This window comes from Pedobacter soli (genome assembly GCF_900101435.1).
Classification (GTDB): Bacteria; Bacteroidota; Bacteroidia; order Sphingobacteriales; family Sphingobacteriaceae; genus Pedobacter; species Pedobacter soli.
On record NZ_FMZH01000015.1, the window covers coordinates 1 to 57,671 of the forward strand.

Annotated in this window: 48 protein-coding genes and 1 rRNA gene; 15 read left to right on the top strand and 34 right to left on the bottom strand. The window is 39.9% G+C overall.

The genetic code is table 11. From position 1 onward, the window contains the following. Nucleotides 1-9: 9 nt before the first annotated feature. Nucleotides 10-121 (top strand): 5S ribosomal RNA (gene rrf, locus BLR37_RS22235). Between the two features lie 1,032 nt (nucleotides 122-1,153). Next, nucleotides 1,154-2,134, top strand: a complete 981-nt coding sequence (locus BLR37_RS22240) for an acyl-ACP desaturase (RefSeq protein WP_039483541.1) — start codon at nucleotides 1,154-1,156, stop codon at nucleotides 2,132-2,134. Nucleotides 2,135-2,198: 64 nt separating this feature from the next. Here the strand turns inward: BLR37_RS22240 and BLR37_RS22245 are convergent, their stop codons facing one another. The 9 genes from BLR37_RS22245 to BLR37_RS22290 form a co-directional block, all read right to left on the bottom strand. Beyond that, a complete protein-coding gene (locus BLR37_RS22245) occupies nucleotides 2,199-3,122 on the bottom strand; it encodes an MBL fold metallo-hydrolase (RefSeq protein WP_090772516.1) in 924 nt (307 codons plus the stop codon). Continuing rightward, nucleotides 3,122-6,517 (bottom strand): methylmalonyl-CoA mutase family protein, encoded by a 3,396-nt coding sequence (locus BLR37_RS22250; RefSeq protein WP_090772518.1) that lies wholly within the window; start codon nucleotides 6,515-6,517, stop codon nucleotides 3,122-3,124. Before BLR37_RS22250 ends, BLR37_RS22245 begins: the two co-directional genes overlap by 1 nt. A gap of 204 nt (nucleotides 6,518-6,721) precedes the next feature. Next, nucleotides 6,722-7,093 (bottom strand): VOC family protein, encoded by a 372-nt coding sequence (locus BLR37_RS22255; RefSeq protein WP_090772520.1) that lies wholly within the window; start codon nucleotides 7,091-7,093, stop codon nucleotides 6,722-6,724. Nucleotides 7,094-7,741: 648 nt separating this feature from the next. After that, complete coding sequence (gene pafA, locus BLR37_RS22265) at nucleotides 7,742-9,400, bottom strand: alkaline phosphatase PafA (protein ID WP_090772525.1); 1,659 nt, start codon at nucleotides 9,398-9,400, stop codon at nucleotides 7,742-7,744. A gap of 69 nt (nucleotides 9,401-9,469) precedes the next feature. Further along, the gene (locus tag BLR37_RS22270; RefSeq protein ID WP_090772527.1) at nucleotides 9,470-10,759 is read right to left on the bottom strand and encodes a bifunctional folylpolyglutamate synthase/dihydrofolate synthase; all 1,290 of its coding nucleotides are present in this window, start codon (nucleotides 10,757-10,759) and stop codon (nucleotides 9,470-9,472) included. Nucleotides 10,760-10,910: 151 nt separating this feature from the next. Next, a complete protein-coding gene (locus BLR37_RS22275) occupies nucleotides 10,911-11,726 on the bottom strand; it encodes an energy transducer TonB (RefSeq protein WP_090772530.1) in 816 nt (271 codons plus the stop codon). Continuing rightward, nucleotides 11,726-12,127, bottom strand: a complete 402-nt coding sequence (locus BLR37_RS22280; protein WP_039482209.1) for an ExbD/TolR family protein — start codon at nucleotides 12,125-12,127, stop codon at nucleotides 11,726-11,728. The genes BLR37_RS22275 and BLR37_RS22280 overlap by 1 nt, the downstream gene beginning before the upstream one ends. After that, nucleotides 12,127-12,831 (bottom strand): MotA/TolQ/ExbB proton channel family protein, encoded by a 705-nt coding sequence (locus tag BLR37_RS22285; protein ID WP_039482213.1) that lies wholly within the window; start codon nucleotides 12,829-12,831, stop codon nucleotides 12,127-12,129. Before BLR37_RS22285 ends, BLR37_RS22280 begins: the two co-directional genes overlap by 1 nt. Further along, nucleotides 12,831-14,501, bottom strand: a complete 1,671-nt coding sequence (locus tag BLR37_RS22290; RefSeq protein WP_090772532.1) for an HU domain-containing protein — start codon at nucleotides 14,499-14,501, stop codon at nucleotides 12,831-12,833. Before BLR37_RS22290 ends, BLR37_RS22285 begins: the two co-directional genes overlap by 1 nt. 439 nt (nucleotides 14,502-14,940) lie before the next feature. Here BLR37_RS22290 and BLR37_RS22295 point away from each other — a divergent pair, with 439 nt between their 5' ends. The 5 genes from BLR37_RS22295 to BLR37_RS22315 are packed head-to-tail and all read left to right on the top strand — an operon-like array spanning nucleotide 14,941 to nucleotide 22,179. After that, nucleotides 14,941-16,251, top strand: coding sequence for an SWIM zinc finger family protein (locus tag BLR37_RS22295; RefSeq protein WP_090772534.1), 1,311 nt, complete (start codon nucleotides 14,941-14,943; stop codon nucleotides 16,249-16,251). Continuing rightward, on the top strand, nucleotides 16,248-17,708 hold the full coding sequence (locus BLR37_RS22300) for a DUF5691 domain-containing protein (RefSeq protein ID WP_090772536.1): 1,461 nt from the start codon (nucleotides 16,248-16,250) through the stop codon (nucleotides 17,706-17,708). Before BLR37_RS22295 ends, BLR37_RS22300 begins: the two co-directional genes overlap by 4 nt. Before the next feature lie 12 nt (nucleotides 17,709-17,720). Then, nucleotides 17,721-18,803 (top strand): ATP-binding protein, encoded by a 1,083-nt coding sequence (locus tag BLR37_RS22305; RefSeq protein WP_090772538.1) that lies wholly within the window; start codon nucleotides 17,721-17,723, stop codon nucleotides 18,801-18,803. 1 nt (nucleotide 18,804) lies between these two features. Beyond that, on the top strand, nucleotides 18,805-21,030 hold the full coding sequence (locus BLR37_RS22310) for a DUF5682 family protein (protein WP_090772540.1): 2,226 nt from the start codon (nucleotides 18,805-18,807) through the stop codon (nucleotides 21,028-21,030). Nucleotides 21,031-21,039: 9 nt separating this feature from the next. After that, nucleotides 21,040-22,179 carry a VWA domain-containing protein gene (locus BLR37_RS22315; protein WP_090772542.1) on the top strand — a complete coding sequence of 380 codons (1,140 nt, stop codon included), beginning with the start codon at nucleotides 21,040-21,042 and terminating at the stop codon, nucleotides 22,177-22,179. A gap of 76 nt (nucleotides 22,180-22,255) precedes the next feature. Here BLR37_RS22315 and BLR37_RS22320 read toward each other — a convergent pair whose 3' ends face one another. From BLR37_RS22320 to BLR37_RS22340, 5 genes are all read right to left on the bottom strand, one after another. Beyond that, on the bottom strand, nucleotides 22,256-23,953 hold the full coding sequence (locus tag BLR37_RS22320; protein ID WP_090772544.1) for a porin family protein: 1,698 nt from the start codon (nucleotides 23,951-23,953) through the stop codon (nucleotides 22,256-22,258). 4 nt (nucleotides 23,954-23,957) lie between these two features. Beyond that, complete coding sequence (locus tag BLR37_RS22325) at nucleotides 23,958-26,981, bottom strand: tetratricopeptide repeat protein (RefSeq protein WP_090772546.1); 3,024 nt, start codon at nucleotides 26,979-26,981, stop codon at nucleotides 23,958-23,960. A gap of 538 nt (nucleotides 26,982-27,519) precedes the next feature. Further along, on the bottom strand, nucleotides 27,520-28,449 hold the full coding sequence (locus BLR37_RS22330) for an aspartate carbamoyltransferase catalytic subunit (protein WP_039482225.1): 930 nt from the start codon (nucleotides 28,447-28,449) through the stop codon (nucleotides 27,520-27,522). Nucleotides 28,450-28,456: 7 nt separating this feature from the next. Next, the gene (pyrR, locus tag BLR37_RS22335) at nucleotides 28,457-29,002 is read right to left on the bottom strand and encodes a bifunctional pyr operon transcriptional regulator/uracil phosphoribosyltransferase PyrR (RefSeq protein WP_039482230.1); all 546 of its coding nucleotides are present in this window, start codon (nucleotides 29,000-29,002) and stop codon (nucleotides 28,457-28,459) included. A gap of 116 nt (nucleotides 29,003-29,118) precedes the next feature. After that, complete coding sequence (locus BLR37_RS22340; RefSeq protein WP_090772550.1) at nucleotides 29,119-29,946, bottom strand: aminotransferase class IV; 828 nt, start codon at nucleotides 29,944-29,946, stop codon at nucleotides 29,119-29,121. 130 nt (nucleotides 29,947-30,076) lie between these two features. Between BLR37_RS22340 and BLR37_RS22345 the strand changes: the two genes are divergently transcribed. Continuing rightward, nucleotides 30,077-30,478 carry a thiol-disulfide oxidoreductase DCC family protein gene (locus tag BLR37_RS22345; RefSeq protein WP_090772659.1) on the top strand — a complete coding sequence of 134 codons (402 nt, stop codon included), beginning with the start codon at nucleotides 30,077-30,079 and terminating at the stop codon, nucleotides 30,476-30,478. A gap of 3 nt (nucleotides 30,479-30,481) precedes the next feature. On the opposite strand, the gene BLR37_RS22350 is transcribed toward BLR37_RS22345, so the two are convergent. From BLR37_RS22350 to BLR37_RS22360, 3 genes are all read right to left on the bottom strand, one after another. After that, nucleotides 30,482-30,682 (bottom strand): hypothetical protein, encoded by a 201-nt coding sequence (locus BLR37_RS22350; RefSeq protein WP_090772551.1) that lies wholly within the window; start codon nucleotides 30,680-30,682, stop codon nucleotides 30,482-30,484. Nucleotides 30,683-30,791: 109 nt separating this feature from the next. Further along, entirely contained in the window at nucleotides 30,792-31,166 is a 375-nt protein-coding gene (locus BLR37_RS22355; protein WP_090772554.1) for a DUF779 domain-containing protein, read from the bottom strand. 204 nt (nucleotides 31,167-31,370) lie between these two features. Then, the gene (locus BLR37_RS22360) at nucleotides 31,371-32,768 is read right to left on the bottom strand and encodes an aldehyde dehydrogenase family protein (RefSeq protein ID WP_279615753.1); all 1,398 of its coding nucleotides are present in this window, start codon (nucleotides 32,766-32,768) and stop codon (nucleotides 31,371-31,373) included. Between the two features lie 235 nt (nucleotides 32,769-33,003). Between BLR37_RS22360 and BLR37_RS22365 the strand changes: the two genes are divergently transcribed. Then, a complete protein-coding gene (locus tag BLR37_RS22365; RefSeq protein ID WP_090772661.1) occupies nucleotides 33,004-33,930 on the top strand; it encodes an AraC family transcriptional regulator in 927 nt (308 codons plus the stop codon). Here BLR37_RS22365 and BLR37_RS22370 read toward each other — a convergent pair. From BLR37_RS22370 to cmk, 9 genes are all read right to left on the bottom strand, one after another. Next, nucleotides 33,919-34,518: a hypothetical protein gene (locus tag BLR37_RS22370; protein WP_090772556.1), complete on the bottom strand. Its 600-nt coding sequence runs from the start codon at nucleotides 34,516-34,518 to the stop codon at nucleotides 33,919-33,921. The two genes, BLR37_RS22365 and BLR37_RS22370, sit on opposite strands and share 12 nt — an antisense overlap. A 1-nt stretch (nucleotide 34,519) precedes the next feature. Beyond that, complete coding sequence (locus BLR37_RS22375; RefSeq protein WP_090772558.1) at nucleotides 34,520-34,996, bottom strand: RNA polymerase sigma factor; 477 nt, start codon at nucleotides 34,994-34,996, stop codon at nucleotides 34,520-34,522. 3 nt (nucleotides 34,997-34,999) lie between these two features. Further along, nucleotides 35,000-35,185 (bottom strand): hypothetical protein, encoded by a 186-nt coding sequence (locus BLR37_RS22380; protein WP_090772560.1) that lies wholly within the window; start codon nucleotides 35,183-35,185, stop codon nucleotides 35,000-35,002. Nucleotides 35,186-35,261: 76 nt separating this feature from the next. Continuing rightward, nucleotides 35,262-36,926 (bottom strand): beta-N-acetylhexosaminidase, encoded by a 1,665-nt coding sequence (locus BLR37_RS22385; protein ID WP_090772562.1) that lies wholly within the window; start codon nucleotides 36,924-36,926, stop codon nucleotides 35,262-35,264. 351 nt (nucleotides 36,927-37,277) lie between these two features. Continuing rightward, the gene (gene rpsA / locus BLR37_RS22390; protein ID WP_039482263.1) at nucleotides 37,278-39,212 is read right to left on the bottom strand and encodes a 30S ribosomal protein S1; all 1,935 of its coding nucleotides are present in this window, start codon (nucleotides 39,210-39,212) and stop codon (nucleotides 37,278-37,280) included. 516 nt (nucleotides 39,213-39,728) lie between these two features. After that, entirely contained in the window at nucleotides 39,729-40,712 is a 984-nt protein-coding gene (locus BLR37_RS22395; RefSeq protein WP_090772564.1) for an SH3 domain-containing protein, read from the bottom strand. 132 nt (nucleotides 40,713-40,844) lie between these two features. Continuing rightward, nucleotides 40,845-42,344, bottom strand: coding sequence for a TPM domain-containing protein (locus BLR37_RS22400; RefSeq protein ID WP_090772566.1), 1,500 nt, complete (start codon nucleotides 42,342-42,344; stop codon nucleotides 40,845-40,847). 60 nt (nucleotides 42,345-42,404) lie between these two features. Further along, the gene (locus BLR37_RS22405; RefSeq protein ID WP_090772663.1) at nucleotides 42,405-43,235 is read right to left on the bottom strand and encodes a 3-keto-disaccharide hydrolase; all 831 of its coding nucleotides are present in this window, start codon (nucleotides 43,233-43,235) and stop codon (nucleotides 42,405-42,407) included. A gap of 406 nt (nucleotides 43,236-43,641) precedes the next feature. Continuing rightward, nucleotides 43,642-44,322, bottom strand: coding sequence for a (d)CMP kinase (gene cmk / locus BLR37_RS22410; protein WP_090772568.1), 681 nt, complete (start codon nucleotides 44,320-44,322; stop codon nucleotides 43,642-43,644). Between the two features lie 74 nt (nucleotides 44,323-44,396). On the opposite strand from cmk, the gene arfB reads away from it, so the two are divergent. After that, nucleotides 44,397-44,807, top strand: a complete 411-nt coding sequence (gene arfB / locus BLR37_RS22415; protein ID WP_090772570.1) for an alternative ribosome rescue aminoacyl-tRNA hydrolase ArfB — start codon at nucleotides 44,397-44,399, stop codon at nucleotides 44,805-44,807. Here arfB and BLR37_RS22420 read toward each other — a convergent pair whose 3' ends face one another. From BLR37_RS22420 to lon, 3 genes are all read right to left on the bottom strand, one after another. After that, nucleotides 44,808-45,323, bottom strand: a complete 516-nt coding sequence (locus BLR37_RS22420; protein ID WP_090772572.1) for a L,D-transpeptidase family protein — start codon at nucleotides 45,321-45,323, stop codon at nucleotides 44,808-44,810. 253 nt (nucleotides 45,324-45,576) lie between these two features. Next, entirely contained in the window at nucleotides 45,577-46,527 is a 951-nt protein-coding gene (locus BLR37_RS22425; protein ID WP_090772574.1) for a lipid A deacylase LpxR family protein, read from the bottom strand. Between the two features lie 83 nt (nucleotides 46,528-46,610). Further along, complete coding sequence (lon, locus tag BLR37_RS22430; RefSeq protein ID WP_090772576.1) at nucleotides 46,611-49,082, bottom strand: endopeptidase La; 2,472 nt, start codon at nucleotides 49,080-49,082, stop codon at nucleotides 46,611-46,613. A 315-nt stretch (nucleotides 49,083-49,397) separates the two neighbouring features. On the opposite strand from lon, the gene BLR37_RS22435 reads away from it, so the two are divergent. Continuing rightward, nucleotides 49,398-50,018, top strand: a complete 621-nt coding sequence (locus BLR37_RS22435) for a tetratricopeptide repeat protein (RefSeq protein WP_090772578.1) — start codon at nucleotides 49,398-49,400, stop codon at nucleotides 50,016-50,018. Between the two features lie 50 nt (nucleotides 50,019-50,068). On the opposite strand, the gene BLR37_RS22440 is transcribed toward BLR37_RS22435, so the two are convergent. Next, a complete protein-coding gene (locus BLR37_RS22440; protein ID WP_090772580.1) occupies nucleotides 50,069-50,599 on the bottom strand; it encodes a hypothetical protein in 531 nt (176 codons plus the stop codon). Then, on the bottom strand, nucleotides 50,599-52,119 hold the full coding sequence (gene gpmI / locus BLR37_RS22445; RefSeq protein ID WP_090772582.1) for a 2,3-bisphosphoglycerate-independent phosphoglycerate mutase: 1,521 nt from the start codon (nucleotides 52,117-52,119) through the stop codon (nucleotides 50,599-50,601). Before gpmI ends, BLR37_RS22440 begins: the two co-directional genes overlap by 1 nt. A gap of 172 nt (nucleotides 52,120-52,291) precedes the next feature. Between gpmI and BLR37_RS22450 the strand changes: the two genes are divergently transcribed. The 4 genes from BLR37_RS22450 to BLR37_RS22465 all read left to right on the top strand — a co-directional run bounded on the left by BLR37_RS22450 (nucleotide 52,292) and on the right by BLR37_RS22465 (nucleotide 55,304). Beyond that, nucleotides 52,292-52,690 (top strand): DUF4783 domain-containing protein, encoded by a 399-nt coding sequence (locus tag BLR37_RS22450; RefSeq protein WP_090772584.1) that lies wholly within the window; start codon nucleotides 52,292-52,294, stop codon nucleotides 52,688-52,690. 96 nt (nucleotides 52,691-52,786) lie between these two features. Further along, a complete protein-coding gene (gene nadC, locus BLR37_RS22455; RefSeq protein ID WP_090772586.1) occupies nucleotides 52,787-53,629 on the top strand; it encodes a carboxylating nicotinate-nucleotide diphosphorylase in 843 nt (280 codons plus the stop codon). 49 nt (nucleotides 53,630-53,678) lie between these two features. Then, nucleotides 53,679-54,323 (top strand): glycerol-3-phosphate 1-O-acyltransferase PlsY, encoded by a 645-nt coding sequence (gene plsY / locus BLR37_RS22460; RefSeq protein WP_090772588.1) that lies wholly within the window; start codon nucleotides 53,679-53,681, stop codon nucleotides 54,321-54,323. A 174-nt stretch (nucleotides 54,324-54,497) separates the two neighbouring features. Next, nucleotides 54,498-55,304, top strand: coding sequence for a M48 family metallopeptidase (locus BLR37_RS22465; protein WP_090772590.1), 807 nt, complete (start codon nucleotides 54,498-54,500; stop codon nucleotides 55,302-55,304). Between the two features lie 199 nt (nucleotides 55,305-55,503). Here BLR37_RS22465 and BLR37_RS22470 read toward each other — a convergent pair whose 3' ends face one another. From BLR37_RS22470 to BLR37_RS22480, 3 genes are all read right to left on the bottom strand, one after another. Then, on the bottom strand, nucleotides 55,504-56,760 hold the full coding sequence (locus BLR37_RS22470; RefSeq protein WP_090772592.1) for an anthranilate synthase component I family protein: 1,257 nt from the start codon (nucleotides 56,758-56,760) through the stop codon (nucleotides 55,504-55,506). A gap of 175 nt (nucleotides 56,761-56,935) precedes the next feature. Continuing rightward, nucleotides 56,936-57,241 carry a type II toxin-antitoxin system RelE/ParE family toxin gene (locus BLR37_RS22475; RefSeq protein WP_244154734.1) on the bottom strand — a complete coding sequence of 102 codons (306 nt, stop codon included), beginning with the start codon at nucleotides 57,239-57,241 and terminating at the stop codon, nucleotides 56,936-56,938. After that, on the bottom strand, nucleotides 57,235-57,462 hold the full coding sequence (locus BLR37_RS22480; RefSeq protein WP_143009650.1) for a hypothetical protein: 228 nt from the start codon (nucleotides 57,460-57,462) through the stop codon (nucleotides 57,235-57,237). Before BLR37_RS22480 ends, BLR37_RS22475 begins: the two co-directional genes overlap by 7 nt. Nucleotides 57,463-57,671: the final 209 nt, after the last annotated feature.

Below are 57,671 nucleotides of genomic sequence, written 5' to 3' on the forward strand. Positions count from 1 at the left end.
TAAAAATATTTAGGTGCCTATATCGGTGGTGTCCACCTCTTCCCATTCCGAACAGAGAAGTTAAGCCCACCAGAGCCAATGGTACTGCGGTAACACGTGGGAGAGTAGGTCGGTGCCAAATCTTAAAGGAACCCTTCAGCAAAAGCTGAGGGGTTTTCTTGTTTACAAGCTTTTTGAGCGGAAAGATCAAAGCTTAAAGACCAAAGCAGAAAGCGGGATACAAAGCTTTAGTCTTTTATCTTTAAGCTTTTTTTAAACCATTAAGGAGTTAAGATAATTAAGGTTGCTTTGAACTGATCCATTATATTTTTCTTCATGCCCTTAATCTCTTAATGATAAAATGAAACGGTAGAAAGACCAAAGCGGAAAGCTTAATCATAAGTTCAAAACGGGATATACCTGCTTTAGTCTTTGGTCTTTTGGCTTTAAGCTTTAAAACCATTAAGCAGTTAAGGAAATTAAGGTTGTTTTTCTTAATGTCCTTAAAAACCTGCGAGGTTTAACCTTTCATTAGCATTAAGATTGCCATCCGATAGCTATCGGATCAAACTGGCAATGACGGCAGGACTAGGGGATTGCAAAAGAGTTGTAAACACGATAAATACGCTGTAGATTTTGTACACAGGCCCACGCTAATAGCCCTGATGGCAGTGGAAATCCCTTTTGGCTGGAGCAGACACTCTAAAGCTTGTGTAAGGCCTCCAAAAGGATTGCAACGTACAGCAGGACGGAACCCCTGATTCCCTGCACTGGCTTTGCGCTTCAAAAAAATAGCTACTTTAGTCTTTCACCTTAAGCTTTTTTAAACCATTAAGGAGTTAAGGTAATTAAGGTTACTTTGAACTAAAGCATCATATTTTTCTTAATGTCCTTAATCACTTAATGATAAAAATAAAAAGCAGGAATTGAACCCTGGCCATAAGCAATGCCATTGCGCTTCAAAAGAAGTAATAAAAAATTATTAGGTTAACAATGCGGCATGATAATAGGTAGCTCATGAAACAACTAAATTGTTAACAAAACAACACAATTAAAATGATGTTGATAATTTAAAGTTGATTTCAAACTGATTTAATGCTAAATGTGTTAATATCACAAGGTTTGCAGTAATATTTGGTTATCTTTGCTGTTAACAAATATATAGACACGAATAATGAGTTTTTTTGCAGATAAAAGAAGGGAAGTGATGGTGCATATAGAGCAGTATATGCTCGAAATGATGGATACCTATCTTAAACCGATCGATACCAACTGGCAGCCGTCTGACTTTCTACCTGACTCTACAAGTGATACATTTTATCAAGATATAAGAATACTGAGAGATAACGCTAAAGATCTTTCATACGATCTGGTAGCGGTATTAATTGGTGATACGATTACCGAAGAAGCTTTACCTACGTACGAATCGTGGTTATCGATGGTACAGGGGCCAAGCATGAAAGAAGATGGTGGCTGGATGAAGTGGAACAGACACTGGACTGCAGAAGAAAACCGTCACGGTGATTTGTTAAATAAATATTTATACCTCTCGGGTAGGGTAGATATGCGCCAGATGGAAATTTCTACGCAATACCTGATTGCTGATGGTTTCGATATTGGAACCGGTCATGATCCGTACCGGAATTTTATTTATACTTCTTTTCAGGAGATGGCTACTAATATTTCGCACAGAAGGGTAGCTTCTTTAGCCAAAAAAGGTGGTGATACGTTATTATCGAGAATGTGTGGTGTAATTGCTTCTGATGAGGCAAGGCACGCCAAAGCCTATAAAGACTTCATGAACCGTATTTTTGAGGTCGATCCTAACGAGGCTATGCTTGCTTTTGAGGATATGATGCGCCAGAAGATTGTAATGCCTGCACACTTTTTACGTGAGGTGGGGTTAAAAATTGGCCAAACTTTTGGACACTTTACTGATGCTGCGCAACGTTTAGGCGTTTACACTGCGATTGATTACGTTGAAATTATGCAACAGTTAATAGTGGACTGGAAAATTGAAGGTATGCGCGATTTAAATGAAGCAGGCGAGAAAGCCCGCGACTATATTATGGCTTTACCAGCACGTTTACTACGCGTAGCGGAAAGAATGAAAAATCCTACTATTGATTATAAATTTAGCTGGATTGCAGGATAAGCACCAGCGATTTCAAAATATTTTAAAACCTATTGCGGTAAGCAATAGGTTTTTTTATTGGTGGTTAATAGAAAATCTGATCTTGCTTAACGAGGTTAAAGCCCTGGGCCTGTAAAGCTTGCTGTGCCTGGGCGCTCCAAAGCAATGGATTGGTGTGGTTAAAATGGATAAAATATAACTTACGTTTAACTGCAGCCGTCTCGTGCTTAAACAACTCGGTGGTTTCGGTAACCAAAGGATGTGGTACTTCGGCAATTGACCTGTTTGCAAGCTCAGTATTGCTGTAAAAGGTAGCATCAACCATTGCCACATCAACATTTTTAACTTCGGCTATAATGTTTTTATCCCATTTGCTCCACTTATCAATATCGGGGATAAACAGGTATTTTTTAGTCGGTGTATTAATTTTAAAACCAGCAGTTTCTGAAAATTCATCGCGATGAGGTACGGTAAAGGCTGTTACTGTATTGTTCGCAATGGTAAGGGGCTGATCGGCTGTAAGTTCAATGATGTTAATGTTGTTTAACTTAACCAACTGACTCCATGGCCCATTTTGTTCGAGAAAAGCCTTTAGTTTAGGCAAAACATATACCTTTAAGGCTTTGGTAGCCATTACCTCGCGGCCAAACTCCATTAAACCTGTATAGTGACCAATGTGGGCATGGGTAATAAATACACCTTCGGGCAGGTAAGGGTAGGCACTGTTAGTTTGCAATTTAAAGTGCTGCAACTGCTGTTTAATATCTGGAGTAGCTTCGAATAACCACCATTTTTTATTAACCGGATCGACCAGCGCAAGCGAAACCACCTGTTTCTGCATTTTGGGCTTAGCCCAGGCCATTTTGCAACAGTTTTTCTGGCAGCCCATGTGTGGGTAACCCCCATCCTGCGCAATGCCTAAAGCAATAATGTAAGGAGTTTTGGGTAGTGTAACTGCCCAGGTATTTACCGCAAATAGAAAAGCGAATAAGAAGACTAATCTTTTCATTACATGTTTCTCCTGTATTGGCCACCCACTTCGTATAGGGCGTTGCTGATTTGCCCCAGTGAGCAGATTTTGCATACTTCCATTAATTGTTCAAAGATATTATCACCTGCAACTGCCGATTTTTGAAGCTGTTTTAATAATTGGGCTGACTTATCACTGTTACGCTGCTGGAATTTTTCCAAAGCCGAAATCTGGAACTGTTTTTCTTCTTCGGTAGCCCTGATTACTTCTCCAGGTACAATGGTAGGCGAACCATTTTTATTTAAGAATGTATTAACGCCTACAATAGGATATTCGCCGGTATGTTTCAGGGTTTCGTAGTACAGACTTTCTTCCTGTATTTTTCCACGCTGATACATGGTTTCCATGGCACCTAAAACACCACCACGATCGTTGATCCGTTTAAACTCAGCCAACACAGCCTCTTCTACCAAATCGGTTAGTTCTTCGATAATAAAAGCTCCCTGTAGTGGGTTTTCATTTTTAGCGAGGCCTAATTCACGGTTAATGATCAATTGTATGGCCATAGCTCTTCTTACGGATTCTTCGGTAGGCGTGGTGATGGCTTCATCATAAGCATTGGTATGAAGCGAATTACAATTGTCGTAAATGGCATATAAAGCCTGTAAGGTAGTGCGGATATCGTTAAAATCAATCTCCTGGGCATGTAATGAACGGCCCGAAGTTTGAATGTGGTATTTCAGTTTTTGCGAACGATCGTTCCCTTTATATTTATTTTTAATGGCTTTGGCCCAGATTCTACGCGCCACACGGCCAATTACCGCATACTCAGGATCGATACCATTAGAGAAGAAAAAAGAAAGGTTAGGTGCAAAATCATCGATGTGCATACCCCTGCTCAAATAATACTCCACAAAAGTAAAACCATTACTCAATGTAAAAGCCAGTTGCGAGATGGGATTTGCACCAGCTTCGGCAATGTGGTAACCTGAAATAGAAACGGAATAAAAATTCCGTACTTTCTCGTCGATAAAATATTTCTGAATATCACCCATCATTCTCAAGGCAAACTCGGTAGAGAAAATACAGGTATTTTGGGCCTGGTCTTCTTTTAAGATATCGGCCTGAACGGTTCCGCGTACAGAGCTGATGGCTTTTGCCTTAATTTGGGCATAAACATCGGCTGGCAAAACCTGATCGCCGGTTACGCCCAGCAACATTAAACCCAAACCATCATTTCCCTGAGGCAAAGTACCATTATAGGCCGGCCTTTCTGCGTTTTTAGCTTTATAAATGGCAGCGATTTTAGCTTCAACTTCTTTTTCCAGGCCGTTTGCGATAATATATTTTTCGCATTGCTGATCGATTGCTGCATTCATGAAAAAGCCAAGTAACATCGGTGCTGGCCCGTTAATGGTCATCGATACGGAAGTAGAAGGGGCGCAAAGATCGAAGCCTGAGTATAATTTTTTAGCATCGTCTAAAGTGGCAATACTCACGCCCGAATTACCAATTTTGCCATAAATATCGGGGCGGGTATGCGGATCTTCGCCGTAAAGAGTAACCGAATCGAAAGCGGTTGATAAGCGGTGTGCAGGCTGACCTAATGAAACATAGTGGAAACGTTTATTGGTACGTTCAGGCCCTCCTTCGCCGGCAAACATACGGGTAGGGTCTTCACCTTCACGTTTGAGCGGAAATACCCCGGCAGCATAAGGAAATTCGCCTGGCAGGTTTTCAGTCAACAACCACCTTAAAATATCGCCCCAATCTTCGTAACGGGGTAATGATACTTTTGGAATTTGAAGCTTTGAAAGCGATTCGTAAAACAACGGTTGTTTAATTTCTTTATCACGGACTTTATAAATGAAAAATTCTTCTTTATAAGCTTTTTTGGTTTCTGGCCATTGGCGCAATAATCTTTTGCATTCGCCGTCTAATTGTTCTTCGTAGAACGCGTAAGTTGAGTTTAGGCTTTTTGACACCCCATCCTCCGGATACTCCACTGGAATAGTGGAATGAGTATCGCTCAATAAATCGATTACACCTTTGAGCTGGTACATTTTCCGGGCAATAGTGGCCTGTTTAGTTACCCATTCATTGTACACCTGACTTGATTCTGCAATTTCGGCCAGGTAACGGATGCGATCTGGTGGAATGATATAAATCTTTTCGGATTGATCGGTAGTTAACTCCATTTTGGCCTTGAAATCGGTTCCGGTTTTAACTTTTATCTGCTCCATTAAGGCCACAAAGAGGTTGTTCATGCCCGGATCGTTAAACTGGGATGCCATGGTGCCATAAACCGGAATTTCGTCGTCCTTGGCATCGAAAATATTGTGGTTGCGCTTGTATTGCTTGCGCACATCTCTCAATGCATCGAGCGCACCTCTTTTGTCAAATTTATTAATGGCTACCAGATCGGCGAAATCGAGCATGTCTATTTTCTCCAGCTGGGTAGCAGCACCAAACTCAGGGGTCATTACATACAAGGAAACATCGCAATGCTCGGTAATTTCGGTATCTGATTGGCCAATACCCGAAGTTTCGACAATAATCAAATCGTAGCCGGCTGCTTTGCAGATATCGATACTTTCCTGTACGTTTTTAGAAAGGGCCAGATTGGCCTGTCGTGTGGCCAGCGAGCGCATGTACACCCTGGGGTTATTAATGGCATTCATCCGGATGCGGTCGCCAAGTAGAGCACCTCCGGTTTTCCGTTTAGATGGATCGACAGAGATAATGGCGAGCGTTTTGTCCTTCACCTCAACCAAAAAGCGACGGACCAGCTCATCGACCAGCGATGATTTTCCGGCGCCGCCGGTACCGGTAATGCCCAGAATAGGGGCGGTGTTGTTTTGCGATAGCTGCTTTAATTCATCAACAAATTTTTGTGCACCTTCCGGATCATTTTCTGCAACAGTAATGGCTCCGGCTATGGCTTTAATGTCTTTGGTTGGTATGGTTTCGAGCTCATTGGTGATACTGGTTTTAGTTACGAAATCAGTTTTCACCAGCATGTCATTAATCATGCCCTGTAAGCCCATTTTCCGGCCATCATCGGGCGAATAGATTTTCGCGATTCCATAAGCCTGCAGTTCGTCAATTTCAGCTGGCAGGATTACCCCACCTCCACCTGCAAATATTTTAATATGCCCCGAACCACGTTCCTGCAACAAATCGTACATATATTTAAAGTATTCGATATGGCCGCCCTGGTAGGAAGTCATGGCGATACCCTGTACATCTTCCTGGATGGCGCAGTTCACCACTTCATCAACCGAGCGGTTGTGCCCCAGGTGAATTACCTCGGCACCTGACGACTGCAGGATGCGGCGCATGATGTTGATGGTGGCATCGTGGCCATCGAAAAGTGAAGCAGCGGTTACAAAACGGATTTTATTTTTGGGCTTGTATATTTCTACTTGTTGCATAAACTGAATTTAAAACGAGGTAATTTTAAATCTACCTGTAATGTAAATAGCCAGATCAGCATTAAGTTGGTTGCAGAATCGGAGTGATTTTGACTAAAGACCCCGAACTCCCAGTTCTAAACTTTTCTGACTGATCTTTGTATGCAAATGTACTAAAATATGCGGCTCAAAGCGTGTATACCCTATACCGTTACGGCTTTTAGTCTATTCCAGTTCGCGCCCAAACTGCAGCATATAACCGTTATTATCGTAGATGGCAAACTCGCGCATGCCGAATTCAAAATCATCAAGCGGGTAGCCGATTTCGCATTGATCTTTTAAACTTTCCCAAAGCTGTTCCACTTCATCGGTTTTGATATATAGCGAGCCACTCATTACCGCTTTAGGCATATTGCGGTGCTCGTTGGGCATGCAGAACATGATCTCGATCTCATCTTTAACAAGGCTAAACCAACTCAGATCGTCGAATTTTGCGGCACAGCTAAAACCTAAAACTTCGGTGTAAAACTTTAGGGTTCCGGGCATATCATGCGATTCGAGCAGGGGAGTAAGTTTGGTAGCGGTATATTTTGGCATGATCTAAAATAGGGAAAATTGGAGATTTAGACAAGCTACCGTTAAACCGAGGAACAAACCTTAATTAAATCTTAGGTGTACTCAAGTGACTTAGGTGGTTCAAAATTAATATTGCCATTTATCTACCGATCGGTGCCTCAACAAACGAAATTTTCATTGCTTTTTTGACCTGCTGCGCAGCCTTGCCTCGGCTCGCCGCCGCCGAAGGGCTCTTTCTTTTTGCTGTCAAAAAGAAACAAAAAACACCGGCTGAAAATTTTTCTTTTGAAGCCAGTGGTGTGGCAAGGTCAGTGCAATCCGAAAAATTTGTTAGGCCGGATTTAAGTAGAACGGAGATCCGGTGCGATGGCCTAGTTGGATGGAGATATGTGTTGTGAATAGAGTCAGCTTAATAACTCCTGTACCGTCATTTCGAACGGCCCCGATAGCTATCAGGGGAAACGCACTCGGGAACCCGAAGGATCTGCGAAGCAAAATCTATCTTGAGGTAGGTCTATCCGCTCGGTGATGTTCCAGCGAACCGTCACCCTGAACTTGTTTCAGGGTCTTTCATGCAAGATAGATCTCTCCGCTTCATTGCATTCCGGTCGAGATGACGGTTGCTTTAAAACAAAAAAAACTATGCTGGTGGGCATAGTTTTCTTTGAATTATTTATTGGTTATTTCTGTTATCGGTTCTCCAACGGTACCATTTGGCATCTGGATGTGGAGCAGTGCGGCTAGCGTTGGTGCAATATCCGTCATATAATGCGTTGTATTGGTCGCACCAGATTTAATTCCCCAGCCCATAAATACCAATGGAATATGCGAATCGTAAGGGTTCCAGCTACCGTGTGTGGTACCAGTGCTGCCACCGTTAAACCAGTTCGGTTCTAAAACGTAATAAATATCGCCGCTTCTCCGTGCATTATATCCATTGGTGATCATTTTTTTCTGGATTTCCTGAAGTGTGCTTTGCGAGATCCTTGAAATATCTACCGCATTCTGGAAACCATCTAAAGTTTTTAAGAATTCAACTGATGCTGATTTAATCACATCGAAGCTCACATTGCCTTTAGCAGTTTTATCGTGATCGAAAATAATCTGGTTGTTCATCGAACTTAAAACCACATTGTTTACTTTGAATTTATCGTTCAGGTAAGCGTTCAATTTATTGGCAATATCCCTATCGCTTACTACACCAGAAGGCATTTTATTTTCTTTCATAAAACCCGGAACGTGTGCCGCACCATGATCGGCAGTTAAAAATACGGTGTACTTACCTTTACCTACTTTTTTATCCAGATAGTTGAAAAACTCTTCAATATCTTTATCTAAACGCAGGTAAGTATCTTCTGCTTCGATAGAATTAGGTCCGTAAGCATGGCCAACATAATCGGTAGAAGAACAGCTTACCGCTAAGAAATCCGTAATGTTATCCTGACCTAAATCTTCTGATAAGATAGCCAGTTTAGCCAAATCTAAAGTAATGGTGTTGCCATAAGGCGTACTTCTGATGGCATCGTAGTTTTTATCGATATTTTGGGTTAACTGGTGCGGAAAAGTATTGTTTTTGCCTTCATACGCTTTGGCATCGGCCGTACTGTTTACGTAAGTGTTAATGGGGTATAAAGTTTCCCAGTTTTTGGCATAAAACTTATTGGCCAGTTTCAATTTGTTGTAATCTGCAATCCAGGTTGGCACTTCTTTCATGTAATAGCTGCTGGTAATCCAGTTGCCGGTACTGCCCTGATACCAATAAGCAGCGTTTGCCGCGTGGCCTGCCGGAAGGATTGAACCTCTGTCTTTTAACGATATACCGATTACTTTACCTTTAAAATTGGTTGCTAGTCTCAACTCGTCGGTAATGGTGGTAGTTAGCATGTTTTTCGGCGACATATTTCCTTCAGATGAAGGTGTGCTGCCAACAGTAGTTACAGTCGAATCTTCGGTACAATAAACATTCTTTTTGGTTTGCGGATCGTACCAATCGTTACCAATAATACCGTGTACAGCAGGTACTGAGCCGGTGTAGATACAGGTATGACCACATGCCGTATAAGTAGGGGTATAGGGAATAAAAGTGTTTTCTACTGAAAAACCTTCGTTTACCAGCCTTTTGAAACCACCATTGGTATAGCGGTTATAATAACGGTACAGGTAATCCCAACGCATTTGATCTACAACCAGGCCAACCACTAATTTAGGGCGGGCTACTTCGGCAGGGAATGCCTTAGCTGTTGCAGGTACGGTCTTTTTGGTTTGACCAAAAGCAATGGAAAAGGATAGGATAGAAATTGAAAAGATCAGACAAGGAATTTTTCTCATTTTATTTTTATTAATGCGGCTAAAGTAACCATTTTTGAATAAAGATATTTTGAACTCATTGTAAAGATATTATAATGCTTCGGCTACCACAAAAGTACTTCCGCCAATGTAAATAAGGTCTTTTACACCAGCCGACTGGATGGCCATTGCCTTGGCTTCGGCTACGGATGAATAAGTGTTTCCTTTTAAGCCAAACCCGGCTGCCTGTTCTGCAAGCTCGTTGGCGGCTAAGCCACGTTCTAAATCGGGCTTGCAAAAATAATAAGCAGCATTTTTGGGCAGCAGCGACAAAACTTTCGAAATATCTTTGTCTTTAACCATCCCGAAAACAATATGCAGGTTTTGATAAGGTGTTTGGCTAATGTTTTTGATGACTTCGCTAATACCGGCTTCGTTGTGCCCTGTATCGCAAATAACCAGCGGACTTTTACTTAGAGTTTGCCAACGGCCTTGCAAACCGGTTTGTTTTTTAACCTGACTGATGCCTTTGTAAATGCTTTGTTCGTTGGTTTTGATTTCGGTTTGTGCATTGAGCACAGCAAGTGCTTCTAAAACCGTTAAAATATTTTTATGCTGATAGACCCCTGTAAGATCGCTTTGCAGGTTTTTATATTTGATTTCTTCGCCCTGATAAACTGATAATGACAGTTTATTATTCACCAGTTTAAAATCGCGCGCGGTTAAAACCTGATCGGCAAAAACAATTGGGGCATTCATCTCTTTAGCCTTTTTATTAAATACAGGTGCCGATTCGGGGTGGGTTTCGCCGATTACAACCGGGGTATTTTTTTTAATGATTCCGGCCTTTTCACCAGCAATTTCGGTTAGGGTATTACCCAGCATGTTGGTGTGGTCTAAGCTGATATTGGTAATTACAGAAGTAAGCGGACTGATGATATTGGTCGAGTCTAAACGGCCACCTAAACCTACTTCAATGATGGCAATATCTACCTGATGCCTGGCAAAACAATCGAATGCCAAGGCTACGGTAACTTCAAAAAATGAAGGTTCAACCTTTTCAATCAGTTGTCGCTGATTCTTAACAAAAGCAATCACCTCACTTTTGCTGATCATTTTACCGTTAATGCGGATCCGCTCACGAAAATCTTTTAAATGCGGCGAAGTGTATAACCCCGTTTTGTAGCCCTGTGCCTGTAAAACTGAAGCCAGCATGTGCGAGGTTGAGCCTTTACCATTGGTACCGCCTACATGGATACTTTTAAATTTATCCTGCGGATTGCCCAGCGCTTCGCAGAAAATGATGGTATTGGTTAAATCTTTTTTAAAGGCCGAAGCACCTACACGGGTAAACATGGGCAGTTTACTGTATAAATAATCGAGTGTTTGCTGGTAGTTCATAATACGGCTCAAATATAAGCCGAGGATTGCGATTCTGAAATGAAATAATGAAGATTTTGAAGTAGGGGAGAAAACAGACCACCAGTAAAATAGGCTATAAACAAAAAAGCACAAGTGTTTACCTGTGCTTTTGAATTATTTATTAAAATGATTATTTCACTTTGAAGTTGAATACTACAACTCCGGTTTGATTATCCCCACCAACTTCAGTTTTACTTAATGAAGATTGCAGAACTGCTTTAATACATTTGTTTACCAGTTCGGTATCGGTAATAGTAGAGCCTTTTAGCTCCTGATTAGCACGGATTATGTCACCGTTTTTATTAAAATAAATGCGGATGGCCACTCTACCAGTTTTTTGTCCATCATCTTGTGGAACTACAAGATTAGAAAAATGTCTGAGGGCGATAGGCTTATTTCCAAAACCTGAACCACCTTCACCATAATTGTTAGCCAGTGGATCACCATTTACTGAACCCTGGTTTCCTGGTGTGCTGCCGGTTCCATCGCCCTGACCCTGGCCAGTACTTTTTTTACCTTTGTATAAGGCTGCCTGGTTAATGGTAGGCTTTGCAGGCTTTTCTTCGGTTTGTGCTGTTGGGGTAGTGGCTTTAACTTTGGTTGGCTTGGTATTTACCGCTAAAGCATCCTCTGTATTCTGGGTTTGTATTTCCTTATCGGTCGATTCAGTCGATTTATTTGGGGTAACTTTTTCTTCAGGGGTAACTTTGTCCGGCACTTTACCATTGGCATTCGGATCAACAGATGGCTCTTCAATGCTGGTGTAATCATCGCCCATGCCTTCTGCTGCTGTACCGTAATTTACTACCATACCACCCATACCAATATCTTCTGGCGGCTGGAACGAGCCGATTACAATGAAAAAGCTGATCGCAAGCAGAAAAGCCATTATCCCGGTAGAAATGGCAACTGCTTTTGGGTAATTATTTTCTTCTGCAGTATTCATTATTTTTTAGGCTCAACAGCTAAAACAAGTTTTAATTTCAGTTTATTGGCAACATCATAGGCTACCATAATGTTTTCGGCAGGTACATTTTTAGCTACGTACAAAATGATGGTTAAATCGGGTGCCAGTTTCTGGAAGCCTTCAATAACCGGTTGTAACTGATCTTCTGGTGTCGGTTTCTTATCAACGAAATAATTTAACTTTTCGTCTATCGTTACCGTAACTGCTTTTTTGGCTGTAGATTGTTGTCCACTCGATGATTGAGGCAACAACAATTTAACTACCTGGGGATTTACCACAGCAGATGCCAACAGGAAAAACAGCATCAGGAAAAACATGATGTCGTTTAGTGCCGATGTATGTACTTCTACACCTCCTTTTGTTCTTTTGCGTAAATTCATTATTTGCCCGGTTCTTCTAATAAATCAATAAAGTCAATTGCATCGGTCTCCATTTTAAGGATGATTTTCTCAACCATAATGTTTAAGATATGGTAAAGCACATAGGCAATAATACCGATAATTAACCCTGTTGCCGAGGTAATCATCTTGGTATATAAACCACCGGAAATGGTTCCGATTTCGATAGCGCCTTTAATGGATACCTGGTGGAAAATGGTGATTACCCCCACAATGGTTCCTACGAAACCAAGCATCGGTGCAATACCTGCAACAATACCCAATATGCTGATGTTTTTTTCTAGTTTAGAAACCTCTAATTTACCCACGTTCTCAATAGCGCCTTCAATTTCTTTAATCGGGCGGCCAATGCGTCTTAAACCTTTTTGCAACATGCGCGAAAGGGGAGAATTATTGTTTCTTAAAAGCGACATAGCTCCATCTAAATTACCCGATTGGATATATGATCTGATCTGGCCCATCAGGTTCGATTCGTCTTTAGTAGCTTTTTTAATGGTTAAATAACGTTCTACAAATATAACCAGTGCTAAAAAGGCTAAAAATGCCAGGGGAATCATTACCCAGCCGCCTTTAAATAATAAATCAATAAAATGTAGTTCTGGTGCAGGCTGTGTTACGGCCTGGTTAATTGCATTTGCTGTGTCTTGTAATGCTTGTGTGGTGTCTTGAATTAATAAAGTTATCATTATGGTTGTGTGTTGTTAAATATTTGTTGTACGTAGTAACCCTTTCCCTTGAGTTTTTTCTGTAATAAATCTTTTTGTGCTACGGCTTCTTTTTCGTTGGTGAAAGTACCCAAACTCACATTCTGGCGTTTACCTGGCATTTTCGCAATTTTTGCATTAATACCCACCTTTTTTAAGGTTTTGATATATTGTTCTGCTTTTTCAACGCTTCCGAATGATGCGCCAATTACTTCGAAAGTGGCAGGACCTGTTTTTTTAGCTTCTGTTTCCGGTTTGGCAGGTGTTGTTTCTGCTTTTGGGGCAACTGGTGTTACTTTAGGAGCTGTTTTTTTTAGGGTATCAGCCTTTTTCTGCACCTGGTTGGCTTTTAAAATGCTATCGGTTTTGGCGATAGAATCTTGTTTCGCTTTTAGGGTATCTACAGCCACTTTTGGCGAATCGACAGTTACCGGATTTGTGATTGCAGGTTCGGATTGCCCGTTAAACAATTCGGGTTTAACCAGATAGGTAATGGCAGCCGCAATAATAATGATCAGTGCTATGATTACCACTTTTAACCAGGTAGACATCCCTGCTGTTTGCGTATCGTGATCAATCGGATCGTGCCCAAAACGGTTCGGGTGTTCTTCGTGCTGATGCTTTATAAAGGCTGGAGCTTCAATAACAGATTCAGCAGGTTTAGCCTCTTCCTCAAGCGGGATGTAAGTTTTAGGAGTCTCCGGTTCGGGAGTGAGCCTGAAACGGTTCGGATCTTCCTGGTGTTTTGGTGTGAATACATCTGGTGATTCAGCAACAGTATCTTCTGATTCTGGTTTATGGCCAAAACGGTCGGGATGTTCCTCATGCTGATGTACTACCGCAGGCGGAACTTCCACTTCCTGTGCTTCGGCAGCTTTATTGGCTTTTTCTGATTCTGGTGGATGTCCAAAACGGTTAGGATGTTCCTCGTGCTGGTGTATTACTGCTTCAGGAACGGCTACTTCATGCTGTTCTTCAATATGGCTTGCTTCTTCCGATTCAGGTGTTTCTATTTCGGCCGGATCCGGAACAGTCGAAGCAGGCGTTTCAGCAGTTTTTTCAACCGCATGTTCGGTATGCTGTAAGGTGTTTTTAAGATCGTCTTTTACTTCATCCAGCTCCACATTTTCAATTACCGGTTGCTGGTACGATTTATTTTGGAAAGGTGCAGGAGCAACTGGTGCTTCGGCAATTTCATCGTAAACGGCTTCATCTTCTTTGGCAGGTGTTGTCTGCGTTTCTTCAACAGCAGTTTCGCTCAGCGATGGTAATCCGTAAAATTCCGAACCATAGTTCATGTTTTTAATCGGTTCGAAATCCAATCCCTGTTCGGTAAAAAACAAACGGCCGGTATTTTCTAACTCAATTTCATGATCCAGCTCCAGCTTTTGGTTTACTTCTTCAACAAACTGAGCAATGTAATATTGGGCACTTTCTGCAGAGATATTTCTTTTGGCTGCAATAAAATCGGTTAGTGCTTTTTCTTCGGTAACACCGACTGCAAACTGAAGGGTATAGCCTGGAGGTAAAAACGTTTGTTTTTCCTTATCGTATCTACCGGGATATTTCTTTTTATAAAAAGTTCCCAAGCCGGTAATACCAACTTCTTTGCGTTGCTGCAAGAGCTCTAAAAGGTATGATAAGATATCCATTCGGGTAAAATTAGCGTTTTTATTTTAATTTGTTAATTCTACCTTCAAATGTAGCAATGGCCATATTTTTAATTTTCGGTTAAAAAATTGAATACAAGAAAGATATGATTTTTTATGGATGATAACGATTTAAATTAAGTATTAGCAAAAATGATACCTGTATCTACCCAAACATAACGTAGATAAACGCTGAAATGTTATATCCGCAGGCAAGTGACTTAACTTTTATACCATTTTTGGGGCATTTGCATCGCTTGTGATAAGGTATTAACGATTAAATTTATTTAATATTTTTATGATTTTTTTGGTAGCTATTTTGCACACCCGTTGGTTTTTTTATATTTGGTTTTAACAAACTGTACGCTCCAATGGAAAACAAATTCAGCGAAAACTTTTTCGGTAAGCTTCACCTATCAAGGCATTATATCTTTCAATAATAATGCAGTTTACTCATGATCAGATTTTAAAACTGGCGCCAGATGATGCATCTGTTAAAGCCGGTAAAGCATTGGCAACTTCATCTAAATGGATTGTAGCAGCCTTTAATGAAAAAGCACTATGGGGCGATTGCCAGGGTAGTGGCAAAACGCCATATAAAACCATTATAGATTTAAGTAATCTGGCATTTAAATGCTCTTGCCCGAGTCGTAAATTTCCCTGCAAACATGGTCTGGGACTTCTTTTTCTGTATGCTTCCCATCCATCGGTTTTTTCTGGTGAGAAGGATCTGGTACCATACGTAGCCGAATGGATTAATAAACGCGCTGCTAAACAGGAAGAAAAGAAACCAAATGAAGATACTGTGGTGGATGAGAAAGCGCAGCAAAAAAGAGTAGAAGCAAGGGCTAAAAAAGTTGATTTGGGTGTTGAAGAGCTCAGGCTTTGGATTAAAGATTTGGTGCGCACCGGGATCATGCGCATTCCGCAAAATGCATACGATTTTAACAAAAATATAGCGGCCAGAATGGTTGATGCCCAGGCCGGTGGTTTGGCAAATAACCTCAAGAGATTAAGTAGTATCAATTTCTATCAGGATGGCTGGCAAAAAACGCTGATCAAATCATTAAGCAAAACCTATTTGCTTACAGAGGCCTACAAAAATCAGGAATTACTAAGCAACGAGCTTAAACAGGAAGTAAGATCACTAATTGGATGGAATACGCCAAAAGAACAAGTGTTGGCCACTACAGGTGTAACCGACGATTGGTTTGTATTGTCGATAGATATAACAGAGGACAATAATCTGAGAACGGAAAAAATCTGGATGTATGGTAAAGGCACCAAACGTTACGCCCTGATCATTAATTTTTATACTGCTGTGCAGGTTAATACCAATAACATCGTATCGGGTAATGTAATTTGTGCAGAACTGGTCTTTTATCCATCTCCTTCACCTTTAAGAGCCTTATTTAAGGGTGAAGTTCAGAAAGAGAACTCACAGCTTTTACCGGAAACGCAAAACCATATTGCCGACCTTTTTAGCCATGTTTCGGGTTTATTAACCGTAAATCCGTTTGTGGAAGAAATCCCTTTTTTGCTGTCTTCTATAAAGGTTGTTTTCGAAAATGAAGCCTGGCTGCTGGTTGATGCTGATCAGAAAACTATTTTATTAAGTAATCTTGAAGACGAATGTTGGCTAATCCTATCCATCACTAAAGGTAAATCTTTTGTTTGTTTTGGGATTTATCAGAACGAGCAGTTTAATGTATCATCGTTGTTTATAAATGCTAAATATTATCCGGTAAAATGAACGATCAGAATATTATAAAAACAGCCCTGCTGGGTAGCGATAAGGTGCAGTACGATCCCATATCGGAGTTAAATAGCATAGGGAACCAGATTGTTGAAAAACAGGTAGATAAAGAAGATGCTTTTTTGAAAAATGCCGCGGTAAACTTCCTTTATAACGAATGTGGTAGGATACCCAATGTCCATAGTGGTATTCAGGTAAGCTGCCCGGAAGAAGGCAAAGAGGAACTTAATGCATATACTGGTTTTCAGATCAAATCAGCGCTTCAGTTAAAAGATGATGTGTTGTTTTATTATCTTGTTTACTGCACCAATCAGGCCGGTAAAATATTTGGCTCCGATTTGGTTCCGGACGCCTTGAATAAAGCTTTATCTCAGAAAAAGAAAGCCGAAGCAGTGTTAACTGCCTGTGGTGAAACCGGAAAATGGCTGGCCGGCATTAATAAAAACTGGTCACCGCTTTTTGCTGCCAGCCCATCAGGTGAAGATTGGGAAACAGGCAATCTGGATTGGCGCTTAAACTATTTTGCCGGATTAAGGCAGGATGCACCAGCAGATGCCTTAGCCTTGTTAAAGGATTTACAACAGGAAAGTGCAAATGTAAGGGCCGAATTTATAGCTTTATTAGAAATTAATCTTTCTATTAACGATGAAGCCTTTTTAGTATCGGTTTTAAACGACAAAAGCAAAAAAGTAAAAGATATTGCTGTTTACCTGCTTAAATTGGTGCCGGGAACTGCAATAAATCAACTATTTATAGATTATCTCATAAAAAGTCTATCAGTTAAAGAAGAACGTGTACTGCTTATCGCAAAGAAAAAGGTTCTGGGCATTGATGCAAATATTACACCTGATGAAGACCTCTTTAAGTATGGTTTAGAAAAAATCAGTTCGCAAAAAGGTGTTGATGATGCTGTTTTTTGGGTAGCGCAGATTTTCGGATTTATCGATGTAGCAACACTGGCTTCAAAATTTAACCTTTCTATAGAAGAGTGGCTGAAACTGGTGCTGGGCGATAAAAATGCCGATGTTTTTAAACCTTTCTTAAAAAACGCCGCAATCCATTTTGAAGATAAATTTTTAAGTAAGAAATTACTTGAATCAGGCATCAAAGACGGGATTGAGCTACTCAAATATGTAGATACTAAAGAGCGGAATACTTTTGTTAAAGACCTGCTCGAAACCGATTTCAATAAAGTATTGGACCTGATCCTGGAAACTTACGATATCATCGAAACGACAATTGCCGAGCGTATTTTGAAAAAACTATCCGATAATCCATACGCCATCCAGACCAATATTTATCAAAAATTGGCTTTATCAATCCCAGATGGCCTGTTGTCACTATTGAAAAAATATGAGACACCAGCATCAGACCATTACCAGGTAAAATATTTCAGTAACCAGGTAGCCGGTATGATCCGCTATATCGAGTTAAGGCAAACACTAAAATTTTAAAATCTAATTAATGTGGAAAATAACGTATTAAGACAATCTGCCGAGCAACAGTTTAAGCAGGAAATCGAAGAATTAAAAAAAGAAGATAAAAATGTAAAACCTGTAAACTGGCAATTATCGCCACATGCTGTTATCGATTATTTAATGGGGAAAAAACTGGCTAATGGTTTTGAGGTTACACCAAAATATATTGGTAACAGGAGGTTGATGGAAATTGCAGTAGCGACATTGACTACCGATAGGGCTCTATTGTTATATGGTTTACCAGGGACAGCTAAATCGTGGGTTTCTGAACACATTACCGCGGCTATTACCGGTGATTCGAACCTGGTAATACAGGGTACAGCAGGCACCAGCGAAGAAGCAGTGCGTTATGGTTGGAATTACGCCATGTTGTTATCTGCCGGTCCGGTTAAAGAGGCCATTGTAGAAACACCCGTAATGCGCGCGATGAAAGAAGGTAAAATTGTGCGTATTGAAGAGTTGACCAGGATTGCGGCCGATGTTCAGGATTCGCTGATCACCATCCTTTCTGAAAAGATGCTGCCCATACCTGAGCTGAATACACAGGTTCAGGCCGTACAGGGTTTTAATGTAATTGCAACTGCAAATAACAGGGATAAAGGTGTAAATGAGCTCTCGAGCGCACTAAAAAGGCGTTTTAATACGGTTATTTTACCTGTGCCAACCTCAATTGAAGAGGAAGTTAACATTGTTGAACAAAGGGTAGCTAGTTTTAGCAAGTCGATTAATCTGCCTGTGCAAAAATCAATTGCCGAAGAAATAAAAAGGATTGTAACCATTTTCAGGGAACTCCGCAATGGTGTTTCACTTGATGGTAAAACCAAACTGAAATCGCCATCGGGCACCTTAAGTACAGCAGAGGCCATTTCGGTAATGAACAACGGATTGGCTTTGGCCTATCATTTTGGCGATGGATCTTTAAAAGCCGATGATATTGCCAGCGGTATTATCGGTTCGGTAATTAAAGATCCTGTTCAGGATAAAATCGTGATGCAGGAGTATATGGAAACTGTTCTGAAGCAAAAAGACGGGTGGAAAGACATTTACAGGGCTTGTAGAGATATCGTTTAATATGTCTGTTCATCTTTTAGGGATCAGGCACCATGGCCCTGGATCTGCCCGGCATGTTTTGGAAGCATTGGAAAGCCTCAAACCCGATATTATTCTGGTTGAAGGTCCGCCGGAGGGAGAAGCCATTTTAAAATGGGTGGCCGATGAGGAAATGAAACCGCCCGTAGCTTTATTGGCTTATGTTCCTGATAATCCCAAACAATCGGTTTTTTATCCTTTCGCCGAATTTTCACCAGAATGGCAAGCCATTAAATATGGGTTGAAAAGTAAAATTCCAGTCAGGTTTATCGATATGCCGCTTACCCATAAGCTGGTAGAAATAGTAACAGAGGAACCATCGGAAACCACGGCGCCTGATCATATCAGTGCAGCAGACGAAGTGCACGAATTTAATCTTGCTACTAAAAATCCATTATCCTACCTGGCAGAGATTGCCGGTTTCGACGATCAGGAAGAATGGTGGGAACATCATTTTGAAATTGCCAAACAACCGGAAGAAGTTTTTACATCAATTGGAGAAGCCATTGGGGCTTTGAGGGAAGATTCAACGGAAAATAGCAAGACCGAAAAAATCCGTGAGGCATTTATGCGCCGCGGAATCAGGCAGGCGGAACGTGAAATGTACAGCGTAATTGCTGTAATATGTGGTGCCTGGCATATTCCGGCGTTACAGCACATGCCTAAACAAAAGGATGATGACGCACTGTTAAAGAATCTGCCTAAAACGAAAATCGAAACCACCTGGATCCCATGGACGAGCGACCGTTTGGCTTTTGAAAGTGGCTATGGGGCGGGTTTAGATTCGCCAGGCTGGTACAAACACATTTGGAACAACCAGAGCGACGATGGTACGAAGTGGTTAACCTACAGTGCCAATGTTTTCAGGCAAAATAAAATCGATATTTCATCGGCACATATTATCGAGGCCGTTAGGTTGGCAAATACTTTAGCGGCCCTAAGAAACATGCATAAAGCCGGTTTAAAAGAGCTTAACGAGGCTACCCAAACAGTAATGTGTATGGGAGATGATATTCCGATGCAGCTGATCAGGAGAGAATTGATTATCGGTAACGATATGGGTACTGTTCCGGCAGGAATTCCACAGGTACCCCTGCAAAAGGATTTCGAACAGCAGGTTAAAAGCCTGCGTTTAAAAGTAATAAACGAAGAAAAAACCGTCAATTTAGATTTAAGAGAAGCAAGCGGTTTACAAAAAAGTATCCTGTTCCATCGCTTATTGATATTGGATATCAAATGGGCAAAGCAACAATACACTAGCGGTAAGGGAACTTTTAAAGAAGAGTGGCTATTGTTCTGGTATCCCGAACTTTCTATTGCACTGCTCGAAAAAGCACCGTGGGGCAATACGGTCGAAGCTGCCTGTAACCATTACCTCAAACATATTTCTTTAAGCTGTAACCACCTGGCCGAAATAACCGAGCTGGTAAGCAAAGCTTTGCCAGCCGATCTGCATGAAGGGGTACAACTGGTATTGGCAAGAATGGATGAACTGGCCGCAATGACTTCTGATATTGTTATGTTAATGGATGCTTTTATTCCCTTAACAGAGGTGAGCCGCTACGGAAACGTACGTCAAACCGATCAGGAAACCATTGGCATCATTCTGCAATCTATCTTTTCGCGTATAAATGCAGGTTTGCCATCAAGCTGTTTAGGTATTGATGAAGAACAGTCGGCAGTTATTGCAGATAAGGTTAAAGCGGTAAACAAGGCTGTTTTGTTTTTGGATAACGAAGCAATGAAAAACGATTGGCTCGAAACCCTTTTCAAAATACTAAAACTTAAAAATGTAGTGCCGTTGGTTCATGGAACCTGTTGTAAACTGTTATACGATTCGAAAATAATCGATACCGAAGAAACCGCACTGGAGCTTAGCAGGGCACTTTCTGTGGGCAGCAATCCAGCTTATGCCGCACTTTGGATTGAGGGCTTTTTAAAAGATGCCGCAACAGTTTTAATCTTCGACCACGAAATATGGGATATCCTGAACAACTGGCTGGCCGGAATAAGTGCAGAAGTATTTATAGAAGTTGTTCCCTTGTTAAGACGCACTTTTGCTGCTTACAACCCTTCTGAAAAAAACAGCATTGCACAAAAGGTAAAACAGGCACCATCGTTAGGTAAAAAGCTTACACAAGCTGATGAACTGGATGTAGCTCGGGCGGAAATGGTTTTGCCTATACTCGAAAAAATACTGGGCTTTTAAATTTATGTTATGCAAGAAGAACTAGAAAAAAGGTGGCGGTTAATATTGGGCGGACAAACCCGGCAGGAGCTGGATATGGTACTCACCAAAGCAGAAACCGGTATCGACAATACTTTAGAAGCTTTATACAACTCAGATCGGAAGGGTGGATTGGGACCATCATCACCAAATGTTTCGAGATGGTTGGGCGATATTCGTGAATATTTTCCGCAAACTGTGGTAAAAGTAATGCAGCAGGATGCCATTAAACGCATTAACCTTACCTCTATGCTTACTGAGCCCGAAATGTTGGAAACGTTGGTTCCAGATGTTCATTTGGTGGCCAATTTAATGACTTTGGGTAGGGCTATACCGCAAAAAACAAAAGCAACAGCAAGGTTAGTGGTACAGAAAGTGGTCGATGAACTGATGCAGAAATTGATGTCGCCAACGCAACAAGCTATCACCGGAAGTTTAAACCGCTCGGCCAGAAACAGAAGACCAAAGCATAATGAAATCAACTGGGCCGAAACTATCAAGCGCAACCTTAAACATTACCAGCCAGAGTATAAAACCATCATCCCCGAAACACGCATAGGTTATGGGCGGAAAAGAAAATCAATGAAGGATATTGTCCTATGTCTGGATCAGAGCGGATCGATGGGGACTTCGGTAGTGTACTCAGGAATTTTTGGTGCCGTAATGGCTTCTATTCCTGCAATTAGTACCAAAATGATTGTCTTTGATACCGAAGTTGCCGATTTAACCGACGAATTGAATGATCCTGTAGACCTGCTTTTTGGTGTTCAGTTAGGAGGAGGAACCGATATTAATAAGGCCCTGACTTATTGTGCCCAAATTATAACAAAGCCATTAGATACAGTACTGGTACTGATCACCGATTTGTATGAAGGTGGAAATTTGGAGGCTATGAAAAATATGGCAGCTCAGTTGGTAGCTAATGGAGTACAGCTAATTACACTTTTAGCCCTAAATGATGATGGATCGACAGCTTTCGATCATCGGAATGCCGAATATCTGTCAGCATTGGGAGTACCTGTTTTTGCCTGTACTCCTGATCTTTTTCCAGAGTTAATGGCCGCTGCATTAAATAAACAGGATATTAATCAATGGGCGGGAGACCATGATATTAAAGTGCATGCGCGGTAATGGGCTGATTTATTTCCATAAAAAAACGCCTTTAAGCAATGTACTTAAAGGCGTTTGGGTTTGATGTTTGTTAATCCTAAAACGAATAGGTCAATCCACCAAAAATATTAAAGCCATTTACCTGATAAAACAGGTATCTGTTATAGTTCTTATTCAAAATGTTGTTTGCTTTGGCAAAAACAGAGAATTTATTGTTAATTCTGTAATCTGCACCCAGACCTAAATCAACAAAGCCTTTAACGGTTTCGATCGATTCGATTGAAGTATTAGGTACTACATACTGTTGTGGGTTAACCGGATTAGCAATGTATAATTTTGCTTTAACATCGTCCTGAATAACAACCGCTGCATTAAAGCTTAACTTTTTGTTGTAGGTATACACAAAGTTCGAACTTACTTTTAAGCCTGGTTTAAACCACGAGTAGGTTTCCTGGGCAGGTTTCCAATCGTCGATATTTAATTTACCTGTCCATTTCAATGCATCGCTTACTTGTACCGAGATTTCGCCTTCTAAACCGGTGAGTTTGGTTTTACCGAAATCGTAAATCACATCAAACTTATTAAAATCGGTATAGTTGTTTACAAACAGTGGCATATCATCAAACTGTTTTACGTAAATGCGGGCTTTGTAGCCAAAACCTGGTCCGCCGGTACCTTTAATACCTGCACTGAAGCTTAATTTTTCGATGGTATTTCTAATATTGATGTTGCTGTTTAACCAAGGATTTTCATCGGTTAAGCCTTTAAGCGAGTTTCTGTTTACATCGCCTTTCACCTCACCAAAAACCTGTAGGTAATCTGGGATCAAAGTGAAATCGGCAGTAACGGCCGGGAAAATCCTTGAGCTGCTAAAAGCTCCAAATTCCTGTACAAAATTAATACCTGCAGTAATTTTTGCACCATTAACCTGCAAACGGATGTAAGGGTTTAAACGCAATAAATTGTTACCGACACTGGTTAAAGCATCCTTGGTATTGCCAAACTCAGTTGCAGCTGCCAATCCAAGGTTAAACGAGCTGATGCGCTTGTTTAAATAACCATTCAGCGTAAAGTAATTTTCTTTGGCGCTAAATTTATCGCCCCAGATATAGCCGTTGGCTTTTAAGGCATAGCTAAAAGCATCCTGATCTTCGGTAAAGTTTTTCACCATTTCGCCTTCCAGCTCAACAAAGGTTAAGGCTTGTTTTTCTGGATTTGGGTTTAAGGTTGGGCGGGCATCATCAATACCGTAAAAATAAGTGCCATTGCGTTCGAAATTAAGTTTACCGCTAAAGGTATTTTCGTCTAATATACTGCGGCCAAAAACACTCAATTGCTGGCTGCTGCTGTTTTGTTTATTCAGCTTGCCTTCCTGACTAAAATGCCTGAAATAACCGCCAAGTTGCAAACCTTCATCTTTACCAGTGTTAAAGTAAGCTTCGCCTAAAAGCGTAGCCTGTGAGCCAAAAGCGCCCTTAACATAATTGTTTACCAATATACTGGCTTTCTCTTCGGCAAGGGCCTGGGCCTGTAATTTTTGGATATCACTGTTCAATTCCAGTTTCCTATCGGTAATGCTGTAATTCAGTTTGGCCTTATAGGTTTTAACGTCATCCAGGTTCGGACTCCTTCTCAGTTTTACAGCTTCTGCCAAAATAGGTTTGTAAGGGCGTACCACTTCAATCTCTTCGTTTACGGCAGTTTTTTCTTCGGGCTTTTTATCCTGCGCCTGTGCAGTCATTAATCCAGCAGCTAAAAGAAACAGTGAACTATATATATATTTAATCGATTTCATAATGCTACTTCTTCTTGTTTAGTTTTTCCAGTTTTTCTTTGGCTGTAGGGATGATGTCATCCTTACCATCGTAATTATCAATGATACTGAGAAGTGTACTTTTTGCCTGTAAATTATCTTTCAGGGCCACATAGTTATCAGATAGCAGGATAAATGATTTAGCTACCCAATAATCGTAAGAAGCCATGTTATTGATCAGATCGAAACAGGTTTTAGATGAGGCTTTGTAATCGCCTTTGTTATACTCAACCAAAGCGAGATTGTATTTTGCCTCGGCAGCTGCAATGGTTTTGGTTTTGGCCACTACGTTTTTAAATTCTTTAACGGCAGTGGTGGTATCGCCTTTTAGTAAATAAGCTTTACCTGAGAATAAACCCGAACTGTTTTTCTCTTCTTCCGATGCTTTTTCCGAGTCTTTGGTCAACTGTGCATATTTAAGCATGTCATCTGGCATGTTTAAAGCGGTGTAAGCCTTTAACAGGTTATTGATGGCAAAACTATAGTGCGATTTATAATCAGTTGTTGTCTCTAATCTTTTTAAGTAAACAATGGCTTCGTTATACTTTTTCTGATCGAGGAATAATTGCGAAATGCTAACCAACGAACGTTCGGTATAATCGCTGGTCCAGTCGTTCAGGATAAATTCGTAATCCGGGATGGCTTCATCCGGACGTTTTAATTTCACCAGCGACTCGGCCCTGATAAATTTGGCTTCTTTCTCGTGGTTGGCTTTCGGGAATTTATCAAAATAAGCGTTAACTGCCTGGAAAGCTCCGTTGGCATCGCCTTTTAAATACAGGTTATTTACGGCTGCAAAAACGATATTATCCTGCTCATTGCTCGAGTAGTTGCCTAGTGGCGTGGTATTGGCATAGGCTATGAAACCATTGGCATCGCCACGATCAACGTAAATATTTTTGATCGATTCCATCGCCTGTTTGGCTTCATCGGCAGTCGGGTAATCGGTAATAACCTTTTTAAACGATTCTAAGGCGGCATCGTCCTGGTCCTGGTTGTATTGCACCAAACCAATGGTTACCAAAGCTTTAGCTACATAACTGCTGCGCGGATATTTGGCTACCAAAGCAACCAGATCGGATTTAGATTTATCGAAGTCGCCTTTGTTGAAATATGTATATGCCGTTTCGAAACCCGCATCATCAGCGTAGTTCGAATTCGGGAATTTAGACAGTAAACTCTGCATGGTACCAATTTTGGCATCATACTGGTTTTCCAATCCCTGGATCATCCCTTTCTGGAAAGTGGCGTAATCTTCGGCGCTGGTATGTCTGTTGATGATTTTATTGTAATTAGCCATCGCATCACCATAGTTCTTGTTTACGAAATAAGAGTCGGCTAAACGGATGGTAGCATCGTCAATGGTTTTCTGGTCTTTATCGTTTCCGGCTAAAAACTTCTCGAAATAGTTGGCGGCTTTGCTGTACTTTTCATCTTCGAAAGCTGCATAAGCCAGTGCGTAGTTGGCAAAATTGTAAACGCCGGTTTTGTCGGCATCCTGCATCTTCAAAAACTTCTCGAAAGTGGTTACAGCTTCGCCATATTTACGCAGCTCATACATCGATTCGGCTTTCCAATAAGTGCTTAAAGCATGTATTTCGTTGTCTTCGGCAAATTTCTCCGACCGTAAGAACATCGATAATGCATTAGGAAATGCCCTTTCGTTATAAAATTCCAATCCACGGAAATAGGTAACTTTCTGGTAAGCTTCTTTGGCTTCTAGAGTTTTATCTGGGATTGATTCTAAAATATCAACTGCAGCCTGATAGTTTTTAGTGGTAAGTAATACTTCACCCAACAAGGTTTTAGCTTCGTTTATTTTACGCGATTTAGGGAAGCTTTTTAAGAAACCCTGCGTAGCCTCTAATGCCTGCTGATGAAATTCCAGTTCGTAGCTCAATTTAGCATAGTTTAACCAGGCTTCTTCCTGAATGGCTTTGTCGAAATCTAAGCGTGATGCTCTGAAAAAGGCACTCTGTGCTTTTTGTTTATTGTTTAACTGGATAAAAGCTTTACCCAGCGTATGCATACCGTTTTGCAGGTAAATATCGTCGGTATTTAACTTTTCTAAAACGGCAACCGACTCTTTGTATTTCTTGTTTTGGAACAGAGAATAACCGTACTGGTAAATGAAAAGGTTGTTTTTGGTTTCGCTTTTATCTTTGGCATAAAACTCTGCAAAATACTTTTCTGCATTTTTAAATTCAGATTTGGCGAAGTAAGAGGCCGCCACCAAACTCAACATTTCGGGTTCGAACTGTTGTTTGGTTTTTTGCATAATGGGCAGCGCATAACTGATTACATCATCATAACGCTCATCCAGGTAATACATCGAGGTGATGTAGTAGGGATAGCTGGCCTCATAAGTTGGCGAACCTTTTAGTTTTTCGAAGTTGGCAAGGGCTGTTTTATACTCTTTGTTTAAATAATTGATGTAAGCAAAGTAGTAGGTAGCACTTTCCTGAAAAGCACCTTCTTCTTTTTTAACTTTCTCGAATAAAGGCTCGGCTTTTTCGTAATCTTTAAGCTCGAAATAAGCATAACCCTGTTTAAACTGGTATTCGTTTCTTTGTTTGCCTGAAAGGGTAGAAGGATCGGTTTTTTCGAACCACTCTAAAGCTTTTTTATAGTTTTTTTGGTTGAAATAAGTTTTTCCAACATAAAAATAAGCCAGCTTGGTATTCGGGTTTAGCGGATAATCGCGGATAAAGGCCTGAAACAGACTTTCGGCATCGCTATTGGTTAACTCCAGTGCGCAAACGGCCGCATAGAATTTTGCATTTTCTTTTAACAACGAAAGCTCAGCATTGCTTTCGGTTTGGGTAGAAGGTTTATAACGTTGCAGCTCAACGAGTTTAAACTGTTGCGCAGCTGCCGTATATTTTTCTTTGTCTAATAATTCTAAGCCCGTTTGATAGTTTTTATTAAGATTCTGCACGGCGCTAACCTGGGCGTAGGTGCTCAAACCTCCTGCTACAAATAGCGGAATTAGTAAGTATTTTTTCTGCATTGGTTTCAAATATGGTTGGTACTAAATTAGAAATAGTATCAAAGCTTATCAACAGAAGTAATTAACATCTGTTAATAACACAATTAAACGACAGGTTTTTTGCTTTGGTATTGGCTAAAGTACGAATGTGGAAAATTACCGGTTCATTCGTTCAATAGTGATTTGTTCAATTGGTGGATTTATCGAGTACAATGAGATTGGTTAACTGCTTAATTGTTTAAATCGGTTAACTGTATTGTTGTAATTGTTGCATTGCTAACTGAAAACCGCCAACTGAAAACTGCTTAGTGGGTTAACTGGTTAATTGTTTAAATCGGTTAACTGTATTGTTGTAATTGTTGGAGATTGTTACATTGCAAACTGGAAAGTGCCAATTGAAAACTGCTTAGTGGGTTAACTGGTTAATTGTTTAAATCGGTTAACTGTTTAATAGCTATCGGCAACAGTTTAAACATCAGGCTATCGACTATTAACCAATGGAGCTGATGACTCTGGACTGAAGACTCCAAACTAACAACCCCAAACTCCCAGCTCAACTCTAGCCCTGACTCGCAAGTAAATACAACACCGCCATACGAATGGCAACACCGTTTTCTACCTGCTCCAGAATGATGGATTGCTTGCTGTCGGCTACATCGCTGGTAATCTCTACACCGCGGTTTATAGGGCCCGGGTGCATGACAACGATTTCTTTATCCAGGTTATCTAAGATTTGTTTGTTTAAGCCATACATCATGGCGTATTCTCTTAGCGAAGGGAAATATTTTATGTCCTGGCGCTCTAACTGAATACGCAGCATATTGGCTACATCGCACCAGTTCAGGGCTTTAATCAGGTTATGTTCTACTTTTACACCCAGTTGGTGGATGTGTTTAGGGATAAGTGTAGTAGGCCCGCATACCATTACCTCGGCACCTAAGCGCTGTAAGCAAAGGATATTGGAAATGGCCACGCGCGAGTGCAAAATATCGCCCACAATAACCACTTTTTTACCTGCCACATCGCCCAGTTTCTGTCGGATAGAGAAAGCATCAAGCAAAGCTTGTGTAGGGTGCTCGTGTGCACCGTCGCCCGCATTTACAATCTGGGCTTTAACATGTTTACTTAAAAACTGACCGGCACCTGCATAAGGATGGCGCATCACTACCATATCCACCTTCATCGACAGGATGTTGTTTACCGTATCAATAAGGGTTTCGCCTTTGCTTACCGACGAAGATGAGGCGGCAAAATTTACCACATCAGCTGAGAGCCTTTTTTCGGCAAGCTCGAAAGAAAGTTTGGTTCTGGTAGAGTTTTCGAAAAAAATGTTGGCAATAGTAATATCACGAAGTGAAGGTACCTTTTTAATGGGCCTGTTAATCACCTCCTTAAAATTATCTGCAGTTTCGAAAATCAATTCGATATCATTCCGGTTAATATCTTTAATGCCTAAAAGATGTCGGGTTGATAATTTTTCTGCTGCCATTTTCAATTTATTGTTTTTCCGATAATAAAACTACTTTGTCTTCACTGCCTTCGCTTGTCCAGGTTACTTTTACCTGTTGCGAATTGAGGCTGTCTACCTGATGGCCGATGTAATCGGGCTCAATTGGTAAATGCCTGCTGAACCTGCGGTCGATTAAAACCAAAAGTTCTACTTTTTCCGGACGGCCGTAAGCCAAAATGGCATCCATTGCTGCCCTGATGGTTCTGCCGGTCCAAAGTACGTCATCAATTAAGATTACTTTTTTGCCTTCGATAATAAAATCGATAGAATTGCTGCTTGCAGTTACCAGTCCGTCTTTACGGCGAAAATCATCCCTGAAGAAAGTAATATCGAGGTTACCCTTTAATATTTTTTTGTTTTTAAGGATGGTTTGTAATTCCTGGTGAATACGGTCGGCCAAAAAGATACCCCTTGGCTGAATGCCAATTAAAACGGTATTCGAGAAATCGTCGTGGTTTTCAATTAACTGATGGCAGAGCCTCTTAATTGTAATCTGAATTTTTTGTCCGTCAAGAAGTGTTTTCTTTTGCATTGAAGAAGGATTGGGCAAATATATAAAAATGTTTTAAGGTTGTAAAGCCAGATGCTGATTGTTTTGGCTTTCGTTGGTTAAAATCTTAATTTTCAGTTATTATCAATTGTAATATTTTATGCGCCATGCTGCTGGTAATCATCAATAAGTTGAAGGAGTTTATGGTTTATTGCTTTTACCACTTCGAAAGTACCGTTACCAATTTCCTTGCCATCAATTACCGCCACCGGCCAGGCATTTTTGGTAGAACTGCTGATAAAAGCCTCTTTAGCGGTGTATAACTCCTCGAGCTCAAAATCACGTTCTACTATTTTATAACCTGAAATTTCGAGTCCTAAAATTTTGCTGCGGGTAATTCCTTTTAAAATTTCTGTTTTCGGCGTCACGATCTGATGATCGGTTACGATAAAGAAATTTGCCCTGGGGCACTCCCTGATCAGGCCGTTGTTGTGGTACAATAGATCTTCTGCACCACTGTTTTTAACAAACGATTGTAGTCTGATGGCTTGTAGGTAATCGATCGTCTTAACCATTGGTAGCTGGCGCTGATGATTATAGGTAAGTAGTTTCAATGGGTTTTTAAAAGGATCTGGATTAATCTCTAGGGGTGTTTGGGTAATAATCAGGTTGGGTTTGCTCATGGTATAGCCATCGTCGGCAAAGCCACCGGTTAAAATTATTTTGATGCCTGAGTTGGCGATGTTATTTTTTTCAATCAGCTGGTTGATGCTTTCGCGCAATTGTGCGCGATCGAAACTCACTTCCATATTCATTTCCTGTGCCGAATGATAAAACCGGTCGAAATAATTGTCGATAAAAATGGGTTTGTGATTGACCGTTTTAAGAAAATCGAAAATACCAAAACCCCTTTGTACAGCTAAATCTGAAACGGAAATATTGGCCTCTGCGGCCGGGTACAATTTGTTGTTGATCGAAATATACATCGCGCTGTGTGTTGAATATGATATTTAAAATTAAGCTAATTGAACTTTAATTACTAAACTTTTAGCAGAATTGAAGGTTAATAATACAAAAGCCTGATTTTTATGCGGGTGTTAATTGTTAATTTTAGCCATGCTTAACAAGCCAATAATCTTTTTTGATGGAGTGTGTAACCTTTGCAATGCATCGGTTCAGTTTGTTATAGCGCACGATAAAAAAGATCAGTTTGGTTTTACTGCCATTCAGGGCGAATTGGCTAAAGATGTGCTGCCTAAATTTAATGTCGACCTAACTCAACTCAGTACTGTGCTGCTTTTGGAAGAAGGGAAATTGTATACCAAATCTTCGGCGGCATTAAGGATTGCTAAAAAACTGGATGGGGCCTGGCCACTGTTGTATGGCTTTATTATCATTCCAAAATTTATTAGAGACTGGTTTTACAACATCATAGCCAAAAACCGCTACAAGTGGTGGGGTAAGGAAGAAAGCTGCTGGATACCTACGCCGGCTTTAAAAAGTAAATTTTATCCCTAGTAATTACTGGCCGTTATTCTTTTTGCGTGGCGACCAAAGCCATAGCGATAGAATAATTAGTGGGATACAGATGCTTAATGCAATTACAATCATGATTTCACGCTGTTTAACCATATCCGGCTCAGTAGAGGTAAATACATATACTGCTTCTTTAATGGCAAAGAGTGTAATAATGGTGCAGATTACGGCAAATACTTTCCTCATGTCTTAGATTTGAATGCAAAGATTGCATTAATTTTTAATACAGGGGTTAATTAAATAAAAAAGCCAGTCGGATTGCTCCAAACTGACTTCAATTAACCAAATACAAACATTATTCTGCCGTTTTAACCGGCACTAAATCTTCAAGTTCTGCTTTTGTAAATAAACGATAATGCACCTTAAAGGTTTTTTGCAATGGGGTTTCCAATGAAAAGCCACCCACACCAAAACCATCCAGTACATCGAGCGTAAAGTGCGAAAACTGCCAATATTCAAACAGATCGCGGTCTACCCAAAATTCACAACCTTCCACTTCTCCGAGGCAAACATCATGCATACGGAGATAATAGCCACCCTTTTCAAAACACTGGGGTTGCGTACCTTCGCAACAACCACCGGCCTGATAAAACATCAAATCGCCATGCTGTGCTTTTAAAATTGCAATCAGTTCTTTTGCTTTTTGGGTACTGTCGATTCTATTGGTCATGGTAAAATTTTAAACTAAGCTGGTTGCAATAAGCCGCAGGTAAACAGGCTGTTTAACTGCGGCATCTATAATCAACGGACAATTTAATTTTTTGTGCTAAAAGAAGCCCAGTTTGTTCTTGTCGTAAGAAATTAACATGTTTTTGGTCTGGCGGTAATGACCAAGCATCATTTTGTGGTTTTCGCGGCCAACGCCCGATTGTTTTTAGCCTCCAAATGGCGCGCCAGCAGGGTAGGCATGGTATTGGTTAACCCAAACGCGGCCGGCCTGAATGGCCCTGGGTACCTGGTAAAGTTCGTGTGCATCACGCGTCCAAACACCGGCACCTAAACCATATAAGGTATCATTGGCAATTTCGATAGCTTCTTCAACGGTTTTAAAAGTAGTAACGGCCAGCACGGGGCCAAAAATTTCTTCCTGAAAAATCCGCATTTTGTTGTGGCCTTTAAAAATGGTGGGTTTAATGTAATAACCGCCACCTAAATCGCCGCTTAACTCATTTACTTCGCCACCAGTTAATACTTCTGCGCCTTCTTCTTTACCTAATTTGATGTAAGCAGCAATTTTTTCGTATTGTATTTTTGAAGCTTGTGCGCCCATCATCACAGTGCGATCAAGCGGGCTACCAATTTTAATGGCTTTGGTACGCTCAATTACTTTGGCGATAAATTTCTCGTAGATATCTTCCTGTACCAGCAAGCGGGAAGGACAGGTGCAAATTTCGCCCTGGTTTAAAGCAAACATTACTGCACCTTCAACAGCTTTATCTAAAAAGGCATCATCTTCTGCCATTACTGAACTGAAAAAGATATTGGGCGATTTACCGCCCAACTCCAATGTAACCGGGATGATATTTTCTGTAGCATATTGCATAACCAGCCTACCGGTTGGTGTAGAGCCGGTAAAGGCAGCTTTAGCAATTTTAGGGTTGGTAACCAATGCGCGGCCAAGCTCTGCACCAAAACCATTTACCACATTAACTACACCCGGAGGCAATAAATCGCCAATTAATTCCATTAAGATCATGATCGAAACCGGTGTACTTTCGGCTGGTTTTAAAACCACACAATTACCTGCTGCAAGGGCTGGCGCCAGTTTCCAGATCCCCATTAACAAAGGGAAGTTCCAGGGAATAATTTGCGCAACTACACCGATCGGTTCGTGAACAATAAGGGAAACGGTATTATGGTCTAGCTCTGAAAGTGAACCTTCTTCAGCACGGATTACTCCGGCAAAGTACCTGAAATGGTCAATTCCAAGTGGTAAATCGGCCGCCAGGGTTTCGCGTACAGCTTTACCATTATCGATGGTTTCAACGGTGGCCAGATATTCCAGGTTGTCTTCCATCCGCTGGGCAATTTTATTCAGTATAATGCTTCTTTCGGTTGCAGAAGTTTTGCTCCAGGTTTTAAATGCTTCATGTGCAGCATCAACAGCTAGGCTTAGGTCTTCTTTGGTAGAGTGTGCAGCTTTGGTAAATACTTTCCCGTCAATAGGAGAGATGTTATCGAAATAAGCGCCTTTTACCGGTGCTACAAACTTTCCGCCGATATAGTTATCATAGTGGGATTTGAATGCCGGTTTTTCAATTAAGTTTTCCATAATTATTATTCAATTGGTGTGGTCCGAAAAACACTTGTAGCAATTCTGGAAAGAATTGGCTCTGTGTTTTCTTTGCGGTTTTAAGATTTGGTTAATACAAACCTAATGGCAAAAGACATGGCGGTGATAGTATAATTGCCTCAACCGATAGCATTATTGTTGCAGCGTGAACAAGCTTGCCAAAATACTTTTATATTTGAGTAGAGTAATGCTCGCTAACCAAATCTTTATTGTTATGGCACATGTATTGGATCAGGTAAGTTTAAGTAAATCAGAAAGTTTGCAGACTTTGGTGGAGAACCGTACTTCTTATACTTTAGAGCGTTGCGAGCTCAATGTTTTCGAAACCTATACCGAATCGTACCGGGTTCCGCTTACCTTTAACGATTTTGTGATTACCAGTATGCTGAGGGGCAAAAAGGTGATGCATTTGTTCGATAAAAAAGGATTCGATTACTTTCCTGGCCAAACGGTTATTGTTCCGCCTGCTGTAACCATGAAAATCGATTTTCCTGAAGCCACAAACGTAAACCCTACCCAATGTATTGCCTTGGCCATAGATCAGGATCAGATTAAGAAAACCATTGCTTATCTAAATGAATTTTTTCCTAAAGAAGGGAGTAATGAAAAGTGGTTGCTAAACTACGATCAATACCACTTTTACAATAACGAAGAAATTGCTTATCTGATTAACAAAGTAATCCGCATTTGCTCCGAACGCTCCAAAGAAAAAGATATCCTGGCCGATTTAACACTTAAAGAATTGCTGGTTAGGATCATGCAAACCCAGAATTTGAATATTTTAAACAGCGATACGCATAATCCTAATCATAATCCGTTGGCTTATGTACTCAATTACATTAAGGCCAATTTAAACGAGAAGATTAACATTAACAGCCTGAGCGATAAGGCCTGCATGAGCAAAGCCACTTTTTACCGGTTGTTTAAACGCGAGCTGGGCATTAGTCCGAACGATTTTATTCTGGCTGAAAAAATAAATAAAGCCAAAGTATTGTTGTCGCAGCCAGGAGGTAAAGTAGCTTCTATCAGTTACGAGCTCGGCTTTAGCGATGCCAATTATTTTATCCGCACGTTTAAAAAGATTGTAGGCATTACCCCTGGGGCTTACCAGTTGCAGGTGGCCAACCAGTTAATCCATTAAATCATTTAGCTTATCGCTCAGCTGTTTTAAAGGTTTCTTAAAAATACTGTCGTTCATACGTTTGGTCAACCAGATAAAAGGAATACCAACCAGTGCCAACAAGGCCATTTGTATGAAAAAATATGGCCGCTGAATTACTTGCTCAAAGCTTTGGTGTACATATAGGCGGTAGGCCAGTAAACCGATGGGGCCAGCTAAGGGCAAAAAGATGTAGCCGAAAATGGTTTCGCCGCTTAAAATCTTTTTTATAGCGTTAAGGTTATCCATAAGCACCTGTTTGGTGTTGGCGTTAAAGTCTACAGTTGTTTTAATTTTGTTAAAATCGCGCACACCCAATGCCCTGCAGATCTCGTAGGTAATTACAACAAGCAGCAGCAATATTTTTAAATCGCCTTTGGCAAATATGGCCAGCGCTAAAAGCGGAAGATCAATAATTCTGATCCACCTTAATTTCCACTTCAGTTTAAAAATCAGTTCCTGTAAAAGGCTATGTGCTTTCTCATCAATAGTTAGCTTTGAAGTATCTATTTGGCTGGCTTTTGTGTTAAATTCTACACCCAGGTTTTGCCATTCTTGTTCTAAATTCATGTTATTTGCCTGTTAAAAGGGTGGTTAATTGTTGTTTAATGCGATGTAATTTCACGTTGGCGTGGTTTCTGGAGATCCCCATCATTTCGCTGATTTCGGTATTGTCGAAACCATCGAGATGAAGCATGATTATACTGCGGTCAATTTCTGTGAGTTGTTTAATGCAACGGTACAGCCAGTCGGCACGTTCTGATAATTCAGGTGGTTCGAAATAATAATCCAGTGCTTCGCGGTTTTTAAGCTGCGTTCGTTTTTGTTGTTTGCTTAAAAAAGAGAGCGATACATTTAAGCTGAGCTTATACAGCCAGGTCGAAAATAGGGCATCGCCCTTAAAGCGGGGATAGGCTTGCCAGCTTTGGAAAACAATTTCCTGATATAAATCTTTACGGTCTTCCTCGTCATCTGCATACAGGTTTACCATTTTATAGATAATGCCTTTATGTGCTTCGAGTTTATCGAGATAAGATTTTGCTATCATATCTTATTTAGCCTGATCTACTGGTTTGGCCGTAGATTTAAATGTTTTCTGGTATTGGTAAATCCCGATAACCAAAGATATTGCTGCCACAAGCAATAAAGGGTATTTTAAAAAATAAGGCATGTTGGTACAGCTTACAACACAAATTAAAAATGCCGTTGTTCCGAATTTTGAAGTTTTGTTTTCCATGTTACTACTCTTACTGAATCACTAATTTTTGAACAGTTAGTAAACAATAGCCTCAAAAAATTACAGCCTGATAAAATTAATTTACCAGGTACCTTTTTGAGTAGGTAATGCCCATCAAATCGTAGCGTTGAAACTGTGCTTTCAGGCGTTTCTGGAAATCAGGATAATTTCGTTTTTCTTTCGGGCTCCACAACACTTCGCTTAAGGCATCCAGGCGAGGAAAAAGCTGGTACTGTACTTTTGCCGGGTTGGTAATGTATTCGCTCCACAAGCAGCCCTGTGCACCCCAAATGTATTTGGCCTGTTCGGCATTTAATTCTGACGGCACAGGTTCATAGTTGTACACATCAGCCAGAAGTGATGGGGTACTTGCGGTTAAACTATCTTCTTTTACAAACTGGCCGTGATTAAAGTACATTTTATTTTCAGGGGTCATAATGGCTTTGTGGTTTTGCTTTGCTGCTTCTATGCCACCTTTTTCGCCCTGCCAGCTCATTACCACTGCATTTGGTGCCAGGCCTCCCTGTAAAATTTCGTTCCAGCCGATGATGGTTTTTCCTTTGCTGTTTACAAATTTCTCCATCCTGCGGATAAAATAACTTTGAAGTTCACTCTCGGTTTTTAAGCCGTTGGCCCTCATTACCTGCTGCGAAACTGCCGATTGTTTCCACCATACCTTAGAAGCCTCATCGCCACCAATGTGGATATAAGGGGAAGGGAATAAGGCCATTACCTCTGTTAAAACATTTTCTAAAAACTTAAAAGTAGTATCAGAAGCCTGCAGTACATTATTGTATTTGTTCATCATGCCCCAGGTTTCGGCTACGGTGTACTTTTTGTTGGGTTCGGTGCCTAATTCCGGATAGGCAGCCAGTAAAGCCATGCTGTGCGCAGGCATCTCAATTTCGGGAATAATGGTAATGTAGCGTTTAGCAGCATAATCAACCACTTCTTTAATTTGTTCCTGTGTATAAAAGCCGCCATGACGAATGCCATCGGTTTTAATTACAGCATCTTTTGGCGTAATTTTAATTTCGTTGGGCAGTACCTGGTATTTAATATTTTCGTTGCCTTTTCCGGGCCATAGGCCAATAATACTGCCATTGCGCCAGGCACCAATTTCGGTTAGTTTAGGATATTTTTTGATTTCAATCCGCCAGCCATGATCATCGGTTAAATGCCAGTGGAAATAATTCATTTTATGCAGGGCCAGGTAATCGATGTATTGTTTGATAAAGGCTACATCAAAAAAATGACGGCTTACATCAAGGTGCATGCCGCGGTAAGCAAAGCGGGGGTGATCTATAATTGTAATTGAAGGAATTGTTACCTGATTACTTAGGCCAGTAGGAAGCAATTGAATAACTGACTGAATGCCATAAAATATACCCGCCGCTGATGTGCCGCTTATTGTGACATTCTGATCTGAAGCAATCAGGTTATAGGCATCTTCAAATTCACTGATTCTCCTGTTTGAAATAAATGCGATAAAATTTTTGTTGGGCGTAACCTTAGTGATATTGAGCTTTAGCTTAAAATATTTTTGAAGGTAATTATTCAGGAAATCGGCTGCCGGGGTCAGGGTAGAATCTATTATTACGATCTGCGTTTTCGAATCGATGATGAAAGGTTTTTTGCCAGGCTCTGTTTTCTGGTATGCAGGCTGCGGGATAATATTAATCTCCTGGGCAGAAACTTTGAACGAAATGAGGACCAGAAATAAAAAGATAATTTTTTTCATGCTGAAAAGGCTAGGTTACGCTTTTCAAAAGTAGTGATAATTGGTGGATGCCGGGAATAGGATGGTAGAACGAATTACTTTGTTACATAATAAAAAATTCGTCATTGCGAGAAGGCTTTTTCAGCCGACGAAGCAATCTTTCTTGCAGGAATCGTCAATATGAAAGATTGCTTCGTCGTTCCTCCTCGCAATGACGATTCATCAAGGAAATCCGTGCACTCCGTGTTTCCGTGGCTGCTATAGGTTGCAGGGTAAAAAATAATCCTTTAAGGTTTCAAAAACCTTAAAGGATGGGGCAAAAAAAATCCCGATAACTTTCGCTATCGGGATTAATATTTCAGTTAAAAAGAACTAGCCTTTTTTAGCTTTGCTTTCTTCGCCTTCTAATTGCGATTTCAATTGAGCCAATACGTCTAAGTCTCCTAAAGTAGATTTCTCTACAGAATCTTTAACTTTTTTAACCGCAGTTACAGCAGCTTTAGCTTCTTTTTTCTTAGCATTTCTTTCTTCTGCTACAGCTTCAGCTTTAACCTCTTCCCAGATACGGGCGTGAGATACTACGATACGTTTTGCTTCTTTGTTGAATTCAATGATTTTGAAGTCATTGGTTTCTTCAGCTTTAACTGAAGTACCATCTTCTTTAACCATGTGTTTAGTAGGTACGAAACCTTCTACACCATAAGGTAAAGCAATAACAGCACCTTTATCAGTTACTTTAACAACAGTACCCTGGTGAACCGAATCTAAAGTGAAGATCGTTTCGAAAGTATCCCAAGGGTTTTCTTCTAATTGTTTGTGACCTAAGCTTAATTTACGGTTATCAACGTCTAATTCTAAAACAACTACGTCTAATACATCACCAACTTTAGTGAATTCGTTAGGGTGGTTAACTTTTTTAGACCATGATAAGTCAGAAATGTGGATTAAACCATCAATACCTTCTTCGATTTCAACAAATACACCGAAGTTAGTCATGTTTTTAACAGTTGCTTTGTGCTTGCTTCCAACAGGGAATTTAGCAGCAACTTCTTGCCATGGATCGTTAGATAATTGTTTAATACCTAAGCTCATTTTGCGCTCGTCTCTGTCTAAAGTTAAAACTTCAGCTTCGATCTCATCACCAACTTTTAAGAACTCTTGTGGGTTTCTTAAGTTTTGTGACCAGCTCATTTCAGAAACGTGGATTAAACCTTCAACACCAGGGATGATTTCTAAGAAAGCACCGTAATCTGCAACAGTTACGATTTTTCCTTTTACTTTAGAACCAACCTGAATGTCAGCACTTAAGTTCTCCCAAGGGTGTGGAGTTAATTGTTTCAAGCCTAAAGCGATACGTTTTTTCTCATCATCGAAATCTAAAACAACCACGTTGATTTTTTCATCTAATGATAATACTTCTTTCGGATGCTCTATGCGGCCCCAAGAAATGTCAGTAATGTGAAGTAAACCATCAACACCACCTAAATCGATGAACACACCGAAATCTGTAATGTTTTTAACAGTACCTTCTAATACCTGACCTTTTTCTAATTTAGAAACGATTTCTACTTTTTGTGATTCTAAATCGTCTTCAATTAACACTTTGTGAGAAACTACTACGTTTTTAAACTCGTGGTTAATTTTAACAACTTTGAATTCCATTGTTTTACCCACGTATACATCGTAATCGCGGATAGGTTTAATATCAATTTGAGATCCTGGTAAGAAAGCTTCAACGCCCATGATATCAACAATTAAACCACCTTTAGTACGGCTCTTAACGAAACCGTTGATGATTCTGTCGTTCTCAAGTGCCTCGTTAATTGCTTCCCATGATCTTTGGGTTTTAGCTCTTTTGCGAGAAAGAATCAATTGACCGTTAGCATCTTCTGGTGCTTCAACGAATACGTCAACTGAATCGCCGATTTTTAGATCTGGTGTATCACGGAACTCAGAAGTAGAAACTAAACCGTCTGATTTGAAACCTACGTTTAATACTACGTCTTTGTTGTTGATTGAAACAACGATACCGCTGATGATTTCACCTTTAGTGATCTGGTTGAATGTTCCGGCATACATATCCTCAAACTTTTTACGGTCTGCTTCATTGTAGTTACCAAAAACTTTTTCATCTGCATCCCAGTCGAAATCTTCGCTTGGTGTTGCTAATGATGATTTGATCGATTCGATCGAAACTGAATCAGCTTCTGATTCAATAGTTTCTTTTTCAGTCAGGCGTCCGCCTTCTCCCTGAAGTTCAGCTGTTTTAGCTGCTAATTCTTTTTCTGCTACTTGTTTTTTAGCCATTAATTAATTATCTCCTTTTTTCCCTATTTAGGGACTGCAAAGGTAATACTTTTTTTAATTATGGAAAAGTTTTTTTTAATAAATCTAGCTGATTTTTAGCGCTTTATAATTCCCCTCCAACGGAGGGGTGCCTGAAAGGCGGGGTGTTTATTTAAATTTAGTTGGTAATATCATAGCTTGTGTAAGCATTTGATTGTGTTTTTTAATTTAATTATCTGAAAATGAACAGGCAGCAATGCTTGGGTTAATGCAGTCCCGCTATCGCTTATAGTCCTCTCCCGATGAAATATCGGGATGCGGGCTATTCCGCTCTATCGGGTTTAAAAACGAGGGCTTGAGCTCAAAATCAACCAAACGCCAATAATAAATTATTTGGCTACCCGGGAGCCGTCCCTCCGGGACGGGTTTTTAAAATTTGTCGCACTTGTCTGTTTATAAGTCGTCCCGGAGGGACGAATCACAGGTAGTAGCACAGAAATGTACGTGTTTTCCCATTAAGCCGATTATGGTTTAGATTTATTTTTTCGTAAACGTTCCCCGCGTAAAGCCCTCGCCAATCAAGGTCTGTTCATCCCTGATCAATAACATAATGGTGTTTTGCTGGTCGTATAATTTAATCATATCGCCATCAATCACATATTTAGAGGTGAAAATAGAATCGTTGTAGGCATCGCTCACCGTTACCGAATCTTTCGATTTAAAATTGAAAGATTTATACTGGATGTCTTCGCCACTGGCAAATGTACCCGTAACCACCTTTTCGGCCACAAAAGTGATGTAGCAAAAATAGCCTACCACCAAAATTACGATTACCGAGAAACCAATGATAAATTTATTACCACTGGCATACTTAAGTGAGAAGTATAAAATGGCAAACAAAATAACCGCCACTACGGCAATAAAAATAATGCCCGAATAATCTTTGCTCGATTGTGGTACCGAAGCCGCAATGGTAGTTTTTTGTGCCGGAGCCTTTACCGGCGAAACCCGTACCAAAAATTCTTTACTTACCCAGCCTTCGCCATTGGTTACTTTAATTTTAAAATAGGTCGCGTTCGATGAATCGATCACAGCCACGTTTTCGTCTTTGGGCAGGTAGCCTACAATTTTGCTTTTCACATCAGCCTTTTCGCGTACCCTTAAATCATCGGCTGTTACCCGGTACATGTCTTCGCTGCCCGCTGTTGTTGGTGTTTGCGTATTTGGTGTGGCGGTAGTGGCTACAGGTGTTGCAGGTTGAGCTGCCGGGGCAATTTTCGCTAAAAAATCTTTACTGGCCCAGCCCTCACCATTTTTTAATTTTACCTTGTAAAATTTAGCATCGCTGGCATCTAAAACTGCCACCTTTTCATTTTGAGAGATCGAACCGATCACCTTACTCTTCGAATCTTTTGTTGCCCTAACGCGTAATTTATCAGCGGTAACACGGTACATGTCTTGTGCATTAACCGTTAGCGAGAGCATAAAAAGGGCAAAAAACAGGAATAAGGTTCTGGTCATAAGAATAGGGTTGCGCAAAGCAGTTTAATAAAATTATTGCACGGCATTAAGAGCAAACATCGTGCTAAGTGCCCCAAAATTAGAAAATACTTTTAATTAGCAAGTTAAAACAAGCAGTTAAATCGCAATGCTTTACCAGCTACCTCCTGTACCGCCTCCACTGCTACTGCCACCGCCCCAGCTACTTGATGAAGACGAAGAACTGCTGCTGCCAGAAGAAGAACCGGAAGATGAACTCGATTCGACCAGCATGGCCAGGGTAATCCATTTTATAAATTCTGTTTTCTTGCAAAAGCTGCATTCATTGATCATTTTGGCCTGCCCTTCATGACTATAAGTTGCTGCTTTAACCGTTACTTTTTTGTTCAGTTTATAAGTCCTGAAACTACATGATGGACATTCGGTGTAGCTGTTGTAAGCTTCGGCGGGCCAGGATTTAATCAGGTGTTCTTTATGGTCGGTACTTTCCCAAATATCATAATCGTATGCCTGTATTACCTCTTCCTTGCGCTGCCCTTTGGTTAAAAAAGGTTCTCCTTCAATGTTAATATCGCGGTCAATGCGTACCATTGCATTGTTCTGGCTATCTAAAACAGGTTTAAAGCGCTCGGTGGTTTTTACCCGTTTAATCAGGTGTATCATCATCGCGATCAGGATAATCGGAGAGAACAAGATTAACCACCAGTTTTTCTTGTGAAAGGCAACAACCGCATCAAAAAAGTTTTCGTCGTCCTGGTGTGCTTTTCTTATCGTAGAAATATAAAACAGATACCTGAAGAAAAGGGCAATAGCTAAGACCCCAAAAAGGATATAGGGTACGTACGCCAGTTTAATTTCTCTAAATAGTTCAAAACTATCGGTAAAAACCACAACAAATACCGAAATGAAAACAAAAAAGAATATACCGATACAGCCTTTTGCTATGGTTTTATCGTAATTGTTTTCTTGCTTATTAAGGCTTTTTAGGTTGAAGCCGGTTTTAGCCTGCCGGTTTACAATTTTAAATACCCCGAAAAAAGCCAGGATAATGACAAGGGAAGGCAGCCAAAAATTTTCGAGGGGTGAACTGCTTTCACGCTGTGTAAAAAGCTGATTAAGTTCCTGTTTATTATTCGGGTTTAAAATAATTTCGCCAATGGCGTTAATAGTGTTGGTAATGCCCGCGCTAAAATCATTTTCTCTAAAGGCGGGCACCAGGTTATCTTGGGCAATATGTTTAAGCGTAACGTCAGGCAGAACACCTTCGGTTCCTGTACCGGTTATAAAACGGTATTTTCGGCGGTCTTTGGCTATAAACAGGAGGAGACCATTGTTGCTTGTTTTTTGGCCAATACCCCAGTACTGGAACAGCTCGTAAGCAAAGTCGAAATCTTCCTTGTCGTGGTCGAAATCGTTAACAATAACTACCGCAACCTGAACATTGGTTTTTGCTTCAAAATCGGCGATGGTACTGTTTAATGTTGCAACAGTACCACTACCTAAAATGTTATCGGGATCGCTAACGTAGCCACCATCGTTATTTTTTGGATCGGGAATATCTTTTACCTGATAGACGGTTTGTGCAAAGGCTAAATTGGACAGGAAAAGAAAAAGTAAAAGGGCAAAATGCTTGGTTAAATGGGTTTTGAGCATTGTATTAATTGAGTTGTAAAATTATGGCGTCATCATTTAACAAACAGATGCCAATATGGTTTACTCTTTTAAAATTTTTGCAAGCACCTTATCTAGTTTTGCTTTATCTTTCATGTAAGGCTCCAAATCATAAAGTTGTACCGATTTGAAATGGATCGGGTGACTCTCACTTTGCAAAGAAATGTAGCCCGAGGTTAGTGGCTTGCCATCAACTTTAACTTTTGGATCGTAATTAGAAACGCTGCCACCACCAATTTGTGGTTTAGTGTATTCTAAAACTACTTCGCCACCAATAATATGTTTAATCACCGAATCGCCTAAAACTAAAAACTCTGCAGTTACCCATTGGTCGCCAGCGTAAGTTTTCGATTTTGAATCTAAACAGTGTGGCGTAAACAATTTACCATTGTAATTAATTAAGGTGCCCGGAGTACAAACATTGCTGGTGTGACGTTCGTGTTCGCCATCGCCACCTAAAATTTGTCCTTCAATCGAGATTGGGAAATCCTGATTTTTCAACATCGTGGCCGGATCCTGGCAATGTAACATGGCGCCGCTGTTTCGGGTTGCCCAACCTTCACCACCTTTAGCCTGATCGCCAACAAAACGATAGGTAACTTTTAGGAGGTAGGCCGAAAAGGGTTTTTTGTAAAAAATATGGCCGTATTGCTGGTTAAAATCTTCATAGTCATCGTAACTTACTTTCATTAAGCCATCTTCAACACGGAAGGTATTGGCGTAATTTTCTTTGTATTCATGTTTAGCAATTTTAATGTTCCAGTCTTTTAAATCCTTTCCGTTGAAAAGGTTAATCCAGCCTTTTTGGGCATTGGCACATAACGTTGCGGTAACTAAAAATAATGCCGTAAGGCACATTGATCTTAATTTCATATTTGCATTTGGGTTAGGTGCTAAAAATATGAATTTTTTTTCAATGGCAAACGCGCTAATATTTAGCCACAAATGAACAGATTATCACGGAAAATTTTTTTCTGAACGTGCTAACCAATAAACTATTGACGAGATAATGGTTTTCAGTTGGCAGTTTTCAGTTTAGAGTTGGATCAGGCTATGAACTATTGATCAATAAACCAATGACCAATAAACTATTGACGGGATAACAGTTTTCAGTTGACGGTTTTCAGTTTACAGTTGGATCAGGCTATGGACTATTAACCAATGAGCTATTGACCAGTTAACAGTTTTCAGTTGGCAGTACTCAGTTGGATCACGCTATTAACTATTGACCATGAACCACCATGCTAACCAATAAACCAATGACCAGTGAACAAATGGGTTATTGAACCAAAAAAGGTTCTACATGGTATAGTGCAAAAGTTAATTGCTCTTCCTGGGTTAAATCGGTATTGTCTAAAATAATGGCATCATCTGCTCTTACCAGCGGACTTTCTTTGCGGGTAGTATCAGCATAATCGCGGTGCGCCAGGTTTTCGAAAACTTCTTCTAAAGTAGTTTCATTATTGCCTTTGCTCTCCAATTCTTTAAAGCGACGTTCTGCCCTGATTTTTGGATCGGCGGTCATAAAGAATTTTACAGGTGCATGCGGAAAAACCGTAGTGCCGATATCGCGGCCATCCATAACAATATTTTTCGATCTGCCCATGCGTTGCTGTTGTTTTACCATTTCATGGCGAACAATGCGGTGTGCAGAAACCTCACTTACATTTTCAGAAACGGGCATTAAGCGGATTTCTTCAGAAACCTCTTCACCGTTGAGGGTAATATGCGATTCGTAATCGCGCGAATGAAAATTTAGTTCGATGTGTTGTAAAGCATCTTCAACCTGGGCATCGTTGCTAACATCGATGTGGTTCCGAAGAAAATATAGGGTAACGGCACGGTACATTGCGCCACTATCTACATAAATGAAACCTAATTTTTTAGCCAATGCCTTTGCCAGGGTGCTTTTTCCGCAAGATGAATAGCCATCAATAGCTATAACCAAGTTTTTCTTCATTCTGCTACAAAGGTAAAAAAAGCCGATGGGTTTACTAACTTTTTTTAAATCGATATTCTTTATACTTTTGCCGCATGTTACCCAGCAGAGAAGAAATTTTACGGTCAGCCATTTTTAAAACATCCAGAAGTGGAGGTAAAGGCGGACAAAACGTAAACAAAGTTTCGAGTAAGGTAGAGCTGGTTTTTAATATCGAAACCTTTGCGTATTTTACTGATGAAGAAAAGGAACTGCTTAAAGAAAAGTTGCAAAACCGTTTAGATAGCGAAGGTTTGCTGCACATTGTTTCGCAGGAAGACAGGAGTCAGTTGCTCAATAAAGAGAAGACGGTTGCAAAACTGATCGATTTGCTGAAAAAGGCAATGATTGTTCAGAAAAAAAGAAAGCCTACCAAGATTCCAAAGGCCATTATCGAAAAAAGGTTGAAAAATAAGGCTGCCACAGCAAACAGGAAAGAAAGCCGTAAAAAACCTTCAATAGATTAATCAAGGTCTGATTTCAATTTTAGTTCCAATTTTTACGGTAGTATAGAGTTCATCAACTTCGCTATTGGTTAATGCCATACAGCCATTTGTCCAGTCAGAAAATCTTTGAAATTTGCCTATAAAACCGAATTTGTTTCTGATACCATGTATCTTAATATCGCCACCCGCAGGTCTTCCCAAAAGTTTCGCGTATGCAACATCTTTTGAGTTGGGGTAAGAAACCCCAAGATTTTTATGGTAACCGCTATGTGGATTTTTGGCGTTGATAATATAAATGCCTTCGGGCGTTTTTTCATCACCTTCGTATTCTTTATGTCCCACAGGGCTGTCGCCTAACGAAATTTGATAGGTTTTAACAAGCTTGAACTTTGAATAAGCCAATAGTCGACGATCAGATTTTTTAACAATAATATAATCGATTTTGGTATTTGCTGGTAATTTTTTTTCAGGATATAAATTGTAGATAATTGCACCAACAATGGTGAGTAAGAATATAAAAAGTATAGCTTTTTTCATTTTTCGCGGGTAAAGACAATTTACAGTTGGCAATTTTCAGTTAACAATTAACCCAATACAGTTAACAATTAACCAATTTAAACAGTTAACCGATTAACCTAATACAGTTGGCAGTTTTCAGTTAACAATTAACCAATTAATCCAATACAGTTGGCAATTTGCAATTAACCAATTCAAATAGTTAACCGATTAACCCAATACAGTTGGCAATTTGCAGTTAACAATGAAACAATATTAACAATCAAACAATTACCTAACCTTTCCCAAAACGGTAATACAAGCTTAAGCCTCCATAGTTCTGCGCTTTGGCTACGCTTTTAACCTCTTTGGTTTTAAAAATGATATTAAAATCGGCAGTAAACCTTTTCGAACTATAATTTACCCCAAACTGCTGCTCAAAAACAATGGGTTTAACCCCAAAAGTTAACGGGCTATTGTTTTTAAACATACTGCCCTGGATGGTTGCATCGTAAGCAACAAAGTTCAGTTGTGGTTTTACATAAAAGAAAAACTCCGAATTATTTAAACTTTTGGTTTTAGAATTTCCAATTACCGCATTGTGGTAAGCGCTATTAAATAATTGATTGATTTTACCAGCCCTGAATAAAACTGATGTCCCCAGACCTGAAAAGGTGGTACCCAAATTGGCATAACCTTGTGCGCTGATATCCACAATCGGATCTTCTGGTCTGAAAAGCAGTTTGCTGTAGTTTGCCGCTAAATTTACAGCTACTTCATTTTTAATCTGGTAATCCCAGCCTGCAGGTGTATAAAAACCAACTGTTTTATGCAAAAAACGCTGCGCATCCTGAGCCAGCGAGTTTGGCCCAACTGTTCCCAGCTCTACGTTCGTTTTTAAAACACTTTCGTCTTTGTAAAATACCGAGTAAGCAGCGCCTGCATATAAATAACCGGCAAATGGTCGGTCCTGATCTTCTTTATTTGGCACCTGCCCCCAGTAAGGCGTGTACATCTTTTGGCCTGCAGAAATTTCGTAGGTTTTCTTTTCGATCTTATCGGATAATTTTTCGGTATTTAAAGCCCTGCGGAAATAAATAAACAATCCATTGGTATAATAACGATCGTTTAAAGTAGCCAGATAGGCATCATTTTCGGTTTTAAAACCAAACTCGTTTTTAAAAGATTGTGCAAAACCGGTTGATACAACCAAACAAAAAACGATAGCAGATAAAAGTGATTTCATAAAAAAGTCCCGATAATTACCGGGACTATAAAAGTATTTATTGTAATTGGATTTTTAAACGTTCTCTGTCAAAAGATTATCAATTAGTTTACAATTGAGGCAGCTTTAACGCTTAAATCCAATGGTTTTTTTACTTTGTTTTTAGTAAGTGCCAATTCAATTACTTCGCTCATTTCGCTTACGTAATGGAATTTCAGATCCTTGATATAGCTTTCCTTAATCTCTAAAATGTCTTTACGGTTGCTTTTGCAAAGGATAATTTCTTTGATATTAGCCCTTTTGGCAGCGAGGATTTTTTCTTTGATTCCACCTACAGGAAGCACTTTCCCGCGTAGTGTAATTTCTCCTGTCATGGCCAGATGTTGTTTTACTTTACGTTGGGTAAAGGCCGAAGTTAATGCGGTAAGCATGGTTACACCCGCCGAAGGTCCATCTTTTGGGGTAGCGCCTGCAGGAACGTGTACGTGTACATCCCAGTTATCAAACAAGGTGTAATCGATGCCAAACTCGGCTGCATGCGCACGCAGGTATGCCAGGGCAATCACGGCTGATTCTTTCATCACATCGCCCAAGTTACCGGTTAAGGTTAATTTGCCTTTTCCGGGACTTAAGCTCGATTCGATAAATAAAATATCGCCACCAACACTTGTCCAGGCCAGACCGGTAACCACACCGGCTACTTCGTTGCCTTCGTATAAATCCTTATCGTAAATTGGAGCACCTAAAATACGCTCTATGTCTTCCGGATTTAAGTTCGCGTCGTAAGTTTCTTCCATGGCAATTTTTGTGGCCACGCCACGAACAATCGAACCTATTTTTTTCTCTAAACCACGCACACCCGATTCTCTGGTATAATCTTCAATTACCTTCTCAATTAACGCTGGTTTCAGGTTAATATCCTTGGTTTGCAAGCCATGGTTTTCTTTCTGTTTAGGCAAGAGGTATTTTTTAGCGATTTCGATTTTCTCTTCAATGGTATATCCGTTTACTTCAATAATCTCCATACGATCTAACAAAGCAGGTTGTATGGTGCTTAAAGAGTTGGCGGTTGCAATGAAAAGGATATTCGATAAATCGTAATCCATTTCTACATAATGATCGTAAAACGCATTGTTTTGTTCCGGGTCTAAAACCTCCAGCAAAGCTGATGAAGGATCGCCACGGTGGTCAGTTCCAACTTTATCGATCTCATCCAATACGAAAACAGGATTATCTGCACCCGCTTTCTTGATCGAAGAAATAATACGGCCTGGCATAGCACCAATGTAGGTTTTACGATGACCACGAATTTCTGCTTCATCGCGGATACCACCTAAAGCCATACGTACATATTTGCGGCCTAAGGCTTTTGCTATGGATTTGCCTAATGATGTTTTACCAACTCCCGGAGGGCCAACCAAACATAAAATAGGGGCTTTCATGTTTTGTTTTAGTTTCAGTACAGCAAGGTATTCGATAATACGCTGTTTTACTTTTTCTAAACCAAAGTGATCTTTATCCAGGATGCGCTGTGCTCTTTTCAGATCAAAATTATCTTTGGTAAACTCGCTCCATGGTAAATCCAAAAGGAGTTCAAGGTAATTTAACTGTACCGAATAATCGGGTGCTGCCGGGTTCATTCTACCCAGTTTGTCTAATTCTTTATCGAAATGTGCAGCAACCGCTTTCGTCCATTTTTTCTTCTTGGCCCTTTCCTGTAAAGCATCAAATTCCAAATCCGCAGAGTTGCCACCCAATTCTTCCTGGATGGTTTTTAACTGTTGATTTAAGAAATAATCGCGTTGTTGCTTATCTAAATCGGTACGTACTTTAGATTGGATCTGGTTTCTCAGTTCCAGCATTTGCAGTTCGACCATTAAAAGCTCCATTACTTTTTGTGCCCTTTCCTGCAGTTTATCCATTTCCAGGATTTTTTGCTTATCGGCCATTTCGGCATTCATGTTCGATGAAATGAAATTGATCAAAAATGAATTGCTTTCGATGTTTTTAAGCGCAATACTGGCTTCGCTCGGAATATTTGGTGAAAGCTGGATAATCTGAGCCGACATTTCGCGTATAGATGCAATGAGGGTTTTAAACTCCTTGTCGGCTTTATGTTTCTGCTCTTCGAATTTTTTAACAACAGCTTTAATGTAAGGTTCGTTCTGAACCTCCTCAATTAAGCTGAAACGTTGCTTACCCTGTATAATTACGGTGGTATTACCATCTGGCATTTGCAGCAATTTAATGATGTTTGCTACAGTACCAACGGTGTTTAGCTGCTCAAAAGTAGGGTCTTCTATCGACACATCTTTTTGAGAAACCACCCCAATAATTTTGTTTCCCTTGTAAGCTTCTTTAATTAGTTTAATCGATTTATCTCTTCCAACTGTAATCGGAATAACTACACCCGGAAATAAAACGGTGTTTCGCAAAGGCAATATGGCCAAGGTCTCGGGCGTTTCCTCATTGTTCATTTCCTCCTCGTCTTGTTGAGACATTAGGGGAAAAAACTCTGTATCTTCATTGATTATTGGCATAGCTGTATGGAAATCAAATATATCTTGTTTACTCATTATCACATTTTCCGCTAACGACAAACTGGCAGTTTAATCGTATTCACTTTGTTTAATTTTTATATTAAGTTAACAATTTCAACTCTTGTGCCAAAGTAAAAATTATATTAATGTTATGTTAAAAAGGCAGAGCAATTTAAATATTTCCGCCAATATCATATAATGTATTTTTTTGCGTTTAAGCTAATGTTTGGGGACTTTGTGCTCAAACAAAAGAAATTAAAACTTTTAAATTATCAGAATAGGATTATATTGCAAAAAATTTCTCCTATATATTGTATTAGGCGTCATCATTGTTAAACTTATTAATCATACATGGACTATTTTAAACAGGCGATTTTAGCACTTATTATTTTTTCATCAACAGGCAGTTTTGCACAGGGTAACTACGAAAGAAGCATGCAGGCGATGATGAAAGGTGATTATAAAACAGCCGCTGCACAATTGGAAAAAGCAAGTGCCAAGACTCCTGATAATGCTAATGTATTACAGATGCTTGGTTATTCGTATTTCCAGAACCGGGAGTATGAAAAGTGTATAGATACTTATAGCCGCTTGCTTGTGGTAAAGCCCAATGAAGTTTCAGCTTATTATTACCGTGGGATAGCCAGACTGAAAATTGCAAACGATCCAAAAGAATCGTTAAGCACCATGCGCGATAATTTTTATCAGGCATCGCTCAAAGATTTTACAAAGGCAATCGAAATTAACGGTGAAGAAGATACCCAAATGTTTCAGAACCGTGGTTTAGCCTACAAAGATTATGCGATCTTTAAATCATTTAAAGCTAAGAAAAAAGATGAAAAAGCAGCTTGTGTTGCGCTTTTTAATAATTCTATTGCCGATTTTCAGAAGGTATTGACTTTACAGCCACTTAGAAAAGATATTATTGACTGGATCACTTACGATAAGGCGCAGATTGCTACCTTAAAATAAAAATACCCTTTAAACTTAAAAAGGAGCCTCGTTTAATCAAGGCTCCTTTTTTATTTCAATTTTCCAACAACCAGGTATTTTTTTTGGTTTAATAGCCTGATTTTTTGTTGCTTTTTGATCTGGTACAAACTATCGGGATAGTAAGTAAGGGTATCCTGTGTTTGGAATAAGATATTTTTGTTATCGATGATAATTTCAATCTTATTGATTTTTGCATCGCTTTTTTCAACCAGAACCTTTTTAACCGGAATCTTTTTATTGTCTGAAGTGTAAACATCAGCGCCATTTTCCTGGTTAATTTTAAAACTTCCCCGCCACGATGTTTTATTGATGTCGGCATTAACAAAGATTGCCAGCTCTTTCTCCCAATCGGCAATACGGCTCGCTTTATTTTCTGCCTCACCATTCACACTTACTGTTTTTTGCACAGTTGGATTGAGTTTTTGCATCCGGCTTATTTCTTTTCCAAAATAGCCTTTAATGTCGAAATATAAAAAGCTGGTATTCGCTTCGGCAGCTTTCTGTTGGTTACAGGAGAGCAAGGCCAAAGCAAATACCGCGATATAAAGTTTTTTAGTCATTATACTAAAACGTTTCCAGTCATTTCTGCCGGAATATCAACACCTAAAATTCTTAAAATGGTAGGGGCAATGTCACCTAGTTTACCATCGGCAATGGCTTTGTAATCTTTATCAATTAAGATACAAGGTACCAGGTTGGTGGTATGGGCAGTATTCACAGAGCCATCGCCATTAATCATATACTCAGAGTTGCCATGATCTGCCAGGAGGATAAAAGAGTATCCGTTCGCCAGTCCGGTTTTTACTACAGTTTCTGCGCATTTATCGGCAGTTTCTACAGCTTTTACCACGGCTTCGAAAACACCGGTATGGCCCACCATATCGGGATTTGCAAAATTCAGGCAAATAAAATCAGCCCAGCCGGTTTCCATTTCTTTTGTAATGGCATCGGTAATACCTGCAGCGCTCATTTCTGGTTGCAAATCGTAGGTAGCCACTTTTGGCGATGGGATTAAAATGCGTTTTTCGTTTGCAAATTCAGCTTCCCTGCCACCAGAGAAAAAGAAAGTAACGTGCGGATACTTTTCAGTTTCGGCAATACGGATCTGGTTTTTATTGTTTTCGGCCAAAACTTCACCAATGGTTTTGGTCAGGTCATCTTTAGTGAAAATTACATTTACCTTTTCAAAACTTTCATCGTAGGTAGTCATGGTTACATAATACAATGGCAGTTTGTGCATTTGTTGCTCAGGGAAGTCTTTTTGCGTTAAGGCGGTAGTAATTTCGCGACCTCTATCTGTACGGAAGTTGAAACAGATTACCACGTCATCTGGCTGGATCGTTGCTACCGGAGCGCCGTTATCCTGCGTAAGTACCACTGGTTTTAAAAACTCGTCGGTAATGTTTTCTTCGTACGATTTTCTGATGGCAGCCAAAGCATCCTTTGTTTTTTCTCCAACACCATTAACCATTACATCGTAAGCCTGTTTAACACGCTCCCAACGGTTATCGCGGTCCATTGCATAATAACGGCCAATTAAAGAGGCTAGTTTGGTATCTGTATTTTTAATGTGGTTTTGTAAATCGGTAATAAAACCCAGGCCCGAGTTCGGATCAGTGTCACGGCCATCTAAGAAAGCGTGAACATAATTTTTTACGTTCGATTCGTTTGCTGCATCGCAAAGGGCTTTTAAATGCTCGATATGGGCATGCACACCACCATTTGATACCAAACCAATAAAATGAACTGATTTGTTGTTCTTTTTGGCATAGTCAAAAGCATTTACCAATACCGGGCTATTGTGAAGCTCGCGGTCGGCAATGGCTTTATTTATTCTGCCCAGCTCCTGGTAAACCACGCGGCCGGCACCTAAATTCATGTGGCCCACTTCCGAATTTCCCATTTGTCCGGCGGGTAAACCTACGGCCTCACCAGATGCTTCGAGCTTCGAGTTTGGATAGTTCTGTAATAACGAATCGAAAAAAGGAGTGTTAGCAGCATAGGCAGCATCAGAATTATCTTGTTTTCCGTAGCCCCAACCATCTAGAATTATAAGCGCGAGTTTTTTGTTATTTACCATCTTGATTTAAAAATTATTGACCTGCAATAAAACATTTCTATTTTAAAACTGTTCTATTGTTTTGTTTATAGGACAAATATAACTTTATTGAAGGTTATACAAATTAAGAAATCCTTTTTTTGATATGCTAATGGCATAATTTTAGCTGTACGGATTTGTATAAAATACAGAAATGATCCGGAGCTTATTCTTATTAATCTTTAGTATATCATCATTATGTCGCCCCACAGCTATTCAGGCTGATATTATTGATGATTTGTCGTCGTATTTTAAGGCTGGCAATGCCAAAGAAATTGCCAAAAATTTCGCCTCTACCATCGAACTGATTATTGTTGATGAAGAAGATGTATACTCAAAAGCACAGGGTGAACAAATTTTGAGAGATTTTTTTGTCAAGCATCCGCCTACCAAAACAAGTATTTTTCATAAAATTAATACCAATCCCAATTACCGTTTTGGCGTGGTTATTTTAAGTACGGCTAAAGAAACATTCAGGGTTTCTATTACCATGAAGAAATTTAATACCAGTTTTTCGATAACCGAGTTGAGAATTGAACCTGCGAAAGACTAGAAAACAGTTACCTAAGGCTTAGGAATATCTTTATATCCATCAGTAAATTGTCTGCTAACAAATAATTCTTATTTTTGCGACATTAAAATCTACATTTTGGATACTCAACTTATACATCAATTCATAAAAAATGCCCTTACTGAAGATGTTGGCGATGGTGATCATACCTCGTTATCAACCATTCCTTCTGGCACACAGGGAAAAGCAAAACTGATCATTAAAGAAGATGGTATACTGGCAGGGATAGAACTTGCTGTGGCTATTTTTAAGGAAGTTGATGCTGAATTGAAAGTTGAAGTGTTATTACACGATGGCGACGCGGTGAAAGTTGGCGATATTGCCCTTACTGTTGCCGGAAGTACACACGCCATCCTGATTGCCGAACGCCTGGTTTTAAACTGCATGCAGCGCATGAGTGGCATAGCTACTAAAACCAACCACATTGTTGCTTTACTGAAAGCTACTAAGACAAAAATTTTAGATACCCGAAAAACCACACCTGGACTACGTTATTTAGAAAAATGGGCAGTGCGGATAGGTGGAGGTGTTAATCACCGCATTGGTCTTTACGATATGATTTTGATTAAAGATAACCATGTTGATTATGCAGGCGGGATTTCGAATGCGATTAAGGCCGCTCAAGAATATCTTACCGATCAAAATAAAAAACTTCAGATAGAAATTGAAGTAAGAAATTTAGATGAATTGAAACAGGTTTTAGCCATTGGTGGTGTAGACCGTATTATGCTCGATAATTTTAGCTTTGAAAACCTTAGGGCAGCAGTAGCATTAATTGATGGTAAATTCACTACTGAAGCATCAGGTGGTATAACCGAAGAGAATGTAGCCGAATATGCGGCATGCGGAGTAGATTTTATTTCAATGGGTGCACTTACACATTCGGTAAAGAGCCTGGATATGAGTTTAAAAGCATACTAAAGTGATTTGCTCTAAAATTAAAAGCTTATTTTTTGTATCATTGTAGGCTATGGTTACGGTTTATTCGCTCAGTGCTTTATTATTAGCTTACCTTTTTGGATCGATACCAACAGCCGTATGGCTCGGTCAGGCCTTTTATGGCGTTGACGTAAGAGAGTATGGCAGCGGTAATGCAGGTGCTACCAATACTTTCAGGGTATTGGGTAAAAAAGCTGGCATTGCAGTGATGATTATCGATATTGCAAAAGGCTATACTGCAACCAATCTGGCTTATCTCATCGGTTTATCGGTAACCGGACCACAAAATTCTGCACCATTTGTTAATTACCAGCTAGCCTTAGGCGTAACCGCAGTAATGGGACATTTATTCCCTGTTTTTGCTGGCTTTCGTGGTGGAAAAGGAGTGGCTACACTTTTTGGAATGATTTTGGCAGTTAACTTCGAGGCATCTATGCTTTGCGTTCTGGTTTTTGTAATTGTATTGCTGATCACGAAATATGTTTCATTAAGCTCCATCTGCGCAGGTTTTACCTTCCCGCTTAGTGTAGTTTTTCTGTTTCAGGTTTCCATAAAATCGGAAGTGCTGTACGGAATGGTTGTTTGTGTACTTATTTTAGTCACCCACCAAAAAAACCTCGAAAGATTGCTGAAAGGCAAAGAATCCAAAGTGTATTTGTTTAAGAAAAAAAGCTAATTAATTAACAAATACATAATCGAAAACTTATCTTCAATATTCCTGTTAATTAGGAATAGTACAAATAGGGGATTGATATCATTAACAACAGATTTTGTGAAACAACCCTTACTTCCGGTTTATAACGGGGATGTACGGAATGTTTAATAACCCAGAAAACTAAATTGATAAGAAATGAAAAAGTTATTTTTAACAGCGGGCATAGCTGGCGTTTTACTGTTCAACTCTTGCTCTACAGTGCCTTTAACCGGTCGTAGCCGGTTTGATCTGGTAAGTAACGATCAGGTTTTGCCAATGGCATTTCAAGCATACAATACCTTTTTAACTGAAAATAAATCGACAGTTTTACCGGCATCAAACGCACAAGCCTTAAAGGTTAAAACCATCGGCAGCCGTTTAATTACTGCCGTAAAATCGTACATGAATAACAATAACTATGGTAATTTAATTGCCGATTACCAGTGGGAAGTAAATGTGGTTCAGAACAACGAAAAAAATGCCTGGTGTATGCCTGGAGGTAAAATTGTAGTGTATACCGGAATTTTGCCGGTAACACAGGATGATGCCGGATTAGCAACTGTAATGGGACACGAAATTGCGCACGCCATTGCTGGTCACTCGGCCGAGCGCATGTCGCAGGAAATGGTAGCACAGGGAATTGGTGCCGCTGCAGGTGTGGCTTTATCTAAAAATCCGAAAACACAATCTATTTTCAATACACTTTACGGTGTAGGTACTCCGGTTGCCATGCTTAAATTTAGCCGTAACCAGGAGCTGGAGGCCGATCGTTTGGGTTTGATTTTTATGGCTATGGCTGGTTATAACCCGCAAAATGCTACTGCTTTCTGGAACCGGATGGCTTCGGCTTCGGCAGGAGCGCAAAAACCAGCTGAGTTTTTAAGCACTCACCCTAGTGATGAAACACGTATTGCACAGATTCAGAAATATTTACCAGAGGCGCAGCAGTATTACAAGAAATAAGGCAGAAGGTAGAAGGTAGAAAGGTGGAAGGTTTAGCATGATGCATAAACTTTCCACCTTTTTCATTGATCGTCATGCTGATCCGATAGCTATCGGATTTATTTCAGCATCTTGTTTCTTAAATAAGCTAAGTAATAGATTGATTAGTTGGTATTCGGGGATTTGGTTAATCCATTAAACCAATGGACTGATGAACCAATTAATCGCCCAAAACCTGCAATATAGCACTCGCCTTAAGCAAACATTCTTCATATTCTTTTTCGGCGTCGCATTGATAGGTAATGGCACCGCCAACCTGAAAGGATAAGTATTTTGATTCGGCATTAAATAAAATGCTGCGGATCACTACGTTAAAATCGAAATCTCCATCCGGACTAATGCAGCCAAAAGAACCTGAGTAAATACCTCGTTTGGCTTCTTCGTATTGTTCAATCAGCTGCATGGCCTTAACTTTTGGGGCACCTGTCATAGAGCCCATTGGGAAGGCATTTTTAATGGCATCGATAAAATGAATGTTCGGATCGAGCTCACAGCTTATGGTCGAAATCATTTGATGCACCTGCGGGAAGCTATAAATTCCGAAAAGCTCATCAACCTTAACTGTACCTTTAACAGCTGATTTGGTAAGGTCGTGACGCACCAAATCTACAATCATTACGTTTTCTGCCTGCTCTTTAATATCGTTTCTTAAATCTTTTTTAATCTGCTCGTCCGCTTCAGGATTTGAACTGCGTTTTGCTGTTCCTTTAATGGGTTGCGATATTAAGCGCTTGCCGCGTTTGCACATAAACCTTTCGGGCGTGGCCGATAAAATATACTGGTTGCGCACTTTAAAGTAACCTGCAAATGGGGTAGGGGAAAGTTGGTTCAGCGCTTCAAAGGTTTCAACAGGATTGATTTGGGCATTTTCTGCAAAAAACTCCTGGCAAAAGTTAAGCTCATAAATATCGCCGCGGATGATATGATTTTTTAAGCTTTCAATTTTGCTGATGTACTGCACTTTTGAAAGTTTCTGTTGGATATTTAATGCTGCAACCTGGTGTTTAGTTTCTACTGGAAAGCTATTTATTTCATTTAAAATATCCTCATCACCAATTAATACCTCTGCTTTGCCATTTTTAAACGCAATGAGATATTTCGGTACAAAGAAATACAGGTCTGGAAAGTTTAGCTGATCAGCATGATTAGAATGCAAATTCTCGGTCTCGTTTTTAAGATCGTAGCTAAAAAAACCGAAAAGCCATTGTTGATGGGCTGCCTGGAAAGCCTTCAGCTGATCAAAAGCAGTACCTGATGCACAGCTTAGCTCGCTTTGTAAGGCTGCTGCAATTACAAAATCGTAAGCCGAATAAGCATCTTTGTACTGATTCGAATCCAAAAAACAACACACCTCAAACTGGTTGGCCCAGTGCAATGCTTTTTGTTTAAAATCTGATATGTTTTGTAGGGTTTCCAAGCTGCGGCAAAGGTAAAAATAGCGCTGATAATTGTAAGAAATTAATTTTTATCTTTTTGGAAAGTGGTAGTTCTCGTTTGTAACGAGGATTAATGAGAAAAGCGATTATATCGCTTATTTGTCTAACCACATTGCAAATGTGGCTTTCGTTCATCCTCGTAGCAAAGGAGGACAATTAGTATTTTTTAGGATTCATTTTAGTGTGCCTGATTCTTAAAATCCTTATAATTTCATTTTCGTTTCTATAAGAAACTCTAAAATGATGTTTTTCAAAGGCACGGTAGGTTCCATCGTTGTCTTTTTTATATTGATCGAGCTTATATTTTTCAGGATGTTGAACTATATTTCCTACGGCATCGGTTAAGTCATTAACAACCCTTATTGCATTTTGGACAGACTCTATCCTAATATATTCAAAGATTTCTCTTAATTGTTTTTTTGCCGGTGTGGTCCAGACAATTTCAATATTGTTGTTTACCAACTTTTAATCTCATTTAATAATTCATCATGAGAGATGTAATTACCGTTTTTAAATTCATTTTCGGCTGATAATAATTCGCTATTATATTGTTCAAGACTTTGTTTAGGATTTTCTTTTTTGCCTTTTATAAATGCCTTTAACATTTTAACAACAGAAGTCTTTTCGGCATCGTCTAGCTGGGTAAAGTAATTAAGCATTTCGCTTTCTAAGATAGTTGCCATAATAGAATATTTATTATCAAAAATAATCAAATAGATGTTGATTAGCAAATAGTTGCGTAGGTTGAATGTAAAACAAAAAAATATTGAAGATAGTCCTCGTTTGCAACGAGGATTAATGAGAAAAGCGATTATATCGCTTATTTATCTAACCACATTGCAAATGTGGCTTTCAGTTCATCCTCGTTGCAAAAGAGGACGATAACGCATGG

What these genes read in the sequence shown, in the direction of transcription:
- BLR37_RS22240 (WP_039483541.1), top strand. Translation starts at nt 1,154, where the DNA reads ATGAGTTTTTTTGCAGATAAAAGAAGGGAAGTGATGGTGCATATAGAG.
- BLR37_RS22245 (WP_090772516.1), bottom strand. Translation starts at nt 3,122, where the DNA reads ATGAAAAGATTAGTCTTCTTATTCGCTTTTCTATTTGCGGTAAATACC.
- BLR37_RS22250 (WP_090772518.1), bottom strand. Translation starts at nt 6,517, where the DNA reads ATGCAACAAGTAGAAATATACAAGCCCAAAAATAAAATCCGTTTTGTA.
- BLR37_RS22255 (WP_090772520.1), bottom strand. Translation starts at nt 7,093, where the DNA reads ATGCCAAAATATACCGCTACCAAACTTACTCCCCTGCTCGAATCGCAT.
- pafA (WP_090772525.1), bottom strand. Translation starts at nt 9,400, where the DNA reads ATGAGAAAAATTCCTTGTCTGATCTTTTCAATTTCTATCCTATCCTTT.
- BLR37_RS22270 (WP_090772527.1), bottom strand. Translation starts at nt 10,759, where the DNA reads ATGAACTACCAGCAAACACTCGATTATTTATACAGTAAACTGCCCATG.
- BLR37_RS22275 (WP_090772530.1), bottom strand. Translation starts at nt 11,726, where the DNA reads ATGAATACTGCAGAAGAAAATAATTACCCAAAAGCAGTTGCCATTTCT.
- BLR37_RS22280 (WP_039482209.1), bottom strand. Translation starts at nt 12,127, where the DNA reads ATGAATTTACGCAAAAGAACAAAAGGAGGTGTAGAAGTACATACATCG.
- BLR37_RS22285 (WP_039482213.1), bottom strand. Translation starts at nt 12,831, where the DNA reads ATGATAACTTTATTAATTCAAGACACCACACAAGCATTACAAGACACA.
- BLR37_RS22290 (WP_090772532.1), bottom strand. Translation starts at nt 14,501, where the DNA reads ATGGATATCTTATCATACCTTTTAGAGCTCTTGCAGCAACGCAAAGAA.
- BLR37_RS22295 (WP_090772534.1), top strand. Translation starts at nt 14,941, where the DNA reads ATGCAGTTTACTCATGATCAGATTTTAAAACTGGCGCCAGATGATGCA.
- BLR37_RS22300 (WP_090772536.1), top strand. Translation starts at nt 16,248, where the DNA reads ATGAACGATCAGAATATTATAAAAACAGCCCTGCTGGGTAGCGATAAG.
- BLR37_RS22310 (WP_090772540.1), top strand. Translation starts at nt 18,805, where the DNA reads ATGTCTGTTCATCTTTTAGGGATCAGGCACCATGGCCCTGGATCTGCC.
- BLR37_RS22315 (WP_090772542.1), top strand. Translation starts at nt 21,040, where the DNA reads ATGCAAGAAGAACTAGAAAAAAGGTGGCGGTTAATATTGGGCGGACAA.
- BLR37_RS22320 (WP_090772544.1), bottom strand. Translation starts at nt 23,953, where the DNA reads ATGAAATCGATTAAATATATATATAGTTCACTGTTTCTTTTAGCTGCT.
- BLR37_RS22325 (WP_090772546.1), bottom strand. Translation starts at nt 26,981, where the DNA reads ATGCAGAAAAAATACTTACTAATTCCGCTATTTGTAGCAGGAGGTTTG.
- BLR37_RS22330 (WP_039482225.1), bottom strand. Translation starts at nt 28,449, where the DNA reads ATGGCAGCAGAAAAATTATCAACCCGACATCTTTTAGGCATTAAAGAT.
- pyrR (WP_039482230.1), bottom strand. Translation starts at nt 29,002, where the DNA reads ATGCAAAAGAAAACACTTCTTGACGGACAAAAAATTCAGATTACAATT.
- BLR37_RS22340 (WP_090772550.1), bottom strand. Translation starts at nt 29,946, where the DNA reads ATGTATATTTCGATCAACAACAAATTGTACCCGGCCGCAGAGGCCAAT.
- BLR37_RS22345 (WP_090772659.1), top strand. Translation starts at nt 30,077, where the DNA reads ATGCTTAACAAGCCAATAATCTTTTTTGATGGAGTGTGTAACCTTTGC.
- BLR37_RS22350 (WP_090772551.1), bottom strand. Translation starts at nt 30,682, where the DNA reads ATGAGGAAAGTATTTGCCGTAATCTGCACCATTATTACACTCTTTGCC.
- BLR37_RS22355 (WP_090772554.1), bottom strand. Translation starts at nt 31,166, where the DNA reads ATGACCAATAGAATCGACAGTACCCAAAAAGCAAAAGAACTGATTGCA.
- BLR37_RS22360 (WP_279615753.1), bottom strand. Translation starts at nt 32,768, where the DNA reads ATGGAAAACTTAATTGAAAAACCGGCATTCAAATCCCACTATGATAAC.
- BLR37_RS22365 (WP_090772661.1), top strand. Translation starts at nt 33,004, where the DNA reads ATGGCACATGTATTGGATCAGGTAAGTTTAAGTAAATCAGAAAGTTTG.
- BLR37_RS22370 (WP_090772556.1), bottom strand. Translation starts at nt 34,518, where the DNA reads ATGAATTTAGAACAAGAATGGCAAAACCTGGGTGTAGAATTTAACACA.
- BLR37_RS22375 (WP_090772558.1), bottom strand. Translation starts at nt 34,996, where the DNA reads ATGATAGCAAAATCTTATCTCGATAAACTCGAAGCACATAAAGGCATT.
- BLR37_RS22380 (WP_090772560.1), bottom strand. Translation starts at nt 35,185, where the DNA reads ATGGAAAACAAAACTTCAAAATTCGGAACAACGGCATTTTTAATTTGT.
- BLR37_RS22385 (WP_090772562.1), bottom strand. Translation starts at nt 36,926, where the DNA reads ATGAAAAAAATTATCTTTTTATTTCTGGTCCTCATTTCGTTCAAAGTT.
- rpsA (WP_039482263.1), bottom strand. Translation starts at nt 39,212, where the DNA reads ATGGCTAAAAAACAAGTAGCAGAAAAAGAATTAGCAGCTAAAACAGCT.
- BLR37_RS22395 (WP_090772564.1), bottom strand. Translation starts at nt 40,712, where the DNA reads ATGACCAGAACCTTATTCCTGTTTTTTGCCCTTTTTATGCTCTCGCTA.
- BLR37_RS22400 (WP_090772566.1), bottom strand. Translation starts at nt 42,344, where the DNA reads ATGCTCAAAACCCATTTAACCAAGCATTTTGCCCTTTTACTTTTTCTT.
- BLR37_RS22405 (WP_090772663.1), bottom strand. Translation starts at nt 43,235, where the DNA reads ATGAAATTAAGATCAATGTGCCTTACGGCATTATTTTTAGTTACCGCA.
- cmk (WP_090772568.1), bottom strand. Translation starts at nt 44,322, where the DNA reads ATGAAGAAAAACTTGGTTATAGCTATTGATGGCTATTCATCTTGCGGA.
- arfB (WP_090772570.1), top strand. Translation starts at nt 44,397, where the DNA reads ATGTTACCCAGCAGAGAAGAAATTTTACGGTCAGCCATTTTTAAAACA.
- BLR37_RS22420 (WP_090772572.1), bottom strand. Translation starts at nt 45,323, where the DNA reads ATGAAAAAAGCTATACTTTTTATATTCTTACTCACCATTGTTGGTGCA.
- BLR37_RS22425 (WP_090772574.1), bottom strand. Translation starts at nt 46,527, where the DNA reads ATGAAATCACTTTTATCTGCTATCGTTTTTTGTTTGGTTGTATCAACC.
- lon (WP_090772576.1), bottom strand. Translation starts at nt 49,082, where the DNA reads ATGAGTAAACAAGATATATTTGATTTCCATACAGCTATGCCAATAATC.
- BLR37_RS22435 (WP_090772578.1), top strand. Translation starts at nt 49,398, where the DNA reads ATGGACTATTTTAAACAGGCGATTTTAGCACTTATTATTTTTTCATCA.
- BLR37_RS22440 (WP_090772580.1), bottom strand. Translation starts at nt 50,599, where the DNA reads ATGACTAAAAAACTTTATATCGCGGTATTTGCTTTGGCCTTGCTCTCC.
- gpmI (WP_090772582.1), bottom strand. Translation starts at nt 52,119, where the DNA reads ATGGTAAATAACAAAAAACTCGCGCTTATAATTCTAGATGGTTGGGGC.
- BLR37_RS22450 (WP_090772584.1), top strand. Translation starts at nt 52,292, where the DNA reads ATGATCCGGAGCTTATTCTTATTAATCTTTAGTATATCATCATTATGT.
- plsY (WP_090772588.1), top strand. Translation starts at nt 53,679, where the DNA reads ATGGTTACGGTTTATTCGCTCAGTGCTTTATTATTAGCTTACCTTTTT.
- BLR37_RS22465 (WP_090772590.1), top strand. Translation starts at nt 54,498, where the DNA reads ATGAAAAAGTTATTTTTAACAGCGGGCATAGCTGGCGTTTTACTGTTC.
- BLR37_RS22480 (WP_143009650.1), bottom strand. Translation starts at nt 57,462, where the DNA reads ATGGCAACTATCTTAGAAAGCGAAATGCTTAATTACTTTACCCAGCTA.